This is a genomic window from Streptomyces tropicalis (assembly GCF_029269835.1).
GTDB classification, from domain to species: domain Bacteria; phylum Actinomycetota; class Actinomycetes; order Streptomycetales; family Streptomycetaceae; genus Streptomyces; species Streptomyces tropicalis.
The window spans coordinates 115,344-170,873 of sequence record NZ_JARJBB010000009.1; the positions used below are offsets into that span (position 1 = coordinate 115,344).

At 71.6% G+C, this 55,530-nt stretch carries 53 protein-coding genes and 1 tRNA gene (2 of these 54 running past the window's edge); 22 read left to right on the forward strand and 32 right to left on the reverse strand.

What is annotated here, in order from left to right; translation table 11 throughout:
• Positions 1–9: the 5' end (the start) of an NUDIX hydrolase gene (locus P3H78_RS19080; protein WP_276110245.1), read on the reverse strand. Its footprint begins 687 nt before the window's first position; the window shows 9 of its 696 coding nt (coding positions 1–9); it begins with the start codon at positions 7–9; its stop codon lies beyond the left edge, outside the window.
• A gap of 80 nt (positions 10–89) precedes the next feature.
• A complete protein-coding gene (nth, locus tag P3H78_RS19085; protein ID WP_438827998.1) occupies positions 90–959 on the reverse strand; it encodes an endonuclease III in 870 nt (289 codons plus the stop codon).
• Between the two features lie 311 nt (positions 960–1,270).
• Here nth and P3H78_RS19090 point away from each other — a divergent pair, with 311 nt between their 5' ends.
• Positions 1,271–1,945 carry a Crp/Fnr family transcriptional regulator gene (locus P3H78_RS19090; RefSeq protein WP_276110247.1) on the forward strand — a complete coding sequence of 225 codons (675 nt, stop codon included), beginning with the start codon at positions 1,271–1,273 and terminating at the stop codon, positions 1,943–1,945.
• 177 nt (positions 1,946–2,122) lie between these two features.
• On the opposite strand, the gene P3H78_RS19095 is transcribed toward P3H78_RS19090, so the two are convergent.
• From P3H78_RS19095 to sp36, 4 genes are all read right to left on the reverse strand, one after another.
• Positions 2,123–2,953, reverse strand: coding sequence for an MBL fold metallo-hydrolase (locus P3H78_RS19095; RefSeq protein ID WP_276110248.1), 831 nt, complete (start codon positions 2,951–2,953; stop codon positions 2,123–2,125).
• A 52-nt stretch (positions 2,954–3,005) separates the two neighbouring features.
• Positions 3,006–3,875 (reverse strand): NUDIX hydrolase, encoded by an 870-nt coding sequence (locus P3H78_RS19100; protein ID WP_276110249.1) that lies wholly within the window; start codon positions 3,873–3,875, stop codon positions 3,006–3,008.
• 102 nt (positions 3,876–3,977) lie between these two features.
• The gene (locus tag P3H78_RS19105) at positions 3,978–4,442 is read right to left on the reverse strand and encodes a RidA family protein (protein WP_276110250.1); all 465 of its coding nucleotides are present in this window, start codon (positions 4,440–4,442) and stop codon (positions 3,978–3,980) included.
• Complete coding sequence (gene sp36 / locus P3H78_RS19110; protein ID WP_210871712.1) at positions 4,439–4,597, reverse strand: Sp36 family protein; 159 nt, start codon at positions 4,595–4,597, stop codon at positions 4,439–4,441. Before sp36 ends, P3H78_RS19105 begins: the two co-directional genes overlap by 4 nt.
• A gap of 72 nt (positions 4,598–4,669) precedes the next feature.
• On the opposite strand from sp36, the gene bagA reads away from it, so the two are divergent.
• Positions 4,670–5,647 carry an ATPase BagA gene (gene bagA / locus P3H78_RS19115; RefSeq protein WP_276110251.1) on the forward strand — a complete coding sequence of 326 codons (978 nt, stop codon included), beginning with the start codon at positions 4,670–4,672 and terminating at the stop codon, positions 5,645–5,647.
• On the forward strand, positions 5,644–7,113 hold the full coding sequence (bagB, locus tag P3H78_RS19120; RefSeq protein WP_276110252.1) for an ATPase BagB: 1,470 nt from the start codon (positions 5,644–5,646) through the stop codon (positions 7,111–7,113). The genes bagA and bagB overlap by 4 nt, the downstream gene beginning before the upstream one ends.
• 223 nt (positions 7,114–7,336) lie before the next feature.
• Here the strand turns inward: bagB and wblA are convergent, their stop codons facing one another.
• Entirely contained in the window at positions 7,337–7,675 is a 339-nt protein-coding gene (gene wblA / locus P3H78_RS19125) for a transcriptional regulator WblA (protein ID WP_276110403.1), read from the reverse strand.
• A gap of 686 nt (positions 7,676–8,361) precedes the next feature.
• On the opposite strand from wblA, the gene P3H78_RS19130 reads away from it, so the two are divergent.
• A complete protein-coding gene (locus P3H78_RS19130; RefSeq protein WP_276110253.1) occupies positions 8,362–10,644 on the forward strand; it encodes a transglycosylase domain-containing protein in 2,283 nt (760 codons plus the stop codon).
• 229 nt (positions 10,645–10,873) lie between these two features.
• Here the strand turns inward: P3H78_RS19130 and P3H78_RS19135 are convergent, their stop codons facing one another.
• Positions 10,874–11,341 (reverse strand): GatB/YqeY domain-containing protein, encoded by a 468-nt coding sequence (locus P3H78_RS19135; RefSeq protein ID WP_276110254.1) that lies wholly within the window; start codon positions 11,339–11,341, stop codon positions 10,874–10,876.
• Between the two features lie 140 nt (positions 11,342–11,481).
• Here P3H78_RS19135 and P3H78_RS19140 point away from each other — a divergent pair, with 140 nt between their 5' ends.
• The 3 genes from P3H78_RS19140 to P3H78_RS19150 all read left to right on the forward strand — a co-directional run bounded on the left by P3H78_RS19140 (position 11,482) and on the right by P3H78_RS19150 (position 13,429).
• Entirely contained in the window at positions 11,482–12,408 is a 927-nt protein-coding gene (locus P3H78_RS19140; protein WP_276110255.1) for a metallophosphoesterase, read from the forward strand.
• Positions 12,409–12,537: 129 nt separating this feature from the next.
• Entirely contained in the window at positions 12,538–13,323 is a 786-nt protein-coding gene (locus P3H78_RS19145) for a Pr6Pr family membrane protein (RefSeq protein WP_276110256.1), read from the forward strand.
• Positions 13,324–13,355: 32 nt separating this feature from the next.
• Positions 13,356–13,429 (forward strand) — tRNA-Pro (locus tag P3H78_RS19150).
• 83 nt (positions 13,430–13,512) lie between these two features.
• On the opposite strand, the gene P3H78_RS19155 is transcribed toward P3H78_RS19150, so the two are convergent.
• The 11 genes from P3H78_RS19155 to P3H78_RS19205 all read right to left on the reverse strand — a co-directional run bounded on the left by P3H78_RS19155 (position 13,513) and on the right by P3H78_RS19205 (position 22,630).
• Entirely contained in the window at positions 13,513–14,694 is a 1,182-nt protein-coding gene (locus P3H78_RS19155) for a site-specific integrase (protein ID WP_276110257.1), read from the reverse strand.
• A gap of 70 nt (positions 14,695–14,764) precedes the next feature.
• Positions 14,765–14,977: a helix-turn-helix domain-containing protein gene (locus tag P3H78_RS19160; protein WP_276110258.1), complete on the reverse strand. Its 213-nt coding sequence runs from the start codon at positions 14,975–14,977 to the stop codon at positions 14,765–14,767.
• Between the two features lie 170 nt (positions 14,978–15,147).
• Positions 15,148–16,308, reverse strand: coding sequence for a DUF3631 domain-containing protein (locus P3H78_RS19165; RefSeq protein WP_276110259.1), 1,161 nt, complete (start codon positions 16,306–16,308; stop codon positions 15,148–15,150).
• Positions 16,305–16,571, reverse strand: coding sequence for a hypothetical protein (locus tag P3H78_RS19170; protein ID WP_276110260.1), 267 nt, complete (start codon positions 16,569–16,571; stop codon positions 16,305–16,307). The genes P3H78_RS19165 and P3H78_RS19170 overlap by 4 nt, the downstream gene beginning before the upstream one ends.
• 86 nt (positions 16,572–16,657) lie before the next feature.
• Positions 16,658–17,575: a bifunctional DNA primase/polymerase gene (locus P3H78_RS19175; RefSeq protein ID WP_276110261.1), complete on the reverse strand. Its 918-nt coding sequence runs from the start codon at positions 17,573–17,575 to the stop codon at positions 16,658–16,660.
• Complete coding sequence (locus P3H78_RS19180; protein WP_276110262.1) at positions 17,572–18,645, reverse strand: DNA cytosine methyltransferase; 1,074 nt, start codon at positions 18,643–18,645, stop codon at positions 17,572–17,574. The genes P3H78_RS19175 and P3H78_RS19180 overlap by 4 nt, the downstream gene beginning before the upstream one ends.
• 96 nt (positions 18,646–18,741) lie before the next feature.
• Positions 18,742–20,529 carry a MarR family transcriptional regulator gene (locus P3H78_RS19185; RefSeq protein WP_276110263.1) on the reverse strand — a complete coding sequence of 596 codons (1,788 nt, stop codon included), beginning with the start codon at positions 20,527–20,529 and terminating at the stop codon, positions 18,742–18,744.
• A gap of 265 nt (positions 20,530–20,794) precedes the next feature.
• Positions 20,795–21,139: a DUF6251 family protein gene (locus tag P3H78_RS19190; protein WP_276110264.1), complete on the reverse strand. Its 345-nt coding sequence runs from the start codon at positions 21,137–21,139 to the stop codon at positions 20,795–20,797.
• Entirely contained in the window at positions 21,109–21,480 is a 372-nt protein-coding gene (locus P3H78_RS19195) for an RRQRL motif-containing zinc-binding protein (protein ID WP_276110265.1), read from the reverse strand. Before P3H78_RS19195 ends, P3H78_RS19190 begins: the two co-directional genes overlap by 31 nt.
• Positions 21,480–22,370, reverse strand: a complete 891-nt coding sequence (locus tag P3H78_RS19200) for a DUF2637 domain-containing protein (RefSeq protein ID WP_276110266.1) — start codon at positions 22,368–22,370, stop codon at positions 21,480–21,482. The genes P3H78_RS19195 and P3H78_RS19200 overlap by 1 nt, the downstream gene beginning before the upstream one ends.
• Entirely contained in the window at positions 22,367–22,630 is a 264-nt protein-coding gene (locus P3H78_RS19205; RefSeq protein ID WP_276110267.1) for a DUF6284 family protein, read from the reverse strand. Before P3H78_RS19205 ends, P3H78_RS19200 begins: the two co-directional genes overlap by 4 nt.
• A gap of 467 nt (positions 22,631–23,097) precedes the next feature.
• Between P3H78_RS19205 and P3H78_RS19210 the strand changes: the two genes are divergently transcribed.
• Both P3H78_RS19210 and P3H78_RS19215 read left to right on the forward strand, forming a co-directional pair.
• Positions 23,098–23,871: a GntR family transcriptional regulator gene (locus P3H78_RS19210; protein WP_276110268.1), complete on the forward strand. Its 774-nt coding sequence runs from the start codon at positions 23,098–23,100 to the stop codon at positions 23,869–23,871.
• Positions 23,868–24,452, forward strand: coding sequence for a GNAT family N-acetyltransferase (locus P3H78_RS19215; protein ID WP_276110269.1), 585 nt, complete (start codon positions 23,868–23,870; stop codon positions 24,450–24,452). Before P3H78_RS19210 ends, P3H78_RS19215 begins: the two co-directional genes overlap by 4 nt.
• Positions 24,453–24,722: 270 nt before the next feature.
• On the opposite strand, the gene P3H78_RS19220 is transcribed toward P3H78_RS19215, so the two are convergent.
• Positions 24,723–25,634, reverse strand: a complete 912-nt coding sequence (locus P3H78_RS19220) for an O-methyltransferase (protein ID WP_276110270.1) — start codon at positions 25,632–25,634, stop codon at positions 24,723–24,725.
• On the reverse strand, positions 25,634–27,010 hold the full coding sequence (locus P3H78_RS19225; protein WP_276110271.1) for an ATP-binding protein: 1,377 nt from the start codon (positions 27,008–27,010) through the stop codon (positions 25,634–25,636). Before P3H78_RS19225 ends, P3H78_RS19220 begins: the two co-directional genes overlap by 1 nt.
• 179 nt (positions 27,011–27,189) lie before the next feature.
• Between P3H78_RS19225 and P3H78_RS33430 the strand changes: the two genes are divergently transcribed.
• Both P3H78_RS33430 and P3H78_RS33315 read left to right on the forward strand, forming a co-directional pair.
• Positions 27,190–28,494 carry a DNA cytosine methyltransferase gene (locus P3H78_RS33430; RefSeq protein ID WP_369015723.1) on the forward strand — a complete coding sequence of 435 codons (1,305 nt, stop codon included), beginning with the start codon at positions 27,190–27,192 and terminating at the stop codon, positions 28,492–28,494.
• Positions 28,394–29,146 (forward strand): very short patch repair endonuclease, encoded by a 753-nt coding sequence (locus P3H78_RS33315; RefSeq protein ID WP_313884414.1) that lies wholly within the window; start codon positions 28,394–28,396, stop codon positions 29,144–29,146. The genes P3H78_RS33430 and P3H78_RS33315 overlap by 101 nt, the downstream gene beginning before the upstream one ends.
• A 331-nt stretch (positions 29,147–29,477) precedes the next feature.
• Here the strand turns inward: P3H78_RS33315 and P3H78_RS19240 are convergent, their stop codons facing one another.
• Complete coding sequence (locus tag P3H78_RS19240) at positions 29,478–31,013, reverse strand: DUF1254 domain-containing protein (protein ID WP_276110273.1); 1,536 nt, start codon at positions 31,011–31,013, stop codon at positions 29,478–29,480.
• A gap of 788 nt (positions 31,014–31,801) precedes the next feature.
• Positions 31,802–32,095: a hypothetical protein gene (locus P3H78_RS19245; RefSeq protein WP_276110274.1), complete on the reverse strand. Its 294-nt coding sequence runs from the start codon at positions 32,093–32,095 to the stop codon at positions 31,802–31,804.
• Between P3H78_RS19245 and P3H78_RS19250 the strand changes: the two genes are divergently transcribed.
• From P3H78_RS19250 to P3H78_RS19260, 3 genes are all read left to right on the forward strand, one after another.
• Positions 32,064–33,521, forward strand: coding sequence for a trypsin-like serine protease (locus P3H78_RS19250; protein ID WP_276110275.1), 1,458 nt, complete (start codon positions 32,064–32,066; stop codon positions 33,519–33,521). The two genes, P3H78_RS19245 and P3H78_RS19250, sit on opposite strands and share 32 nt — an antisense overlap.
• Positions 33,522–33,816: 295 nt before the next feature.
• Positions 33,817–34,101 carry a hypothetical protein gene (locus tag P3H78_RS19255; protein ID WP_276110276.1) on the forward strand — a complete coding sequence of 95 codons (285 nt, stop codon included), beginning with the start codon at positions 33,817–33,819 and terminating at the stop codon, positions 34,099–34,101.
• Between the two features lie 175 nt (positions 34,102–34,276).
• On the forward strand, positions 34,277–34,939 hold the full coding sequence (locus P3H78_RS19260; RefSeq protein WP_276110277.1) for a class I SAM-dependent methyltransferase: 663 nt from the start codon (positions 34,277–34,279) through the stop codon (positions 34,937–34,939).
• A gap of 34 nt (positions 34,940–34,973) precedes the next feature.
• On the opposite strand, the gene P3H78_RS19265 is transcribed toward P3H78_RS19260, so the two are convergent.
• Positions 34,974–36,041: a nuclease-related domain-containing protein gene (locus tag P3H78_RS19265; protein ID WP_276110278.1), complete on the reverse strand. Its 1,068-nt coding sequence runs from the start codon at positions 36,039–36,041 to the stop codon at positions 34,974–34,976.
• A gap of 447 nt (positions 36,042–36,488) precedes the next feature.
• Between P3H78_RS19265 and P3H78_RS19270 the strand changes: the two genes are divergently transcribed.
• Both P3H78_RS19270 and P3H78_RS19275 read left to right on the forward strand, forming a co-directional pair.
• Positions 36,489–37,172, forward strand: a complete 684-nt coding sequence (locus P3H78_RS19270) for a TNT domain-containing protein (protein WP_276110279.1) — start codon at positions 36,489–36,491, stop codon at positions 37,170–37,172.
• 133 nt (positions 37,173–37,305) lie between these two features.
• On the forward strand, positions 37,306–37,689 hold the full coding sequence (locus P3H78_RS19275) for a hypothetical protein (RefSeq protein WP_276110280.1): 384 nt from the start codon (positions 37,306–37,308) through the stop codon (positions 37,687–37,689).
• A gap of 20 nt (positions 37,690–37,709) precedes the next feature.
• Here the strand turns inward: P3H78_RS19275 and P3H78_RS19280 are convergent, their stop codons facing one another.
• Together P3H78_RS19280 and P3H78_RS19285 are read right to left on the reverse strand one after the other, a co-directional pair.
• The gene (locus P3H78_RS19280; protein WP_276110281.1) at positions 37,710–38,537 is read right to left on the reverse strand and encodes a TIGR03943 family putative permease subunit; all 828 of its coding nucleotides are present in this window, start codon (positions 38,535–38,537) and stop codon (positions 37,710–37,712) included.
• On the reverse strand, positions 38,534–39,637 hold the full coding sequence (locus P3H78_RS19285; protein ID WP_438827994.1) for a permease: 1,104 nt from the start codon (positions 39,635–39,637) through the stop codon (positions 38,534–38,536). Before P3H78_RS19285 ends, P3H78_RS19280 begins: the two co-directional genes overlap by 4 nt.
• A gap of 193 nt (positions 39,638–39,830) precedes the next feature.
• Between P3H78_RS19285 and P3H78_RS19290 the strand changes: the two genes are divergently transcribed.
• Positions 39,831–41,879 carry an NAD-binding protein gene (locus P3H78_RS19290; RefSeq protein ID WP_276110405.1) on the forward strand — a complete coding sequence of 683 codons (2,049 nt, stop codon included), beginning with the start codon at positions 39,831–39,833 and terminating at the stop codon, positions 41,877–41,879.
• Positions 41,880–41,987: 108 nt separating this feature from the next.
• Here P3H78_RS19290 and P3H78_RS19295 read toward each other — a convergent pair whose 3' ends face one another.
• Positions 41,988–43,814, reverse strand: a complete 1,827-nt coding sequence (locus P3H78_RS19295) for a S9 family peptidase (protein ID WP_276110282.1) — start codon at positions 43,812–43,814, stop codon at positions 41,988–41,990.
• Between the two features lie 145 nt (positions 43,815–43,959).
• On the opposite strand from P3H78_RS19295, the gene P3H78_RS19300 reads away from it, so the two are divergent.
• A complete protein-coding gene (locus P3H78_RS19300) occupies positions 43,960–44,772 on the forward strand; it encodes an SURF1 family protein (protein ID WP_276110283.1) in 813 nt (270 codons plus the stop codon).
• Positions 44,773–44,835: 63 nt separating this feature from the next.
• Here P3H78_RS19300 and P3H78_RS19305 read toward each other — a convergent pair whose 3' ends face one another.
• From P3H78_RS19305 to P3H78_RS19320, 4 genes are all read right to left on the reverse strand, one after another.
• Entirely contained in the window at positions 44,836–46,002 is a 1,167-nt protein-coding gene (locus tag P3H78_RS19305) for a hypothetical protein (protein WP_276110284.1), read from the reverse strand.
• Positions 45,999–46,574: a SigE family RNA polymerase sigma factor gene (locus P3H78_RS19310; protein ID WP_276110406.1), complete on the reverse strand. Its 576-nt coding sequence runs from the start codon at positions 46,572–46,574 to the stop codon at positions 45,999–46,001. The genes P3H78_RS19305 and P3H78_RS19310 overlap by 4 nt, the downstream gene beginning before the upstream one ends.
• Before the next feature lie 548 nt (positions 46,575–47,122).
• Positions 47,123–48,175, reverse strand: a complete 1,053-nt coding sequence (locus P3H78_RS19315) for an aspartate-semialdehyde dehydrogenase (protein WP_276110285.1) — start codon at positions 48,173–48,175, stop codon at positions 47,123–47,125.
• Between the two features lie 52 nt (positions 48,176–48,227).
• Positions 48,228–49,505 carry an aspartate kinase gene (locus P3H78_RS19320; RefSeq protein WP_276110286.1) on the reverse strand — a complete coding sequence of 426 codons (1,278 nt, stop codon included), beginning with the start codon at positions 49,503–49,505 and terminating at the stop codon, positions 48,228–48,230.
• 524 nt (positions 49,506–50,029) lie between these two features.
• On the opposite strand from P3H78_RS19320, the gene P3H78_RS19325 reads away from it, so the two are divergent.
• From P3H78_RS19325 to P3H78_RS19340, 4 genes are all read left to right on the forward strand, one after another.
• Complete coding sequence (locus P3H78_RS19325) at positions 50,030–52,993, forward strand: alpha/beta hydrolase (protein WP_276110287.1); 2,964 nt, start codon at positions 50,030–50,032, stop codon at positions 52,991–52,993.
• A 145-nt stretch (positions 52,994–53,138) separates the two neighbouring features.
• The gene (locus P3H78_RS19330; protein ID WP_276110288.1) at positions 53,139–53,348 is read left to right on the forward strand and encodes a hypothetical protein; all 210 of its coding nucleotides are present in this window, start codon (positions 53,139–53,141) and stop codon (positions 53,346–53,348) included.
• Positions 53,349–53,406: 58 nt separating this feature from the next.
• On the forward strand, positions 53,407–54,234 hold the full coding sequence (locus P3H78_RS19335) for a 2OG-Fe(II)-dependent halogenase WelO5 family protein (protein ID WP_276110289.1): 828 nt from the start codon (positions 53,407–53,409) through the stop codon (positions 54,232–54,234).
• A 71-nt stretch (positions 54,235–54,305) separates the two neighbouring features.
• Positions 54,306–55,142, forward strand: coding sequence for a PhzF family phenazine biosynthesis protein (locus tag P3H78_RS19340; protein WP_276110290.1), 837 nt, complete (start codon positions 54,306–54,308; stop codon positions 55,140–55,142).
• A gap of 63 nt (positions 55,143–55,205) precedes the next feature.
• Here P3H78_RS19340 and P3H78_RS19345 read toward each other — a convergent pair whose 3' ends face one another.
• Positions 55,206–55,530, reverse strand: the 3' portion of a protein-coding gene (locus P3H78_RS19345) for a RidA family protein (RefSeq protein ID WP_276110291.1). Its footprint extends 140 nt past the window's final position; only the last 325 of its 465 coding nucleotides appear in the window; its start codon lies beyond the right edge, outside the window; it ends in the stop codon at positions 55,206–55,208.

The following is a 55,530-nucleotide window of genomic DNA, read 5'->3' on the forward strand; positions in this document are numbered from 1 at the left end:
GTGCGTCATCGCCCTCCCTGTGTCCTGCCCCGTCCAACGCCCTTCCGTCCCGGGTTCGTTCCCCCGCCGGGCGGGTTCCGGGCGGGCCCTCATCCGGCCCCCAGCGGCGGGGCCGGCCGGCCGCCCGCGTCCAGGTACGCCTGCGGAGGCTTCAGCCGCTGCCCCGGGAAGCCGCCCTTCTCGTACTTGAGCAGCTTCCTCGCCTTCTCCGGATCGGTCTCGCCCTCGCCGTACGCCGGGCAGAGCGGGGCGATCGGGCAGGCGCCGCAGGCGGGTTTGCGGGCGTGGCAGATGCGGCGGCCGTGGAAGATCACGTGATGCGAGAGCATCGTCCACTCGCTGCGCGGGAAGAGTGCGCCGACGGCGGCCTCGATCTTGTCGGCGTCGGTCTCGTCGGTCCACTGCCAGCGGCGCACCAGCCGCTGGAAGTGGGTGTCGGCGGTGATGCCGGGCCGCCCGAAGGCGTTGCCCAGGACCACGAATGCGGTCTTGCGGCCGACCCCGGGAAGCTTCACGAGGTCCTCGAGCCGCCCGGGGACCTGCCCGTCGAACTCCTCCACCAGGGCCTTGGACAGGCCCATGACCGACTTGGTCTTCGCCCGGAAGAACCCGGTGGGGCGGAGGATCTCCTCGACCTCCTCCGGATCGGCGGCGGCGAGGTCCTCGGGGGCCGGGTAGCGGGCGAACAGCGCGGGCGTGGTCTGGTTCACCCGCAGGTCCGTGGTCTGAGCGGAGAGCACCGTGGCGACGAGTAGCTGGAAGGGGTTCTCGAAGTCCAGCTCGGGGTGGGCGTACGGATAGACCTCGGCGAGCTCGCGGTTGATGCGGCGGGCGCGGCGGACCAGGGCGGTGCGCGACTCCGGCGCCTTGGCCTTCTTCGCCGGCGCGGCCTTCTTCACCGCGGCGGCCTTCTTCACCGGGGCCGACTTCCGGGCGGGCGCCTTGTGAACCTTTTTCAGCGCATTCGTTCCATCGTCGGGCGCTTGTTCGCCCACGGCGGAATTCTGACGTACAACCACCCGCGCAGCCCCCTAGGCCTGTGCTCTCACCGGCATTTTGGACACCCGGCCAGCCTAAAGCCCGGCACCGACATCCGCCCCGGACCCCTGGGATCGGTCCCCGATTGGACCCCTGCCGCTTACCTCGGGACACCTGTGCGGCATCCTTGTGACAGATCACACTGTTTGGATCGTCCGGCAAAATGGGGAACACGGTCCCCTGGCACACCGGGGAGCAAGATCCCCTGAGCAGGTCGACAAGGAGAGAACTCGTGGACGACGTTCTGCGGCGCAATCCGCTCTTCGCGGCGCTCGACGACGAGCAGGCCGCGGAGCTCCGCGCCTCCATGACGGAGGTGACGCTCGCGCGCGGCGACTCGCTGTTCCACGAGGGCGACCCGGGCGACCGGCTCTACGTGGTCACCGAAGGCAAGGTCAAGCTGCACCGCACGTCGCCCGACGGACGCGAGAACATGCTGGCCGTGGTCGGCCCCGGCGAGCTGATCGGCGAGCTGTCGCTGTTCGACCCGGGCCCGCGCACCGCGACGGCGACCGCGCTGACCGAGGTCAAGCTGCTCGCCCTCGGCCACGGCGACCTCCAGCCCTGGCTGAACGTGCGCCCCGAGGTCGCCGGCGCCCTGCTGCGCGCCGTCGCCCGCCGCCTGCGCAAGACCAACGACCAGATGTCCGACCTGGTCTTCTCCGACGTGCCGGGCCGTGTCGCCCGCGCCCTGCTGGACCTGTCCCGCCGCTTCGGCGTGCAGTCCGAGGAGGGCATCCACGTCGTCCACGACCTGACGCAGGAGGAGCTGGCCCAGCTGGTCGGCGCGTCCCGCGAGACCGTGAACAAGGCGCTGGCCGACTTCGCCGGCCGCGGCTGGCTCCGGCTGGAGGCCCGCGCGGTCATCCTGCTGGACGTCGAGCGGCTCGCCAAGCGCTCCCGCTGACCCCGGCCGCGCGCCGGGCACGCACCCGCGCCGGGCACGCACCGGACACCCACGCGCGCACGGCGGGTGGGTCCGGCGCGTGCCGCGCGAGGACGGCGCGTCCCGCACGCACGACGGGTACAGCGCGCACGACGAGAGGGCCGCGCCCGGGAGGCGGGGCCCTCTCGCGTGTTCCCGTCAGATGAGTCCGTGCTCGTTCAGGTAGTCCAGCTGGGCCCGGACCGACAGTTCCGCGGCCGGCCAGAGCGAGCGGTCGACGTCGGCGTACACGTGGGCCACGATGTCGGCCGCGGAGCGGTGGCCGTCCTCGACCGCCGTCTCGATCTGGGCGAGCCGGTGGGCGCGGTGGGCGAGGTAGAACTCGACCGCTCCCTGCGCGTCCTCCAGGACCGGCCCGTGCCCGGGGAGGACGGTGTGCACGCCGTCGTCGACCGTGAGGGACCGCAGGCGGCGCAGCGAGTCCAGGTAGTCGCCCAGGCGGCCGTCGGGGTGCGCCACGACGGTCGTGCCGCGGCCGAGGACGGTGTCCCCGGTCAGCACGGCCCGGTCGGCCGGCAGGTGGAAGCTGAGCGAGTCCGCGGTGTGCCCGGGGGTCGGCACCACCACCATCTCCAGACCGCCCACCCGGACCACGTCCCCGGCGCCCAGGCCCTCGTCGCCCAGCCGCAGCGCCGGGTCCAGGGACCGCACCTTGGCGCCGGTCAGCGCGCTGAAGCGGGCCGCGCCGTCCGCGTGGTCGGGGTGCCCGTGGGTGAGCAGCGTGAGGGCTATCCGCTTGCCGGCCCGCTCCGCGGTGTCGACGACCGCGCGCAGGTGGCCCTCGTCCTGCGGGCCCGGGTCGACGACCACGGCCAGGTCGGAGCCCGGTTCCGAGACGATCCAGGTGTTGGTGCCGTCCAGGGTCATGGCGGACGCGTTGGGCGCGAGGACGTTGACCGCCCGCGCGGTGGCGGGGCCGGTGAGGACGCCGCCCCGGGGCCGGCCGGGGAGTGCGGCTGCGTCCGTCATGCGAGGGGACCTTCCTGGGCGTGGGCGTCGCTGGTGCGGGGGCCGGTCCCGGTCACGCGGGGGCCGGGCCGGCGGGGACGTGCCTGGTGAACTCGTCGTGGCCCGGCCAGGACAGGACGATCTCCCCGTCGACGAGGCGGGCCTCGGCGAGGACGGGGGTCAGGTCGCGGGACGGCGCCGCCGCGAGCGCCTCGGAGGCGGTGGGGTACGGGGTGAGCCGGCGCAGGGTGGCGATGGTCGGCGGCATCATCAGCAGCTCACCCCGGTCGTACGACGCCGCGGCCTCCCCGGGCCGGATCCACACCGTGCGGTCGGCCTCCGTGGAGGCGTTCCGGGTGCGCTGCCCGGCGGGCAGGGCGGCCACGAAGAACCAGGTGTCGTAGCGGCGGGACTCGAACTCGGGGGTGATCCAGCGGGCCCAGGCGCCCAGCAGGTCCGAGCGCAGGACCAGGCCGCGGCGGTCGAGGAACTCGGCGAAGGACAGCTCACGGGCGACGAGGGCGGCCCGGTCGGCCTCCCAGTCCGCGCCCGTGGTGTCACCGGCCACGGAGTCGGCGGTCGGTCCGGCGAGCAGGACGCCCGCCTCCTCGTAGGTCTCCCGGACGGCCGCGCAGACGATCGCCTGGGCCGCGGTGTCGTCCACGCCGAGCCGGTCCGCCCACCACGCGCGCGTGGGGCCCGCCCAGCGGACCTGGAGGTCGTCGTCCCGGGGGTCCACACCGCCGCCCGGATAGGCGTACGCGCCCCCGGCGAAGGCCATGGAGGCGCGGCGGCGCAGCATGTGGACGACGGGCCCGCCGTCGGTGTCCTTCAGGAGCATCACCGTGGCCGCGCGCTTCGGGGCGACCGGTGTCAGGGTGCCGTCCGTGAGCGCGCGGATGCGTTCCGGCCACTCCTGCGGAAACCACTGCCCATTCGCCATGGGCGGAGGCTATCCCGTGGTGGGCGAATGTTCGAGAGCAGCCGGGGCCGATGGCACCGGCGCCGGTGGGGCGGGCCGGCCCGCGGCCCGCCCCGCGGACCGCTACGGCGCGAGCTCGACCTGGATCTCGACCTCGACCGGTGCGTCCAGCGGCAGCACCGCCACGCCGACGGCGCTGCGGGCGTGCACGCCCTTCTCGCCCAGCACCTCGCCGAGCAGCTCGCTGGCGCCGTTGACGACGCCGGGCTGCCCGGTGAAGTCGGCGGCCGAGGCGACGAAGCCCACGACCTTCACCACGCGTGCGATGCGGTCCAGGTCGCCGGCGACGGACTTGACGGCCGCCAGCGCGTTCAGCGCGCAGGTGCGGGCCAGCTCCTTGGCCTCCTCCGCGGTGACCTCCAGGCCCACCTTGCCGGTGACCGGCAGCTTGCCCTCCACCATCGGCAGCTGGCCCGCGGTGTAGACGTAGGGGCCGGACTGCACGGCCGGCTGGTACGCGGCCAGCGGGGGCACGACCTCCGGCAGGGTCAGGCCCAGCTCGGCCAGCTTCGCCTCGACCGCGCTCATGCCTGCTTCTCCCGCTTCAGGTAGGCCACCAGCTGCTCCGGGTTCGGTCCGGGCACGACCTGGACGAGCTCCCAGCCGTCCTCGCCCCAGGTGTCCAGAATCTGCTTCGTGGCATGGACGAGCAGCGGCACGGTTGAGTATTCCCACTTGGTCATGTGGCCGACTGTATCCGCTGTTGTCCACAGCCTCCCGCGTAGCCCGGGCGCGGACTGGTTAGGCTCGAATACGTGAGCAGGTTCCAGGTCGTCAGCGGCAAGGGCGGGACCGGAAAGACCACGGTCGCCGCCGCCCTCGCGCTGGCCCTCGCCACCGAAGGGAAGCGGACGCTTCTCGTCGAGGTGGAGGGCCGGCAGGGCATCGCACAGCTTTTCGAGACGGAGGCACTGCCCTACGAGGAGCGGAAGATCGCCGTCGCTCCCGGGGGCGGCGAGGTGTACGCACTCGCCATAGACCCCGAACAGGCACTGCTGGACTACCTCCAGATGTTCTACAAACTGGGTGGTGCCGGCCGGGCCCTCAAGAAACTCGGGGCGATCGACTTCGCCACCACCATCGCGCCGGGCCTGCGGGACGTCCTGCTGACCGGCAAGGCATGCGAGGCGGTCCGGCGCAAGGACCGCGGCGGGGGCTTCGCCTACGACTACGTCGTCATGGACGCCCCGCCCACGGGCCGCATCACCCGCTTCCTCAACGTCAACGACGAGGTGGCCGGCCTCGCCAAGATCGGCCCGATACACAATCAGGCGCAGGCCGTGATGCGGGTGCTGAAGTCCGCCGAGACGGCGGTGCACCTGGTGACGCTGCTGGAGGAGATGCCGGTGCAGGAGACCGTCGACGGCATCTCCGAGCTGCACGCCGCCCGGCTCCCTGTGGGCCGCGTCATCGTGAACATGGTCCGCCCGCAACTGCTGGACGGCACCGACCTGGACCTCGTGCGCTCCGTGCCGCGCACCGAGCTGGCCCGGTCGCTGTCCGCGGCGGGCCTCGGCGGCGCCCGGCGCGGCGGAAACGCCGAGCGCCTGGTGGACCCGCTGCTGGGGCAGGCCGAGGAGTACGCCGAGCGGTACCTGCTGGAGCAGGAGCAGCGGTCCGTCCTCGGCGAGCTCGGGCTGCCGCTGCACGAACTGCCCCTGCTCGCCGAGGGCATGGACCTGGCAGGCCTGTACGAACTGGCGACCGAGCTGTGGAAGCAGGGGATGTCATGAGCCCGGACCCGGCCCACGCGCAGAAGCCGCCCCACGCGGGCGGCCCCGCGCCCGACGCGGCCCGCCGGCTGCCCCCGGCGAAGCTGCTCGACGTCGATCCGCTGCTCGACGATCCCGCCACCCGGATCGTGGTCTGCTGCGGCTCGGGCGGGGTGGGCAAGACGACCACCGCGGCGGCGCTCGGCCTGCGGGCCGCCGAGCGCGGGCGCAAGGTGGTGGTCCTGACCATCGACCCCGCCCGCCGGCTCGCCCAGTCCATGGGCATCGACTCGCTGGACAACGTCCCGCGCCGGGTGAAGGGCACGGAGGGCGACGGCGAGCTGCACGCCATGATGCTCGACATGAAGCGCACCTTCGACGAGGTCGTGGAGGCGCACGCGGACTCGGACCGGGCCGCCTCGATCCTGGCCAACCCCTTCTACCAGTCGCTCTCTGCGGGCTTCGCGGGCACGCAGGAGTACATGGCGATGGAGAAACTCGGCCAGTTGCGGGCCAGGGACGAGTGGGACCTGATCGTCGTCGACACCCCGCCGTCGCGCTCCGCGCTCGACTTCCTGGACGCGCCGAAGCGGCTCGGCTCGTTCCTCGACGGCCGGCTCATCCGGTTGCTGACGGCCCCCGCGAAGCTGGGCGGCCGCGCGGGGATGAAGTTCCTCAACGTGGGGATGTCGATGATGACCGGCACCCTCGGCAAGCTGCTGGGCGGTCAGCTGCTGAAGGACGTGCAGACCTTCGTCGCCGCGATGGACACCACCTTCGGCGGTTTCCGGACCCGCGCGGACGCCACGTACAAGCTGCTCCAGGCGCCCGGCACGGCGTTCCTGGTGGTGGCGGCCCCGGAGCGGGACGCACTGCGCGAGGCCGCGTACTTCGTGGAGCGGCTGGCGGCCGAGAGGATGCCGCTGGCGGGCCTGGTGCTCAACCGGGTGCACGGCAGCGGCGCCGGGCACCTGTCGGCGGAGCGCGCGGTCACCGCCGCGGAAAATCTTGAGGACCCCCGCATTGTGGATCAGGGGGACGGGAAAGCTGGACTTCGTAACTCTCCCGATCTGCACGGAAGTTCAGACGATCCCGGTTCCGGCGCTTCCGACGCCCCCGGCACTCCCGGCACGGACTCCCCCGTGGAAGGCTCCCCCGCCGACACGGAGCGCGCCGATGCGGAGCCCGCGGGCACGGAGGGCTCCCGGCCGGAGGAATCGTCCCCGAAGGACGCGGGCGCGCACTCCGCGGACCAGGAGCGGTCCGTGGAGCAGCTCACGGCGGGCCTGCTGCGTCTGCACGCGGAGCGCATGCAGCTCCTGTCGCGCGAGCAGCACACACGGGACCGTTTCACCGCGCTGCACCCCGAGGTCGCGGTGGTCGAGGTGGCCGCACTGCCCGGCGACGTGCACGACCTCACGGGCCTGCGGGACATCGGAGTCCGGCTCGCGGACCACCGGCGGGAACTGCCGGAGGCCACTGCCTGACCTCCGGTGCGACGTCCCGCGGACCACTGCGGCACCACGTCACCGCGCCCGGCTTCCGGGGCCACTCCACCTGCCCCCGGACCGGCGTCGACGTCGTACGGCTGCGGCGGTCCGCATCCCCGCGGCGGCATCCGGTCCCTCAGGCGCCCGGGACCCCGCGTACCGCCCTGTGATGCGGCGCACTGCCCGAGGGGGTGCCCTCAGGCGGCCGACGGTGACGGCCTCAGCCCACCGCCGCGTAGTTCTCGTAGACCGCGTCGTCGTCGAGGGGCACGAGACCGGCCCCGCGCTCGTACTCCAGCCGAGCGGTCTCCAGCAGCCGGCGCCACGAGGTGACGGTCGGCCTGCGGCGCAGCAGTGCGCGGCGCTCCCGTTCGGTCATGCCTCCCCACACGCCGAACTCGACGCGGTTGTCGAGCGCGTCGGCAAGGCATTCGGTGCGTACCGGACATCCGGTGCACACCGCCTTGGCCCTGTTCTGCGCTGCTCCCTGAACGAACAGTTCATCCGGATCGGTAGTGCGGCAGGCCGCCTGCGCACTCCAGTCGGTTACCCAGCCCATACCGGCGCCGTCCTCTCCCGAATCGAGGCTCCCCCACGGCGGCAGCGGCATATTCACCGCCGCCAGTTGAGGACGTTACGGAAGGCGGGCACAGCGCAACACCCCCTTCGGGCCCAATCTTGAATGGCCCGAACGGACTATGGGTAAGCGGCAGATCACCCGGGGGAGTGAGCTGGCGACATGCGCGGCATTCCCGGCACATGGGGACGGTTCAGGTGCGTCACAACGGACACCAGGATGCACACAAGGCCAATTCGGGCACGTGCTCAACACGCCCTCGGCGCGCTCCTTCACGCGCCGCCGGGCCGCCCCGCCGCCTCCCGCGCACCGCCGGCCGGATGCCCTGCGGGCACCGTCGACGCGTACCGCCGAAGAAAATCGCGAGGATCCGGAACGTTTCGGGGTCGCCGGACGTATTGATACGTGGCCGCTCTGCTGTGACAGTTGAGAGCAGCTTAGGCCAACGCCTGCCCGTGTGTCCGGCGAATGGGAAGGTAGGCATCCCGTGATGCCGTGCGCCGGCGGCGCGGCCCGGCTCCACCGGCCGTCCGGCAGGCACCGGCCGCGGACCGCCGTGGGCCCGTTCCCGCGCTCCACCTGCGCCGGAGGTCACGGTCCGGTACGTGAAAGCTGCGTGGGCCCCGTGCTCCTGCAGAACGCCGAGGACGGGGGATTAGGCTGCCTCCATGCCAAACAAGCGCTCGGGCGGTGGCATGTCACCAACGCAGCAGGCCGCCAAGTTCCTCGGTGTCAGTGTGCTCGCGGGAGCTGTCCTGGCCGGAATCGCCCTGCCCGCAGCCGGCGTGCTCGGCCTGGCGGCGAAGGGGTCGGCGACCGGGTTCGACGACATCCCGGCCAACCTCAAGCGCCCGCCGCTCAGTCAGCGCACCACGATCCTGGACAGCCAGGGCCGGCAGATCGCCCAGGTCTACTCCCGCGACCGCACGGTGGTGGACCTCAAGGACATCTCCCCGTACATGCAGAAGGCGATCGTCGCGATCGAGGACTCGCGCTTCTACCAGCACGGCGCGATCGACCTGAAGGGCGTCCTGCGCGCCCTCAACAAGAACGCGCAGAGCGGCGGCGTCGCGCAGGGCGCCTCGACGCTCACCCAGCAGTACGTGAAGAACGTCTTCGTCGAGGAGGCCGGCGACGACCCGACGAAGGTCGCGCAGGCCACCCAGCAGACCCTCGGCCGCAAGGTCAAGGAACTGAAGTACGCGATCCAGGTCGAGCAGGACCTCGGCAAGAAGAAGATCCTCGAGAACTACCTGAACATCACCTTCTTCGGTGAGCAGGCCTACGGCGTCGAGGCGGCCGCCCAGCGCTACTTCTCCAAGCACGCCAAGGACCTGAACCTGCAGGAGGCGGCGCTGCTCGCCGGCATCGTCCAGTCGCCGAGCCGGTACGACCCGGTCAACGACGAGGCCGAGGCCACCAAGCGGCGCAACGTCGTGCTGCAGCGCATGGCCGAGGTCGGGGACGTCTCCCAGGCGGAGGCCGACCGGGCGAAGCAGGCACCGCTCGGCCTGCGGACCACCCAGCCGCGCAACGGCTGCATCACGGCCACCACCGGCGCGGGCTTCTTCTGCAAGTACGTCGAGCACGTCTTCCTCAACGACCCGGTCTTCGGCGCGACCCGCGAGGAGCGGGCCAAGGTCTGGAACCAGGGCGGCCTGACGGTCCGCACGACCCTGGACCCGCAGGCCCAGCAGGCCGTGCAGGCGTCGCTGAAGAAGCACGTCTACCAGACGGACGCGGTCGCCGCGGCCTCCGTGCTGGTCGAGCCCGGCACCGGCAGGATCGTCGCGATGGGCCAGTCGAAGCCGTACGGCTACGGCAAGAACGAGACCGAGATCAACTACTCGGTCGGCAACGACATGGGCGGCTCGAACTTCGGCTTCCCGACCGGCTCGACCTTCAAGCCGTTCGTGGCGGCGGCCGCGCTGGAGCAGGGCAAGCAGGCGACGCAGGAGTACGCGTCGCCGTACAAGATGCCGTACCCGAGCCCGGTGCAGACCTGCAGCGGCGCGCCCTGGACCAACCGCGAGAACACCCAGGTCGAGAACGAGAACACCGCGGAGCACGGCCCGTACCGGATGAAGGAGGCGATGGCGAAGTCCGTCAACACCTACTTCGTCCAGCTGATCTCCGACATCGGCCTGTGCCCGGTGGCCGGCATGACCGACAAGCTGCACGTGGTGCAGGGCGACGGGCACAAGCTCCCCGAGAAGCCGTCCATCGCGCTCGGCGCGATCGGCGTCTCCCCGCTGACCATGGCGAGCGCGTACGCCGCCTTCGCCGACCGGGGCACCTACTGCACGCCGGTCGCCATCCAGTCGATCACGCAGAAGATCGGCAACCGGGAGAAGACGCTCGGCGTCCCGAAGTCGACCTGCGCGCGGGTCATGTCCCAGAAGACCGCTGACACCGTGAACACCCTGCTCCAGGGCGTGGTCGACTCCGGCACGGGCCAGGAGGCCGGCCTGTCCGACCGCGACGACGCGGGCAAGACCGGTACGACGGACGAGCGCAAGAACGCCTGGTTCGTCGGCTACACGCCCAACCTGTCCGGCGCCGTCTGGGTCGGCAGCGCCACCCAGCAGGTCAAGATGATCGACATCAACATCGGCGGCGTGTTCAACCCCCTGGTCTACGGCGGCCAGGTGCCCGGCCCGATCTGGCGGGACGCGATGACCGGCGCCCTCACCGGCAAGCCGGCCCCCTCCTTCCACCTCGTCGACATCCCGGACGGCGGTGGCAAGGACAAGGGAAAAGGCAAGACCCCCGGGGGCGGAAGCAACGGGGGAAACAGCGGCACCACCGGTGACATCGGCGGCCTCGTCGGCGGCCTGACCGGAGGCGACAACGGCGGCCCGCTCCCGAAGCCGAGCTTCTCCCTCCCGGGCGGCTTCTTCCAGGGCCAGACGGGGACGCGCGGCAACGGGTTCGGCGGCCGCAAGGGCTGAGCCCCGTCGCCGGGCCGTGCCCCGGCACGCCGAACGCGGCCACCACACGCGCCACCTCACGCACCGAGCGGGTGCCGGCACAATGCCGGCACCCGCTCGGTGCGTGTGCGGGGACCCGATCCCCGTACGGGATGCGAGGACCCGATCCCCGTGCGTGTGCGAGGAACCGGGCTCCGCCGCCCGGTCTCGGTCCGGCCGGGCCGGACGCGGGGCCCCGGGCCTCCGCCGGTCAGCCCCCGGCCAGCATCCTCTTCACCGCGGCGGCGACGCGGCCGCCCTCGGCCTGCTTCGCGACCTTCGGGTTCACGATCTTCATGACGGCGCCCATGGCCCGCGGCCCCTCGGCGCCGGCCGCCTTCGCCTCCTGGACGGCCTGGGCGACGATCTCATTCAGCTCGTCGTCGCTCAGCTGCCGGGGCAGGTACCCGGCCAGCAGCTCGCCCTCGGCCTTCTCCCGCTCGGCCTGCTCGGGACGGCCGCCCTGGGCGAAGGCGTCGGCCGCCTCGCGGCGCTTCTTCGCCTCCCGGGTGATCACCCCGAGGACCTCGTCGTCGGAGAGCTCGCGCTTCTCCTTGCCCGCGACCTCCTCCTTGGTGATCGCGGCGAGGGTCAGCCGGAGCGTGGAGGAGCGGAGCTCGTCGCGCTCCTTGATCGCGGCGTTGAGGTCATCGTGCAGCTTCGACTTGAGCGTGGTCATGACGCCGATTGTCGCAGGTGCGCCGAGCCGCCCGCCCCCCGATTTCCCCCGGCGCACCCGCGTGTTGGCCCGCCGCGCCCGCCACCCTCGATCAACTGGACGATTACCGCTGTCCCGCGCGGGCCTGACACGATGGAGGCATGCGCGCGCGATACGGAGTACCCCTGGGCATCACGGCGGTCGCGGCCGCCGGTCTTCTCTACTCCGCGGGCTTCGAGGCCCGCTCCTTCCGCCTGCGACGGGTCACCGTCCCCGTCCTGCCCGCCGGGGCGCCCCCGCTGCGTGTGCTGCAGGTCTCGGACATCCACATGGTCCGCGGCCAGCGCAAGAAGCAGCGCTGGCTGCGCTCCCTGGCCGGACTGCGCCCGGACTTCGTGATCAACACCGGGGACAACCTCTCCGACCCCGAGGGCGTGCCGGAGGTGCTGGACGCGCTCGGGCCGCTGATGGAGTTCCCCGGCGCGTACGTCTTCGGCTCCAACGACTACTACGGCCCGAAGCTCCGCAATCCGGCCCGCTACCTGATCGAGAAGACCCAGGGCCGCCACGGCCTGAACGGCAACGCGCCCGCCGTCGGCGTCGTCCACAACCCGTGGGAGGACCTGCGCGACGGCTTCGACGCGGCGGGCTGGCTCAACCTGACCAACACGCGCGGCACGCTGAAGGCCGGGGGCACCTCCGTCGAGCTCACGGGCCTGGACGACCCGCACATCAAGCGGGACCGCTACGCGCGGGTGGCGGGCGGCCCGTCCGGCACGGCGGACTTCTCGATGGGCGTGGTGCACGCCCCGTACCTGCGCACGCTGGACGCCTTCACCGCCGACGACTACCCGCTGATCCTGGCCGGCCACACCCACGGCGGACAGCTCTGCATCCCCTTCTACGGCGCCCTGGTCACCAACTGCGACCTGGACACGGACCGCGTGAAGGGCCTGTCCACCCACACCGCCGAGGGCCGCACGTCGTACCTGCACGTGTCGGCGGGCTGCGGCACCAACCGCTACACCCCGGTCCGTTTCGCCTGCCCCCCGGAGGCGACGCTGTTGACGCTGGTGGGGCGCGCGTAGCGGCACCGGACGACGAGTACGGCGTCCGCCCCGGCCCCCGGGCCGGACGCCGCCCTCCCGCGCCGTCGCCCCTCACCCGGACGCCGCACCCGGATCGCCCGCTCCGCCCCTCCTTCCTACCGTGAGGGCATGACCGCCCCGATACCCCGGGACATGCCGGACATCCCCGCGATCCCGGGCATCCCCGTGCTCATGCCGTCGGCCGTCCCCGCGGCCGCGGTGATGTCGCCCGTACGCCGCCCCTGGGCGGCCCTGTACCGGCTGCTGATCGCCGGCGCGTGCGCGGCCGCGGTGGCCGTCGAGGTGGCCATCGGCCCCCCGGCCCACGTCCTGAGCCACTTCGTCGTCCAGAGCAACATCCTGCTGGCCCTGGTCATGCTCCTCGCGTCCCGCAGGGCCTGGGCCGCCCGCCGCCCCCTGCCCGCCGCCCTGACCGGCGCGGCCCTGCTCTACGTGCTGATCGGGGCCCTGGTCCACCACGTGCTCCTGACCCGGATGTCCCCCACGTTCTCCCTGACGGGCGAGCCCGGCACCCACACGGTGTGGCAGGCGGCGGCCCGCACGGTCCTGCTCACCGCGGCACCGGTCGCGGCGCTCCTGGACTGGCTCCTGCTGACCACCCCCGACCGGCTGCACCTGCGCCAGGCCGCGCCGTGGCTGCTCTACCCGCTGGTCTACCTGACCTTCATCCTCACCCGGGGGGAGCTGCTGCTGCCGGGCACGCCCGACCGCTATCTGTACCCGTTCCTGGACGTCGTCCAGCGCGGCTACAAGCACGTCCTGGGCAACGCCCTCCTCCTGGGCCTGTCCTTCTACGCCCTCGCCGTCCTCCTGGTGGCCGTCGACCACACCCGCCCGAACCCCGTCCGGCGCCGCTACAGAACCGGATTTCGTCTCCGGCCACCGGTGGGCTAAAGTAAACGTCGTCGCCGCGACAGCAGCGACATCGGGGTGTAGCGCAGCTTGGCAGCGCGCTTCGTTCGGGACGAAGAGGTCGTGGGTTCAAATCCCGCCACCCCGACACTGGTCAGAGGCCACATACGGATTTCCGTATGTGGCCTCTGTCGTGCTCGGGGGGCCAAACAGGGGGCCAAAGGGTTCTGATCAACCCTCGCGGACGCGCTCCCCGCGCCGCTGCGCAAAGATCACGTCCATGGCCTCAGCTCCCTCGGTGATGACCGGCCGGAGCTGCTTCCGGTAGACGGCCTCCGTCGTCGCCTGGCTGGTGTGCCCGACGAGCTGCGCGATGCGCTCCAGCGGGATGCCATGGTCCGAGAGCAGCGAAACGAAGCTGTGCCGCAGCTCGCGGGGCGTCCACTCCGGAACCAGTCCCGCCCTCTTCACGACGGCCTTGAAATCGCGCCGGACGTTGGCAGCGTCGAGCGGCTCACCGCTCCGCGTCGTGAAGACGCGACCGGTCGGACTCCACTCCGTTCCTCGGGACGCCCTCTCCTGCTTCTGCCACCGCTTGTGCTCTTCGAGGACGTCGACCACCTGCTTCGGCAGAGCGATGGTCCGGCGACTCTTCCTGGTCTTGGTCTCGCCGTGCTTGCGCACTGAGCGCCAGACGGCGACGTGGGGCGGGATGCCGTCTTCCGTCTCCAGGAAGAGGTGATCCCAGGTGAGGGGCCGTGCCTCCTCCGTGCGTACGCCGCTGAGGAGTGAGAGCACGAGGTAGGCGTACAGCCGCGACGGGCGAGCGGCGGCGAGCACGGCTTCCGCCTGCTCAAGATTCAATGCCTTGCTCGGACGGCCCGGCCGTCCTTCCGGAGCGGTGACCAGCAGCGCGACGTTCCGTGCGGCCTTGTCCCTGCGCTGAGCGTGCTCGATGGAGCGACGCAGGACGGCGAGCAAGTCACGGAGGCTGCGCGTCGCCAGGAATGCAGCCCTGCTGTCCAGCCAGTCGTCGACGTCGTCCGCACTGAGGTCCTTCAGCTTGGCTTTGCCGATGAACGGGATCAGGTGCTTGGTCGCCATCGAGCGGTTCTTGCCGATGGTGCCCTTCTCGTCGCGTCCCTTCAGGCCGCGCTCAAGCCAGTCGTTCACCGCGTCGGCCACGGTGTAGTTGGCCGGCGTCTTGACGCCCGACTGCAGTTCCTTCTTCAAGTCTCGGATCTTCTGGCGGACCTCGGTCTTGGTCTTGCCATACACCTTCGGGCGGCGGCGCTTTCCGTTCGGGGCGTATCCAAGGGACACGGCGCCCACGTAGCGATTCTTCGCGGCGTCCCAATAGATCGTGTCTTCGCCGTGGCCGGCCCGGCGGGCACGCTTCGGGGTCTCGGTCATGTGGTGGTCTCCAAGCGAGCGGGCCGCGCCCGGAGGCGCGGCCCAGTGATGCCAACGAGTGGGAGTGAGGTCAGACGGCTTTTTCCGCCTCGCGCTTGAGCAGCTCGACGTACTGCGCGATGTACTCGGGCGGGATGAGGCGCCGACGGCCGATGCGAACCGTCTGGAGGCGCCCGAGGCGGATCTCCTCGTAGACCAGCGAGCGGCCGATGCCCAGGGCCGCTGCTGCTTCTTCCGGTCGGTACAGAACCCGCTCAGCGGGAGAGGTAAGCGTGATGCTCATCCGGGGTTGCTCCTTGGCAGGTGTCCTGGGGCCTTCTGGGAAGTCCGCTACATCCGCTACGCCGCTACATCGCAGGTCAGCGGGGGTGTTTTTGTAGCGGAGGGGTGGCGTGTAGCGGCTACGCACGCTTTGCGGGGTGGTGGGCGTAGCCGCTACACGCTTCGGTGCCGCTACAGATTCAGGTGCTCTGAGCTGGGCTGTAGCGGTGTAGCGGATGTAGCGGAGTCCTGGGGAGGGGGCGGGCAGTAGCGTGCCCACGCGTCGGCCAGGTCCTCGGCGTGGAAGCCCTTGAGGACTCCGCCGGCGGTGCGGATGTTGCGGGATCGGATGGGGGCGTTGTCGGCGGTCATGTATTCGCCGAGCATCCGGGCCAGGCGGCGGTTGTCGAGCGGCTTGCCGTCGAGGTCGGCCCAGGGGGCGTCGTCGAGTGCGTTGAGCCGGTCGAGGATGGCGATGGTGGGCAGCTTGTCCACGCCGATCAGGACGTGTTCGCGCAGGTCGGTCAACAGGCGGATTCCGAGGCTGTGTTTGTCGGTGGTCTGCGCGGCTTTGACGAGCGTCACGCACGCTTCGCGGGCCCGCTCGGGCCACTGGCCGCCGATGGCGTCCGCGATGGCCAGGAGCGGCTCCCATACGTCGGCGGGGCGGTCGGTGACGCCGTCGGGCATCTCGGGCCAGGCCCCGAGCACGAACCCCCGTGCCTGCTCCGCCCATTCGGCCAGGCGGTCGCGGAGCTTGTGGCCCTCGGCTTCGTGGATGCGGGCGCGGAAGGGTTCCACGCGTTCGTTGCGGGCTCGTCGGCGCATGCGGATGACGATGGAGCGGGTCAGGATCGTGTCGGGCAGTGAGCCGAGTCCGGCGACCGCGACGGCGCAGTACGAGGGGAATGCCTGCACGGTCTGGTTGCCGCCGTCTCCGATGCACCGGTAGGTGACGCCGGTTCGGCGGTGGCCGGCGTTGAGGAAGCCGCGCAGGTCTTCGTTGTCTCCTGCCTTGGGGCCGAAGATGGTGTCGATCTCGTCGAACAGGATCGTGGGCCGGCCGTCGGCTCCGGACACGGCCCGGAAGAGGGCGGCGGCGGACGCGTTGACCGCGACCATCGGGTGGGGCACGAGCGTTTCCACGATCTCCAGCGCCCGGGACTTGCCGGACCCTGGCTCGGGGGACAGGAAGGCGAGTCGGGGGGTGGAGTCGAAGCAGTCGAGCAGGTGGGCGTGTGCGTCCCACAGGGCGACCGCGACGTATGCGGCGTCGGTGGGGAAGACGTTGAAGCGGCGGTGGAAGGCTTCCACCTCGTCGAGCAGCGCGGCGCCGTCGATGGGGTTGGTCATGCGGCGGCCCTTCCTTCCTGGTGGGTGCGCAGGGGGCATGCGTCAGGGTGGGCGGCGTGGTCGTTGATGAGGGCGAGCACCCGAGCACGGCCGATGGCCGAGCGGTCGCGTCCGCATGCGCACTGCGAGGTGGCGGTGGGGACGGCGCCGCGCGGTGCGACGACGTGCAGCCACCCGACGGGGCGGGGGCCGTTGTCGCCGTGCAGGTCAGAACCACAAGCAGTTCGGACGCCCTGACGGGCGGCGCCTTTCGGCTCGCCCACGGCCGCAGCGTCCACAGGCTGTGGAGCGGCGTCGGGGCCAGTGGGGGTGGGGGTGTGGCAATCCAGGCGGGGGGAGCGGGGGCCGGTCATGCTGCCGCCCGCGGTGTGGCGTGGGAGATGACCCAGTCCATGGCACTGCGGATGGTGGTGCGGCACTCGGCCGGCGGCAGGCCCGTAGCCTCCCCCGCCCCCTGGATTGCCTCCTCCACCACGTGCCGGGGGATGTCGCCCCACGCCACGAACCGGGCCACCTTGCAGGCGCTTCGGTGCAGGGTGTTGTTCCGCCCGTTCGGGCCGCCCTCGGTCGCGGAGGCGACGACGGCGCACTCGCGCTCCAGGGCGGCCCTGGCGGCGAGGGTGCCGTCGTGGACCCGGGAGGGCGCAGGGGTGGGCCTGTGCGGCTCCGTGAGCAACGTGGTTAGCCAGGCGGGCAGTTCGGCTACGGGGGCGCCGTGGGCGGCCTCGTAGGTTCCGTCGGGGGTGGTGCTGCCGGGGGCGACGACGTAGCCGCCCCAGGCGCGGGTGTCGATGTGCGGTCCGAGACCGTCGACGCTGCACTTCAGCCGGGCCCCGGCGGGGGCGGTGAAGTAGAGGTGTTCACCGCGCGCGGTCCGCACCCGGTAGGTGTCCGGGAGCACCCGTCCGGCGCGCTCGCAGAGCGCCTGCAACGAAGTGGCGCCGTCAGGCGCTCCTTCTGGCTCTTCCGCCTTGACCGGGTCCAGGTCGATGACGACCAGCCCGGCCGGCCCGGTCGCGATGCCGACGTTGTAGGGCCGGTGCGCCCACGCCGCATGGATCAGCTCGGGGTCGGTGGTGGCACGCTCCTCCGGAGTGCGGTGCCCGCCGGCGCACCGCCCGGTCCCGGGACAGACGCGTTCGGCGTGCCCCGCCGGGCGCTTGCTGCCCGGGTGGAGCGGAATGACCGGCCAGCCGCGCTCGGCCGCCGTAAGCGCGGACGCGAGCAGCGGCAGGCACTCCAGCGAGACGCTCGGGATCCCGGTCATGCCGCCACCTCCCCCGCCGGCGCCGCCGCGGTGGTTCCGAGCAGCCGGGCGTAGGCGTGGTGGGCCTGGCGGGGGACGACGCCGTTGCCGAGGATCCTGAGTTGTTCCTTGCGGGGGATGCCGGGCACGGCGGTGACCCAGCCGGCGGGCAGGCCCATCATCCATTCCGCGAAGGCCGGGGACAGGCGCCGGTTGCCGCGTGTGCCGGGCTCGGTCGGGCAGGGCGCCGGGCGTCCGGTGATGTTCTCCCAGCGGCGGATGGCGGGGCCGTAGTCGGTGCCGTCCGTGGCGATCCAGTCGTCCTGTTGGGGGAGGCGGTTGACGACGAATTCGTTGAGGGGGCGGGAGTTGCGGCCCAGGAGATTGGAGGCTCCGGACTTCCAGTCCCGGGCGGCCGGGGTGGGCAGCAGGATCACGTTTCCTGCCGCGGTGCCGACAGCAGCGTCACGGCCGTGCGCAGGTTCAGTCCGCCCCTGCGGTTCGGGCTGGTACCGGGGCCGCCAGTGCCGTCCGAGCTGGTCGGGGTCGGCATCAGCGGGATGGGCAACTGCGAACCAGCGGTCGCGTTCGTGCGGGGCGCCGACTTCCGCGTCACCAGCGCGTACGCATGTCCACCGCGCGTCATACCCGAGCGCGGCCAGGTCCGCGGCGACGACGTCCAGCCCCCGCGAGCGGAGCGCCGCCACGTTTTCCAGGAAGACGTAGCGCGGTCGAAGGACGCCCACAGCCTCAGCGACGTTCTTCCAGACTCGTGACCACTGGCCATTGATCCCGTCCTTCCGTCCGGCGTTGGAGATGTTGCGGCAGGGGAAACCGGCGGCCACCACGTCCGGCCGATACAGGTCGCGGACCTGATACCAGTCGGCGGCGGTGATGTCCCCGAGGTTCGGCACGCCGGGGTGGTGGGCGGCGAACACGGCCGCGGCATGCGGGTCGTTCTCCGCGTAGGCGGCGACCTGGCCGCCGAGCCCGGCGCGGAGCGCGGCTTCTAAGCCGCCGTAACCGGCGCACAGCGCCACGATGCGAGGCGGCAAGCCGGGGGCTCGCCGGATGTCGGTGGGGTGGGTCATGCTGGGAGACCTCCACAGGTCTGTTGCTGGGCAGGTGGACAGGCGGCGGCCCCGGTTCTTGGTCGGATGGGGGCCGCCGTCGTCTTGGGTGGTGGGTCAGGCGGCGGCGGATTCGTCGCCGCGCGTGGCGGTCAGGGAGCCGTCCGGGGTGCGGACGACGGCGCCACTCGTGGTGAGGGCCTTGACGGCCTTGGACACGGCGCCCTTGGACAGGCCCGTGAGCGTGGCCAGGTCCTTCTGTCGGACCGGCTCGTCAGCGGTCTCGATGGCCTTGAGCACGCGGGCGGCGGCGCCGTCCGATGCAGGTGCCGTCTCGGGGCCGGTGTCCTTGAGGAGGGTGAGCGTTGGGGCGCCCGCGGCTTCCATCGTGGGAGCGGTCGTGCGGGACCAAGGGGTGCGGTCGGGCAGGGCGATGACGACGGCCTTGTCCATGTAGCGGACCTTGACCGGGTCGGGCTTGCGCTTGCCGTCCCGGATCAGCGCCACACCCGGCACGGGGAGTTCGTCGGCGTTCCATCCCTTGGCCTGCGCGTCCTCACCGAGGACCACGCGGGCCTCGGCCGGCGTGCGCACCGCGAGGCAGATGGAGACGCCGATCTGCGGTGCGATCTGCTTGGGGATGCCGTCACCGATGGTCGGCTTCTGGGTCATCCACCACAGGTCGATGCACGCCGCGCGACCCATCCGGGCCAGGGACTCCAGGCCCGGCAGGGCGGAGCGGTTGGCGGTGCGGGTCTTGCCGTCGCTGGTCTCGGTCTCGTACGGGACCTTGTCGGCGGCGGTCATGACCTCGGCGCCCTCGTCGACGACGACCGTGATGCGCGGCCGATCGGCGGTGGGCGTCCAGGTGTCCTGTCCCTTGGGCAGGATGCTGAGCCGTTCCAGCATCTCCGTCTCCAGCTCGTCGACCACGTCGACGACTTCGCGTGGGGTGGAGGCGACGCGGGCTCGGTGGTCCCACAGGCGCCCTTCGACGCGCTTGAGGTCGATGATGACGAGGGCGTTCGACTCGCCCTCGGACGCGTCGTAGAGCAGCGGGCGGGAGGCGACCGACTTGCCCGCGCCGGACCGTCCGGCGATGAGCAGTCGTTCTCCGAGCGGCACGGCGACCTGGTCGCCGGTGACGGTGTCGATGCCGAGGGAGCGCCGTTCGGGAGTCCACTTCAGGTCGTCGCCGTCGGCTGCGCTGCGGGTGCGCAAGGTGAGTTCGGCCCAGCCGCCCTGCTTGCCTGCCTTGATCTGCATGCGCAGGCTCGTGCGGGACCCGAGGAGGGCGCGGATGTGGTCCTCGGCGCTGCGGAGCTTGGTCGCCGTCCAGGTGCCGTCGAGGCGGACGGCGCACACGATCCCGGCTTCGGTCAGCTTCGGCCGGCCGGTCAGCGTCCCGGCGAGGCCGCGCTGTTCGGCGTGCTCCTTCCAGTGCTGCGGCTGCAACCGCTTGAGCAGCGCGGACTCTTCAGCGGTGGGCTTCAGGCCGGTGGTGTCGCGCTCGCGCACCGCGATCCACACCGACAGGGCGGTGACGGCCGCGACGACGGCGACGGCCGACCACACCCAGGCGCGGGCGGAGACCTGCGGCAGCCACACGTATCCGGCGACACCGAGCGCGGCGGCGGTCTTGAGGGCGAACAGCCACATCGGGTCCGGGACGCGACGCTTGGCGGTGCGCAACTCCCGCTCGGCGCGGTGGCGCAGGGGGGTGACGCCCTCGGGGTCGACGGCGCGGGCGGTGGCGAGCGCACGGCGGGCGTCGCGCACGAGGGGCTTGCGTTCGGCGCGCAGGGCGCGGCGCCGCTCGGCTTCCTTGCGCCAGTGATCGGCCGTCCAGCGGGCGGCGGTGGCTGCGTACTGGCGGTGGGTGCGCCAGACTTGTCCGTGACTCACGGGTGTCCTCTTCTCAGGGATCGGTGGGTTGGTGGTGACGGGTCCTGCGACGGCCCGTCACCACACATGCGGGTTACGCGGAGTGAGCGTGTTTCCGGTTTCCTGGTTTCCGAGGTGGCCTCTACGCGTGCGCGCGCGAGGACGGAAACTTCCGTCACCCTGCGTCGCTACGGGGCCTCTGGCGGCCGTACAGCCTTCCGGGGGTCAAACCCCACCCAGAAGGGGACTCGGGGGTCCTCAGGGGCGCCTACGGCCTCGGGGTGTTTCAGCGACCCTTGCGACCGCTCTTGCCGACGGCCCGGACCACGGTGACGACGGCCCAGCCGAGGACGAGCGCGATGAAGGCGAGCATCGCGAGGTTGGCGGCGATGGCGGTCAGCACGCTGACGAGGAGCGGGCCGAAGTAGACGCTGGCCGCGACCGCACCGGCACCGACCCCGGAGCCGAGCGCGACGCGCTGGACCGTGCGTTCCGGCGGCGCCTGGTGGATGTGCACCACCTGCGGGCCCACGGGCTGTTGAGCGGGCAGGGACGTGGGGTCGGCGTAGGCGTGGCTGCCGTCCGGGAGCTGCACGACGGTCAGCGGGCGTTGTGCGGGGAGCTGTTCCATGACGCACCCTCCGGGGCGTTGTCGGGGAAAGCGCAGGCAGAGCACATGCCGAGCGACGACGGGATGACGTAGCCGACATCCCGGCGGCACTCGGGGCAGGTGCGGCGGGCGGCGTTGGCCTTGGCCAGGGCCGCCCAGCGGGCCGGGGTCATCGCACGCACCGGCTTCGCTTGGTCGATGCGGTAGAGGTAGGCGACCAGCGGGCCCCGCCGGCGGCGGGGCCGCTCCACCTGCGCCGCCACCCCCTGACCACCTGGACGGAGTCCGAGGGCGCGGAGCTGGCGGTAGGTGGCGTAGCCGTCCGGAGCGAGTCGCCACCGGTAGACGGGCAGGGCGCCCATCAGGCGACCTGGAGGCCGCGTTCGGTGCGGAGCGTGTCGCGCAGGCTGCGGGCGTTGGCCGGCGAGGTGCGGACCTCACGGCGGATGCCCTCGGCGGTCAGCCTGGCGTCCGGCCATTCGGCCGTGGCCTTCCGGGCTTCGGTCAGCAGCTCGTCCGGGGTGCGCTTCGGACGCGAGGTGCGGGCGACCTCGGGCACGCGACCCGTGGCCCGGCGGGGGCGGGTCGACTCGGCAGCGATCGCGCGCCGCTCGACTGGGGGCACGGTCGGCTGCTCGATGGCCCCGGCCGGCTTGGCCGGGATGGTCGACTTCAGGAAGCCGACGGCCACCGCTCGGGGCAGCGCCGTGACGTTCGGCGTGATCGGTGCCGGGGTCGATACCGCGAGGTCAGACCTAGACCGATTCCTCTCGGTATTGGTCGATTCCTCCGCGTTCACGATCGGCTCCGTGATCGGGGTGGGGCGGTGGTGCAGCACCTTCGCCACGAGGTCGGACCCGAAGTAGATCGACCCGACCGGCAGCGAGGTGGCGAGCAGCACGAGCGCCCAGTTCGCCGGGTCCCAGGTGGCCAGCCGGCCCCAGTCGACCGAGCGGCCGTGCAGCTCCGGGACCAGGCCGTGCACGTAGTTCAGCACGAGCGAAGCGATCGTGTAGGCGGCCAGTACCCGCAGCGCGAACGTCCGATCTCGTCCGGCGAGCACGAGCGTCGCGATCAGGGCCAGGGCCATCAGGCCGTCGACCACGAACGGGTACAGCGTCGCGGCCGTGCCGTCGGCGCCAATGGCGCCCGCGATGTCGCGCAGGGCGTTCCAGGACACCCGGAAGGCCATCGCGACCACGACGACCAGCGCGAGCACGAGGGCCGCGCGGCCCTTGCGATGCAGGTTCATGCGGCGCCACCCGACCGGCCGGGCAGGCCGTTGACGTACTCGCGGTGCGCGGCGAGCACGCGCCGGCGAGCCCGGCGGATGCGCCGCTCGTCCAGCTCGCACGGCGTGCGGTCGATGACGATGATTTGCGCGTCCAGCAACTCCATCTCCGCGCGAATGACCGGCATCTCCGCGTCGATGGCGCCCAGCTCCGCGTCCGTGGGCTCCATCCACGGCTCGAACGCGGTAACAGCGTCCTGAACAGTAACGATGTGGTCCATGGGTCGTGTTCTCCCTAGCAGGTGGCAACGGCCCGAACAGCGGCCCCGGTGTTCCAGCACCGGGGCCGCGCGCCGTTGAAGTCGGAACATCCGGCTCCCCTCAGCACTGCTCGTACGAGACGAGCAGCGGAGGCAACCGGCCGCAGCAGACGAGCCGCGAATAGGTCGATGCGCGACACGGTCGCGCGCGGTCCGCCTTTTCGACTCGGGGAGACGGGGCCCACCTATGCAGTTCTCAAGCAACAGTCGCGCGCGGTGTGCGCGGTAACCCCAGGTCGGGGCTCCCGTCTCCACGGGGCTCACCGGGCGACTTCAGTGCAGGCGAGAGCAACTCAAGGGAATTGCTCCACCTGCTCAACTTGTTGGTACAAGCTGATGCAGTGATGTTGCACCGCCAGACAGCGAGCCGTCAAGGGATTGAGGCACACATGTACCAACAAGTTGAGCGAGTGAGTCATGATGGGTGCATGGACAAGCAGCCGAAGTACCGGCAGGTGGCCGATGCACTACGCCGAGAGATCGACAGCGGCACCTACGCGCCGGGTGCGCGGCTGCCGTCAGAGAGCGACCTGATGAAGCGCTTTGACGCTTCCAGGAACACGGTCCGAAACGGCCTGAACCTCCTGGTCAGCCAGGGACTCATCTCGTCCAGCCAGGGACTCGGGTACGAGGTGCGGTCTCATGAGGTGTTCAAGCTCAACGCTTCTCGCTTCGAGAACCTGGACTTCCCGCAAAACGGCGATGCCTACAACACAGATGTCACGAGCGTCGGCCGTCGCCCCCACCAGACGTTTCGAGTCGAGATGAGCCCGGCCTCTGAGGATGTGGCCGAACGACTCAAGATCGACGCAGGGTCCACGACGGTGCTGCGCTTCTGCCACCGCTTCGTAGACGACGTGCCGTGGTCCACGCAGGCCACCTGGTACCCAGGGTGGCTCGTTGAGCAGTCCCCGCGGCTCTCTCAGCCGGGTGACATCGAAGAAGGGACCACCAGGTATCTCACAGCTCACGGAATCGAGCAGGTGGGGTACTTCGACGAAATTGCCACGCGGATGCCGACTCCCGAAGAAGCGCGACTACTGGAGATCGGAGCTGGCGTGCCAGTGCTGCTCTGGACGCGTACCGGCTACTCGGAGGATCGGCCGATCCGATGCACGGTCACCACCTTCCGGGGTGACCTGAACCAGATGACCTACGAGATCGGCTCCTTGTCCGGCCGGGAAGAGAACGAGCCTCAGTGAGAATCTGCTCAGCGCAACCGCACGACTTGGACAAGCTGCTCGCCTTCCGAGAGGAGGCGGCAGCGTGGCTGTCCCGCCTTGGTAGCGACCAGTGGCAGCGCCCGTACCCGGCTGACAAGCTGCTTGCGACGATTGAGGCTGGGGTCGTGTTCATGGTGTGCGACGGAGACACCACGGCGGCCACGATCACCCTGACTCCGGAGGCGGAAGAGGGGCTCTGGACCGAGGAAGAGCTTCAGGAGCCAAGCCTGTTCATCAACAAGCTGACTGTGGCACGTACACATGCCGGCCGGAACGTCGGCGGTCGGCTACTCGACTGGGCAGGTGATCGCGCCTACTGCACGGGAGCTAAGTGGCTCAGGCTGGACGCCTGGACGAGCAACACCGCCTTGCAGTCCTACTACCTTCGCCAGGGGTTCGAGCACGTTCGTACCGTCCGGCAGGGCGCTGCCGTCAACGGCGGACCGAGAGTGTCCGGGTGGCTCGCACAACGCGCTACGCGCCCGGCGCAGCACGGGTTTGCAGACGACACCCCGCCCCCGGAGCGCAACGCCGCTGGAACGTCCTTTCCCACGGCGTGATCGTTCGCTGAATGGTGCATGACGACTCTGGCTGAGCGGTTGGTCCCGGAGGAGTTGTGGGTGCTCTTCTGCCGGATGGTGGTGCCGACGGAGCTAAGAACGCCAAGGTAGCGGCCGGCGACGCGCCAGGGACGTGAGGCTTTAGCCTCGATCATCTTCGTGACCATCTTGGGCCGCACGTGGCGGCGCTGCCCCCGATGCTCGGGCCGAGCCGAATGGCGGCCTACCTGCTCTTCCGGGTCTTCCACCGTTTCACGCTCGTAAGCCCTATCAGCTGTTCACGTGCTCAGCCCTGATGTATCGATAGAGTCGAAGGAAATCCTGGGCATCCTGATCCGGAAGCCAGGGAACCTTCAACTCATCCCCAGAAGAGAGCGGAAGCTGCTCCTCAAGAGCTCGACGCTCTTTCGCCGTCAGGATTGGCACACGAACGAGGTACGGATCTTGACCCAGAAGGCGAACAAAGTCCAATTCCTGGAAGCGGCAACTATCGAAAGCTACACTACTGCCCGGACCTATGACGATACCGCCAAAAGTTTGCATTTTAGCACCATCGGCGTAGTTGATGTTGACCACCTGACGCCACTCGGCACTGATCTCTCGATCACGCAGCCCTTTGATTATTACGTCCGTCAGGATCGTGTGCTGAGTTTGGGCTAGCCCCCAGACGGCCAAGGACTCATCGGTCACATTGGCAGGTATGCGCTCCTCGCCAACGTTGGCGGCCAACGCCTCTCGGCGCTGATTTATTCGGCCTTCCGGATGTGCATTGAGGGTAACGAACAGAACGCTTCCGGGCTGGAGTTTGCCGCAGAGGAGCGCCACGTCGTTGATCACTTCATCGTTGAGACGTTGTGTGTAGTCGAGCCAGACGATACTCAGCCTGTTCCAGCTAAGGTCCGGCAAAACAATGCTAGACCGTCCAGGTCTGACCTCAATCGTCTTGAAGGGGCGATTGAATAGGTAGCGATCTATAGAGTTCGAATCGGACTCAATCGAGATCATGGAGCTGATGTTCAAGGAACGGTGGATCAGGTGAAAGTCGATGAACTCCAGAGCACCGAACCCCACGTATTGGTACTCCTCAAGCGGCGCCATGGCTGTCAGCCGTCGACACACGTCAACGATCATGTGTCTCTGAACTGCCTTAGAGGGGCGAATTTGGTAGTCGATCCCTGCCACTAGTTATCCTCTCCTACCTGGTTGCGATAGAAGAAATCGAAGGTCTGCCGACCGACCTCCGCCACTAGCGTCGTATCCAAAGCTTCCGCCACAGCATCATATCGTCGTTTGTCCACCGAATACTGAATCTTGCGCATATTGTTTCGCGCAGCATTAATCGGCTTGGGTGTCGGATAGCTGAAGCGAGGGGAAGGAGAGATGTCCCGAAGCTGTACCGCTTGAGCGACAGTTAGAGCTTGGGCAATCGGTCGATCTTCGGGCAGTTCGGCATTCTGCCGCTCGGATTTGACCTTATTGAGCATTTGAATTACTTCGGAGCCAGCCTGCTTGATCTCGTTCGAGATCCTTCGCCACACTCTGGAGTCCTGATCCACGCTTGTTTTCGTCGTGTTCCAAGGAAGCAGCTCGTTGTACGCCGAGTCGATGAAAACGTATCCGCGAAATCGGCGATATTGCGGGTGATAGACCGGGAGGCCATTTCCCCAGCCGGTCAGCGTGGTTCGGTCAGCCGCAATGAGAAGACGGTTGTTGCAGAAGACGTACCATCCGGCATCACGCTCCCTTGGGAACAGTTCCGCCTGGTCATCGTCACCAGGGCCGCCGACGTGAGTCACACCAGCGTAGATCTTTACGTTGACTGGCTTCTCGTCTTCATTTAGCGTGAGCTGCCTGAAGAGGGGCCGTACAGCATCGCTTTGCTGAAGCTGAGGAATAAACGGCGTAACCGCTTCCTCCTGGAGGACTATCCTCATGCCACGGTCCAAAGCCTCACGGTGCCGAAGGCGAAGCTGATATCGCAGATTTCCGACCGTTTGAGAGGATTCAAAGTCCTCGGCGACAGTGTCGTGAAGATTTTCAACAACGATGTGCGTGCCTCGCGGCTGATCGCCCTCGGGGTTATAGTTCTCGTCAACGTGACTGAGGGTGAAGCTCCAATCAGGGTCAGTCTGCTGAGCCCATTCTTCGACATCGACTGACAGCCGAAAGTGAGTGTTCTCCGCGCGAGAGTCGACGGTGAAGTTCTTTCCGAGCTTGAAGAGGGCGCGCTTCATACCCACGCCAAATTGACCGACTGAGCCTTCAGTGCCCTTAACTGTTTGCGGGCGACCGAAACGAAATGCGTACTCTCGCGCTACATCAAGCGGGATCCCGCCACAGTTGTCTCTGATCTCGAAGCAAGCTGCGTTGATCGAAATTTTGACTTCAAGACCGTCGTATGAGCCGTCACTTCTTAGGCGGCGGGCGCCGTCGACACTGTTATCTACCAAGTCAAGGATTGCGGGCAGCAGCTCAATATCTTTTACAAGCATCCCGATGAAGAAGCGCTTCTCAGGGCTTGCCTGCACGCGAGTAGACGCGCCGGGCTGTGCCGTCATATTGCTCCCCCAGTCATCGACGTGAGCGTGCATCACATGATGACAACACCACGTCGCCTCCCACCAGTACGCCGCGAAGAAAACGCATGCTAGTAGCCCGTTCGGCTGGCGCACAAGGTGGCACCTGTGCGATCGTCAGCCGAGGGATGACGCAGCAACTAGCGGACGTGAGTGGGGACATGGGGCTGACAAGGAGCCGACGCCGGCCGGTGGCGATCGACCTCTTCGCCGGTGTTGGGGGCCTCTCTCTAGGCTTTGAGCAGGCAGGATTCGATGTCCTGGCTGCTGTTGAGTACGACCCGGTACACGCTGCTGCGCACCAGTTCAACTTCCCTCAGACAGAGGTCCTCTGCCGCGACGTCAGGAAGATAGGACGCGCCGAGATCCTCGAGACGGCGCGTCGTGGTTGGCGTCTGCATCACAAGTCAGGACCTGCCTGGGACGGGGTGGTCGACGTCATCGTCGGCGGCCCATCGTGCCAGGGGTTCTCAACGATGGGGCATCGCGATCAACATGACGAACGAAACGACCTCCTCCTGGAATTTGTTCGAATCGTCGTAGAGGTACGCCCTCGGTCCTTCTGTTTGGAAAATGTGCCGGGTCTACTGCAAGAAAAATACTCACCGCTTCGAGAGAGAGCTTTCAGTCGCCTCCGCTCCGCCGGTTATCGCATTTCCGGGTTTGATCGACCCGTAAATGCCGCACATTTCGGAGTACCTCAAAATCGCAAAAGAGTAGTTGTCATGGGCTCTCTAGAGAGCGAAGTGCCTCCACTGACTCCCAGCGGGCATCTCGTTTCTGTCGCAGAATCGTTCTCCCTACTGCCAGATGCCTCTGAAAGCGAAATCCTCACACAGGTGGACAGCGTGCCGTGCGCAAATCTACCACCTGGAGAGTGGAGTCTTAGTGACTCGCCATATGCTCGTCATATGGCCGGAGTAGCGAAAGACCCAAAGGATCTATCGCGCCCGCGAATTTGGGACCCGTCGCTTTTGACAAACTCTCGCTTGTCCACACATGCGCCAGAGTCCATCAAGCGCTTCTCGTCAACTCCGCAAGGGTCGGTTGAGCCAGTTAGTCGTTTCTTTCGTCTCTCGCTGACGGGTCAGGCTCGCACGCTTCGAGCGGGCACTGGGCGGGAACGAGGAGCGTTCACATCGCCTCGCCCGCTGCATCCGGTGCGCAACCGCGTAATTACCGTTCGCGAGGCGGCGCGTCTGCATTCGTTCCCCGACTGGTTTCGATTCCACGTGACCAGTTGGCATGGGCATCGGCAAATTGGCAACTCGGTACCACCGTTGCTCGCTAGAGCTGCGGCGCAATGCATTGCGAAGTCGCTAGGAATCACCCCATCGCGTGGGAAGGCTTCTGTGTACCTAGGAGATGAGGAGTTGCTTCGCTTGTCCATGGCTGAAGCGGCACTTCTCTTTGGTGCTAGGGCTGAAGAGATTCCTGCTCAGCGGACTCGAAAAGCTGCGGCATAGGTCGTTCGCCCCGGGCCGCCGTTCCGGGAGTACTGTCGCTGTCGTGGGATCACCCGAAGAGTCTTGGGCCTCCAGCAGGCGTACACGTGCCAGCATGCAGGGGAATCGCAGTCGCGACACGCGCCCAGAGCTTGCGCTGAGGCGAGCAGTGCACAGGCTGGGGCTGCGCTACCGCGTGGCGTCGCGGCCTCTCCCTGAGGTTCGTAGGACGGCTGACCTGGTCTTCACGCGCGTACGTGTGGCCGTCTTCCTGGACGGATGTTTCTGGCATGGCTGCGCTGCTCACCACACCGTCTCCAAGAGCAACAGCGTCTATTGGGGCGAGAAGGTTGCTCGTAATCGGGCCCGGGACCAGGACACAGACCGTCGTCTCCTAGATGCTGGCTGGGTCGTACTGCGGATCTGGGAGCACGAGGATCCGCAGGCTGCCGCCCAGCGAGTGAAGGCTGTCGTCTTGGAACGACGTAGGCGCCTCGATGAGTCGGTGAACCGCGTGGAGTCAGCTCTTGGAACGGCCAGCCGTCCCAGTGCTGGGGGCCAAAGAGGGGGCCAAGCGAAGCAGCCGGCGCAGGACCCTCCCGGACAGCTCTGCACAACCGCGGAGCCAAACCGGCAGGCCATCACCCCCGAACCGAAGCCACATGGAGCCTGATCGCGTTCGGGACGAAGAGGTCGTGGGTTCAAATCCCGCCACCCCGACAGCCGAAACACCAGGTGAGGCACCTAGGAACGTTCCTAGGTGCCTCACCTGTTTCTGCGTGCGAGTCCTTCCGCGTGGCCGGCGTTCCCCGCGTGTCCACGACCGCCTCCCCTGCGCCCCGAAGATCCAGCGGCACGCCCCGGTCGGACAGCAGGGACACGAAGCTGTGCCGCACGCGGCGAGGTGCCGTGCCAGGCCGCCGCGACCTGGCACGGCACCGTGCCTCAACGGCCCGGCCGACTCCGTCCCGGGCTACGAGAGCACCTGGGCGGTGTGCCTCCCGTCAACCGACACGGGTGATCGGAGGGCAGTGCCACCGTGCATCGACGACCTCGGGCCTGGGGAGGTACATGCGCAGCGCCACGTACCAGATGCCCTGCTGCGGCGTGGGCAGCCAGTTGGAGTCCCGGCCCGGCCCCGGTGAGTCCGGTTGCAGGTAGAGGGTCAAGCCGCCGTCGGCGTCTCTGACCAGCCCCTGGGTGCGGTCTCCGACGGAGTACCGGTCGATCGGATTCGGGATCAGGTTCCGGTCCTCGTCGTATGCGGTCAGCGACCAGAACGCGTCGACCGGAGGCAGCGTCCCCGCCTCGTAGCGGAGCTCGTAACGGCCGGTGGTCAGTGTTTCGTCGGCGCTGTCGGTGAAGGCTGCCAGGTAGACCGCTTCCTCGGGGTCGTTGATGGCGACGCCCACCAGGGACTGCTCCGCGGCCCGCCTGAGGAAGTCGTCCCCGAAGTGCCCGATCTGCGGGGGAGGGTACCGCCAGCCGTTGATGAGCTCGCCCCACTGGCCGCTGAGCAACTGCTGTTCCAGCATGGGCACGGCGGTGGCGGCGGCCCGGATCAGGCTCTCCTTCACCGGCTCCGGTTGTGCCTCGACGTCCATCCCCGGGCCGATGCCGATCTCCGCGAACTGCCGCAGCAAGACATCGTGGTGCTTCGGCAGAGGGTTCTCGGCCAGCACCGCGTTGAGCGTCTTCCACGGCGCGAGCGGATCCTGGGCGGGGTCGGCCGGTACTGGTACGTCGCGGCGTTCCGGGAGCGTGACGCCCTCCTTGCCGAACAGGTGGAGCGGTGTCAACCGGTACTGCTGCTGCAGCGCGTGGACGGTCGGGAGGTCGTCCACGCCCTTCACGAGGGTGCGCCCGACCACCAGGACCCACGGGGTGGGGGCGGTCGCCGTGCGGCGCACACCCCGCGGGAGGTCGCCGGTCCAGTCCGGGCCGATGAGGGCGAAGTCACCGGCCTCCGACCCCGTCGCCCGCATGCCCACGTAGTCGTAGTTGTCGGAGGTGAAGGCGACCAGTTCGAAGGTGAAGTAGCGGTCGCCCATGTCCGGGTGCGAGAGAATGAGGGGCTCCTCGCGCAGGTCCACCCACGCCCAGGAGTACAGCGTGTCGTTGTTGGGCGACACGCCCTCCCGGTCCGAGGCGTCCCAGAGCCGGCTCGCATGCCAGAAGTGGTTGACGGGCGCGTAGGGCGTCGTCTCCGTCTCGGGCTTCTGGGTCACCCAGCGGTGGCGGAGCACGGCGTTGTAGATGTAGGGGAAGCCGTAGACGAAGGCCTGCTCCCCCAGTGTGTACGCGTACTCGCGCCGCCAGTCGTCCATCCGGCCGGTCAGCGTCGGCTTCACCGAGTGCCATGCCACAGGCAGGGCCCGCCGCATCTTCCTGGCGCGGTCGATGGTCTCCCCCGGGTGACGTACGGCAGCCGCGGTGGCCTTTCCGGTGGCGGCCGCCGCATGACCGATGTCGGTTGCCGCCTCGGCGAGATCGTGCCGCAGGCGGTGCATGGGGCGGTTGCCGGTGGCTGAGGATGCCATGACCGGACTCCTCTCAAGTGGCTGGACAGCACGGCTTGTGGCCACCACGCGAGCTGAGGGAGCCAGGACCTTCGACGACGCGTCCCGGCTCTCCCGGTGCACGCCGAAGGGCGGCGTTCTGCGCCATGCTCCATGGGTGACCGGGCCGAGGGCTCCAACGCACCTACCCCTTTCGAGTAGATCACCGCGTCCGCACCCCGGCAACCGGGCGCACCTCACGTGGTGGCGCAAGCCCCGACCCGCTGCGGCACAGGTCGGACAACGCCGACGAGTCGGCCGCCCTCCTGGTCGGCGGGCAGGAGCGCGACAGCGGGCCTCGCCGGGCTGTGACGACGGGCAGCCCGATCGCGGTGTGTTCGTCGCCCGACAGCCCCCGCGCTTCGGGTGTCGAGGGCGCCCCCCAGGGGCCCTGCGGAGTGATCCCCAGGGCCCCTGGCCCGTGTCCTGACGGCATGGTCCGACGGCAGCCGGCCCCAAGGACCGGCGCCGGGCGGTCGGACGGCCACGGGAACCGTCACCCCTCAGCACGGCAAACCCTTTGCACGATCATGACGTGACGAATAGGTGAATGTTCATCAAACGTCAGTACGATCCAGCCGCTTGACTCATTACCTACCATCACAACAGGAGACCTGAGTGTCATCTGCCCACAGAGGTGGGAAACACCGCCGCCGGGCCCGACTCATCGCGCCGGCGGCCGGCGCCGCGTTGATCGCCGGGGGCCTCGGCACCTTCCTCATGGCACAGGCGAACGCGACGGAGGCCCCGAAGACCTCCCTCAGCGCCCCTCACGTGCCGACCCAGGCCCAGTTGCGGGCCAGAATGCACGGCGCCGAGAAGGGCAAGCGCCTCACCACGGTCGTCGCGGGGCCGGCCAAGAAGGCGTCCACGGCCCCGAAGGCAGCAGCGCCGAGCTCCTCGACGGCCTCGCCGTCGGCGTCCGCGGCGCCCTCGCCGACCCCGTCGGCCACCACCTCCACAGCGCCCTCGCGGACCGTCGTGCCCCAGATCATCGGCGGTCGGACGGCCAGCTTCTCCTCGGCGCCCTGGATGGTGCAGCTGTGGTACTCCGACCCCAACACCGGGGACGGGTTCTTCTGCAGCGGCACACTCGTGGCGCCGGCCAAGGTCCTCACCGCGGCGCACTGCGTCGCCGGCTACGACTGGGCCCACAACGGCGTCGTCGTCTCCGGCAGCGCCGAGCTCCCGACCTTCGACAGCAGCGGCAACGTCACCAGCATGAACGGCGGGACGGCCAACGGCGTGCTGCGCCAGTGGAGCCACCCGTCCTTCAACCTGGCGACGGTCAACAACGACGTGGCCGTGCTGACTCTGGACGCACCCGTGGCGGGCAAAACCCTGCCGATCACCTCCGCGACCGACACCACGTCGTACGCGCCCGGTACTCAGGCAGCCGTCTACGGCTGGGGCCGGACCAGCTCCACCAACGACAACATCTCGCAGATGCTCCAGACGGCGACCGTACCGATCGACGCCGACTCGACCTGCACGAGCTTCTACGGGAGCGACTTCGTCCCCGGTCACATGACCTGCGCCGGCAACCCGGCGACCGGCTCCGACAGCGGAACGGTCGCCACCTGCAACGGCGACTCCGGCGGTCCCCTGACGGTCGGCGGCAGGATCGTCGGCGTCGTCTCCTGGGGCGTGCAGGACTGCGTCGCCCAGGGGGCGTACAGCGTCTTCAGCAAGGTCGGCACCTACGCCACCACCATCGACCCGCGGCTCGACGACACCGACCTGAGCGGTGACGGCCGGGCGGACATGTTCGCCGGCACCTCCGGCGGCTCGGCGTACGAGTACGACTCCAAGGGGACCGGCTTCATCGGTCGGCAGGGGCTGGGCGGCGGAAGCTGGTCCGGCCTCAACCTGGTCCGCCAGGCCGACCTGAACCGCAGCGGCTACCAGGGCTTCCTGATGCGCACCACGGGTGGCTCCCTGAAGTGGCGGCACATCGACCCGGCCGCGAACAGCGTCGTGGACAGCACCATCGGCGGCGGCTGGAACACGATGAAGTTCGTGACGCTCCCCGGCGACGTCAACGGTGACGGTTACTGCGACCTGGTCGCGGCGGACACCAGCGGCAACCTGTGGCTGTACCCCGGCAACGGCAAGGGCTGGTTCGGCTCCCGGACCCAGATCGGCCACGGCTGGGACATCTACGGCAGCAAGGTCTACGGCCACGGTGACTTCACCCACGACGGCCGCTCCGACCTCCTGGCCCAGGACGGCTCCGGCAACCTGTGGCTCTACAAGGGCACCGGCAGCGCCACGAACCCGTTCGCGTCGCGCGTCAAGGTCGGCTACGGCTACCACTACACGGCGTACGACACCGTCGGCGACATCACCGGTGACGGAAACGCCGACCTGGTCACCCGCGACAGCTCCGGCAACCTGTGGCTCTACAAGGGCACCGGCTCTGCCACCGCGCCGCTGAGCTCCCGCGTCCAGATCGGATACGGCTACAACATCTACAGCCTCTTCGGCTGATCCGGCCGGGCCTGCGCCGCAGGTCCCGGTACACCGTCGACGGACCGGCCCGCACGACCCCGGACAGGGCGAACGCGGGCCGGTCCACCGACGCAAGGGGACGACACGCCGTCCGGCGGCGCGGTGAACGGTGCGTCCCGTGCAGGGGGAAACCCGGCGGGAGCCGCGGGCTGCCGTTGGGATCACCGGGGGCCGCCCTTCAGGTGATTGCCGGGACCCTCCCGGGCCGGGCGGCCGCCGCAGGGGTACGACGCCTCAGCAGAGGCGGAACCCGAACCCTGTGAGGAGCTTGGCCATGTACGCAGCAGTCCGGCGGTACGAAGGCGTGACCGATGCGGTCGAGGCGGGACGTCTCGTGGCCGAGGGATTCGTGCCGCTCATGCGCCAGGTCTCCGGCTTCGTGGCCTACTACTGGATCGACGCCGGGGACGGCGTGATGGTGTCGACCAGCGTCTTCCGGGACCGGGCCGGGGCCGAGGAATCGGTGTCGAAGGCGACGGAGTTCGTCCGGGACCACCTCGCCTCGCTGCTCCCCAACCCTCCGCAGGTCATGTCCGGGCAGGTACTGGCGTCCGCATGACCCTCGCGCTCCCGTGAGCGGGGCGCACGCCTCCGGCTCCCGCCGCCCCCGGACTCCGGTCCCGTCGGGCGGCCGTCGTCGCGCGCACGGCCTCCGCCGGATCGTCGAGGTGCGCGGTCCCGGCGCGGAGCCGGCCCTCTCGGACGCGCCGGCACGCCGGTGGGACAGTGGGGGCATGGTGGAGGATCACGGGCCTGCCGGGGACCAGCGCGCGCACTGGCAGGCGACGTACGGGAGGCATCCCGGGATGTACGGCGAGGAGCCGTCCGAGGCCGCGGTGCACGCCGCCGATGTGTTCCGGGCGGCGGGGGTGCGGGACGTGCTGGAGCTGGGGGCCGGGCACGGCCGGGACGCGCTGTTCCTCGCGCGGGAGGGTTTCGCCGTCCGTGCCGTCGACTTCAGCTCCGCCGGGCTGGAGCAGGTGCGCCGGACCGCCCGGGAGCAGGGTGTCGGGGACCGGACGGAGTGCCTCGTGCACGACGTGCGCGAGCCGCTGCCGCTGCCCGACGCCTCGGTCGGCGGGGTCTTCGCCCACATGCTGCTGTGCATGGCGCTGTCCACCGCCGAGATCCACGCGCTGCTCGGCGAGGTCCGGCGCGTGCTGCGGCCGGGCGGCGTGTTCGTCTACACCGTCCGGCACACCGGCGACGCCCACTTCGGGGCCGGCACCGGGCACGGCGACGACATCTGGGAGCACGGCGGGTTCGCCGTGCACTTCTTCTCCCGCGCGCTCGTCGACTCGCTGGCCGAGGGGTGGTGCCTGGACGAGGTGGCCGCCTTCGAGGAGGGCGGCCTGCCCCGCCGGCTGTGGCGCGTGACGCAGAGCCTGCCCGGGTGAACCCGCGGCGGCGACCGGGGATGCGGCCCGCGGTTCAGGCGGACGTCCAGGTGCCGCGGTGGCGGGCGATGGTGTGCAGGTGGTCGATCTGGTGCGCGGTGAGGACGCCTGCCAGGGGGGCGAGGGCCGCGACCTCGCGGTCGCGGTAGACCCGCACGGTGCGCCGGGTCGCCTCGACCTCCAGCTCCGCCACGCCGACGAGGACCAGCACCGGTTCGACCGGAACGGGGAACCCGCTGTGGCGCTCCAGGACGCGCCGCACCCGCTCGGCCTCGGCCCGGCTCCTGCCGGCGTACGGCTGCGGGGCTCCGTGGTCGACCGTGACGGAGTCGTCGCCGACCCGCACCTGCTTCCTCGGGTGGTGCTCGGTGGTGACGGTGAACACGCCGCCGGGGCCGATCAGCAGATGGTCGAGGTCCGCCCGCGGGGACAGCGGCAGGGAGTGCAGCACCCGCCAGCCGTGGCGGCGCAGCCGGTTCAGTTCGGCGCCCGCGCGGCGCTCGCCCACCAGTGCCGTGCGCCAGGAGTCGCCCGGGGAGGGGCGGTTGAGGAGGCGGGCCAGGATGCGGTGCCCCCGACCGGCGCTCTCCTCGCCGAGTTTCGTGCGCAGCAGTTCGCCGGGGGCGTTCCGGGCCAGGTCGCGCTCCGGGGTCAGGGGCGGCAGGGAGGGGGTCAGGCTCCGGGAGGTGGACGTGGGGCGCCCGGCCGGCGTGGACACGGGACCGGAAGTGGAGACGGGGGCGGAGGCGTGATCGTCCGGGTGGGCGGCGGGGGCCCCGGCGAGCCGGTCGGCCCTGGCGGAGACCTCTCCGCGCCGGTCGGCCGCGACGGGGGCCCTCCCGGACCGGTCCGCCCCGGACGGTCCGGGCCGGACGGCCGCCGACGGTCGACGCGGGGTGGCCGTGGGCGGGGTTCCGGTGCCGGGCGGGGTGCCCAGGTGGTGGCGGAGGGTGGCCGTCACCGCGTCCCGGTACTCGCGGAGCAGGATCGTGATCCACCCCGTACGGCAGTCGGCCCAGCCCGCGGCCCTGCCGTCGGGAAGGCTGGCGTACAGGCGGTCGTGGCCGTACCTCGTCCAGTGGGTGACCGTCAGTTCGACCATGGTGCCCCCCTGTCTCGTCGGCGTCGCTGCGGCCATGGCAGCAGCCGGGCCGCCGGGGCCACAAGGGCGTATGCGGAGCAGGGACGGCCGCAGACGGGGCAGGGCCCGCGCACGGCGGTGGACGGACCGCGCCCCCGGCGAGCACCGTGGCGGGCCCGTCCTGCGGGGCCCGCCGTGTGGGCCCCCGTCCTCCGGCGATCGGCGTGCGGGCCGGCCCACGGTCTCACCGTGCGGAGCCGACCGCGCGGGTCGCCCCCGCTGCGGCCATTGGCGGAATCGTGCGCACCTGATCGGGTGACCGTCTGCGCCGCCTGCGCCGCTCGCGGATCGGGCGGACGTGGACTGGGTCCTGCACCACGACGAGGCCGCCGGCCGTCCGCCTCACGGCCGCCCGGTCCCGCCCGTACGCCTGTGCCCCGTCGGGTGCCAGGGAGAAAGGGAAACCGGATGCGCGCACTGCGCACTCTCGTGGGGAGCGTCCTCGCCTCGCTCCTCCTGCTGGTCGGTACCGCGCCGGCCGCCGTCCACGCCGCCGACAACCGGGCCACGCAGAGCGCCCCCTGCCCGATCCAGCACCGCTCCCGGGGCGTCAACACCGCTCCGCCCGCGCTCCAGCAGTTCTACTGGAACGACTGGCGGCTGGGTCCCGCCCGGCTGCCGCGGACCGGTGCGATCGGCCGGATGCTGAGGGACTACCACCGCACCGACAGCGTCTCGCCGTACTGGTTCCTCGGCTGCTACTGGCAGACGGACCCGGTGTCGGCCAAGTCGGGATGGTGGTACCCGGACAACAACGGCTTCGTCCTGCGGAACGGCCGGCCGGTCGAGCAGTCCCGGACGCTGCGCACCGGCCAGCTGCTCGACCTGTTCGGCAGCGGGCTGGGGCACTTCCTCGCCCCGGCGGGCACGCCGTACGCCGAGCGCGCGATCCCGCCGAGCAACCTCAACACGTACGACCGGTCGCACCCGTACAGCTACCACCTGTACCGGGTCCTGAAGCCGTTCTCCGTGCAGGCCGGACCGATCCGGCCCTGGTTCCACCAGCCCGGCCTGGGTCTCCAGTACCTGACGACCCCGACGATCCCGGACCTCGTCAACGGCGACTTCCTCAAGGAACTGCCCGTCGTCTGACCCGGACGACCACGATGCGCGTGGGCCGGACCGTCACGGTGCCGGCCCACCAGCATGTCCGGGGCACCCGGGCGAACCAGCATGTCCGGGGTACCCGGGCGGCACGAGCGGACATGAAGGAGCCAGAAGGATCATGGACAGGACCGAGCTGGTGGAGGCGCTGCGGGCGGCGGGCGTGCCCGACGCGTTCTACGAGGTTCCGGGGGTCCCGGGGCTCGCGTCCGCGCCCGCCCAGGTGGACGCCTCCTACTTCCTGCGCCGCGACGGCGACGACTGGGTCGTCGGACTGCACGAGCGCGGACAGGACCGGGACGTCCGGCGCTTCGGCGACGAGGACGCGGCGTGCCGCGATCTCCTGGACCGGCTGGCCCCGGCGCCCTCCCCCGCGCCGGGCCCCGCCGCCCCGCTGGACGAACTCCTCGCCGACAGCGAGGGGATCCAGCGGCGGGCGTGGGAGGACTTCGAGGGGACGGAGGGCCGACCGGAGGACGAAGGGGACGAGGGCGGGCGGACGTAGGGCCCACGGGGGGTGGGTCTCTACTGGTTCCAGGTCTCGTCGTACGGGTCGCGCGGTGTCGGGACCGGTTTCGCCTGCGTGACGGCGAGGAAGGGGATCGGGCCTCCGTTCACCGGGTCCCGGGTGCGGCGGGGGGTGTAGATGCCGGTGACCTGGAGCCAGGAGTCGGGTTGCAGGACCGGGGGGATCCGTCCGGTCAGGCCGATCTTGACCGGCTGGGCGTCCGCGGCGCAGCAGTTGAGGGCCATGCGGACCAGGTAGGGCGCGCCGGTACGGTCCAGGGCGACGAAGCCGGTGACCTGGACGGGGCGGCCGCCCAGCGAGCGGCCGCGGTCGTACGCCGCGCGCCCGGCGTAGTCGACCACGCTGAGGCGCAGCGGGGATCCCGCGGGGAGGGCCGCGTAGCCGTACGGGGGCTGCAGCGCGGTGCCGGTGCGGACGGCGCTGTAGGAGCCGAGGGCGGGCGGGGCCACCAGGATCAGGGCGAAGAGCGGGAGCACGAGCAGCCAGGAGATGCGCGGCTCGCGGTGATGCCCGTCGGGGCCGTGGTGGTGGTCGTCGGGGCCGTGGTGGTGGTCGTCGGGGGTGGGGCGGTGGTCGGCAGGACGGGGCGATCCGGGTGGTGCCGGGGCCTGGCCGGGGGCCCCGGCCCCGACGGCGGCCGTGCCCGCGCCTCGGCGCTCGTACCAGAGTGTGGCCAGCGCGGTGACCACGAGGACGGTGCCGGACGCCAGCAGCATCGGCTGGAGGCCCGCCTTGACGTAGCGCAGGTAGAGGCCGGAGAGGCCCGCGTGCAGCAGGGCCGCGCCGACCAGGAACAGCACCACCGCCTGCGCCTGCCGGTTCACAGGAGCACCGCCCCGGCCAGGACGGACACCAGCACGGCCAGCGCGAACGTGGCGGGCGCGAAGCGCACCGCGAAGGCGCGGCCGAAGGTGCCCGCCTGCATCGCGAACAGCTTCAGGTCGATCATCGGGCCGACGACCAGGAAGGCCAGCCGGGCCGTCAGCGAGAACTGGGACAGCGACGCCGCCACGAAGGCGTCCGCCTCCGAGCAGATCGACAGCAGGACGGCGAGCACCGCCAGCGCCAGCACGGCGACCACCGGATTGCCGGCCGCGGTGCGCAGCCAGCTCGCGGGGGCGACCGCCTTCAGCGTCGCGGCCGCCATCGCGCCGACGACCAGGAAGCCGCCCGCGTGCATCACGTCGTGCCGGACGGAGCCCCAGAACGCGGCACCCCTGCTCCGGCCCTCGTAGGCGCCGGGCGCGGGCGGGCGCAGCCAGCCGGGGCGGCCCAGGCGCTGCCACAGCCAGCCCATCGCGCACGCCACCAGCAGGCTCGCGGTGAACCGGGCGAGCACCATCTCCGGGTCGTGGGGGAAGGCGACGGCCGTCGCGGTCAGCACGATCGGGTTGATGGCGGGAGCGGAGAGGAGGAAGGCCAGCGCGGCGGCCGGGGTGACGCCCCGGCGGACCAGGGCGCCGGCCACCGGCACGGACGCGCACTCGCAGCCGGGCAGCATCGCGCCCGCGACGCCGGCCACCGGCACGGCGAGGGCGGGCCGCCGGGGCAGGGCGCGCGCGAAGAACGACGGCGGCACGAACACCGCGAGGGCGGCGGACAGCAGCACGCCCAGCACCAGGAACGGCAGGGCCTGCACCACCACGGCCACGAACACCGTCATCCAGCTCTGCATGACCGGGGCGCCCAGGGCCCGGCGCAGGGGGCCCTGGACCACCACCACGACGAGCAGCAGCACGGTCAGGGCGCCGGGAGAGGTGAGGTGCCAGCCCTCCCCCGCCGTGGATCCGGCGGCCCGTCCGGGCACGGCGGCGGCCGTGCGGGGGGTCGAACCGGCCGGCCCGGCCCCGGCGGCCGTCGGATCCGGCCCGGTCCCGGCGGCCGTGGGTTCCGCTCCCGGCGGGGCTTCTTCGGTGATGGCCACGGGTGCGGTACCTCCGGCGCGCTGCACGACGTCCTCTGCCTCCCCGTCAGTACGGTCGCCGCGGGACGTCCGTTCAGCCCTCGCGGGCACTTCGGCGGACGGGGGTGGAACCACCCGTCCCGGTGGGGCAGTCTTCTCCCTCGTGGGGAGCGTTCCGAATCAGGGTGGTGCACCGGGGCTCGCGGGCGCGCACATGGTGGTGTGCGGCGACGACGGCCTCGCGCACCGGCTGGCCGCGGAGTTGCGCGGCGTCTACGGCGAACAGGTCACCCTGGTGGTGCCGCCGCCCGAACGGGCCGGGCTGCCGCCGGTGGTCGGACGGGCGCGCGGCGCCTCCGCGTTGCTGGACCGGATGGTGAGCGCGGCCGTGAACCGGGCCGGCGGCAACGGCACGAACGGCGGCTCCGCCGCAAACGGCAACGGCGGTGGCGGCAACGCGAACGGCAACGGCGGCAGGAACGGCGGCGGGACGGCGCCCGGCGCCGACCGTGTGGTGGAGGCCGCCGAGGCCACCGAGGCGGTGCTCGCGTCGGCCGGGGTGGAGCGGGCCGCCGCGCTGGCGCTCGTGTACGACGACGACGAGACCAACATCCGTGCCGCCCTCACCGCCCGCCGCCTCAACCCCCGGCTGCGGCTCGTCCTGCGCCTCTACAACCGGCGGTTGGGCCAGCACATCGAGGAACTCCTGGACCAGGCGGCCGCGTTGGCCTTCGGCGACGGTGCAGGCGGCGACGGGGCCGCGGATCCCGTCGGAACCGGGTACGGCTCCGACGGCGACGCCTCCACCACCGTCCTCTCCGACGCCGACACCGCAGCGCCCGCGCTGGCCGCCGGCGCCGTCGCCGGGACCGGCAAGGTCGTGCAGACCGAGGGGCTGATGCTGCGCGCCGTGGAGCGTCCGCCGCCCGCACCCGGCCAGGTCGCCGACCCCGGCCTGTGCACCCTGGCCCTGCTGTCCGCGACGAGCAGCGACCCGGCCGGGCTGGACGGCTCCGAGGGCAGCGGGGAGCAGCGGCCGCGGCTGCTGCCCGACGAGGACGCGGTCCGGTCGGCCACCGGGCGCGGGACGGTGGTGCTGGAGCAGGTGTCCTACGCGGGTCCGCCGCTGACGGCGGGGCGCGGGGTCGGCGTCGTGCCGCCGCTCGCCTCGCTGTTCTCCCGCCGGCTGCGGTGGTCGCTGGCGGGACTGGTGGGGTGCGTGTTCGCGCTCGCGGTGGCGCTGTGGCTGGTCACCGGGATCCATCCGCTGAGCGCGCTCTACCTGACCCTGCTGGACCTCTTCGCCATCGACGACCCGGCGCTCGGGAAGTCGCTCGGCCGCCAGCTTCTCCAGCTCCTGTCCGGGCTGGTGGGACTGCTGCTGCTTCCGGTGCTGCTGGCCGCGGTGCTGGAGGCGCTCGGCACCTTCCGGACGGCGTCCGCGCTGCGCAAGCCGCCGCGCGGGCTCGGCGGGCACGTGGTGCTGCTGGGGCTGGGAAAGATCGGCACCCGGGTGCTGACCCGGCTGCGCGAACTGCACATCCCGGTGGTGTGCGTCGAGGCGGGCCCCGAGGCGCGCGGGCTGGCCACGGCGCGGCGGCTGCGGGTGCCGGTGGTGCTCGGGGACGTCACGCAGGAGGGCGTGCTGGAGGCCGCGAAGATCCACCGGGCGCATGCGCTGCTCGCGGTGACCAGTTCCGACACGACCAACCTGGAGGCCGTGCTGTACGCGCGGTCGGTCCGGCCGGACCTGCGGGTGGTGCTGCGCCTGTACGACGACGACTTCGCCACCGCCGTGTACCGGACCCTGCGGGCCGCGCACCCGCGGGCCCTGACCCGCAGCCGGAGCGTGTCGCACCTGGCGGCCCCGGCCTTCGCCGGGGCGATGTTCGGGCGGCAGATCCTCGGGGCCATCCCGGTGGAGCGGCGGGTGCTGCTGGTCGCGTCCGTGGACGTGGCCGGGCATCCGCAGCTGGAGGGCCGGACGCCCGCGCAGGCGTTCCGTGCCGGGTACTGGCGGGTGCTCGCGGTGGACGCGGGCGCGGCGGCACGGCAGCGGCCGGAGGGGTCCGGGGCGGCACCGGGCGAGGAGACCCGGCGGCCGGCCCCCGAACCGGTGGGGAACCTGCCGGGCGGCTACGTCCTCGGGGACGGCGACCGCGTGGTGCTGGCGGCGACCCGTCGCGGCCTCGCGGAACTCCTGGGCCGCGGGGGCCGCGACCGCCCGCCCGGCGCGCCCGCCGCCGATCCGCCCCGCGCCTGACCCGCCCGCCGGGATGCGTCATCCCGCCCGAGGAGCAGCCCCCGGTGCCGGCCCTCAGGGATCCGCCCCTTGCGGGGAGGGCCCCCGGGGGCCGGGCGGATCCGTGGGTCACTTCGGCAGGTGGCGCTCCGCGAAGTCGAGTTCCAGGCGGACCTGCTTGATCCGCTCGTCGACGACCAGGGAGCCGTGGCCGGCGTCGTAGCGGTAGACCTCGTGGACGGCCTCGCGGGCCTCGAGGCGCTTGACGTAGTTCTCGATCTGGCGGATGGGGCAGCGGGGGTCGTTGACACCGGCGGAGATGTAGACGGGGGCGGAGACCCGGTCGACGTAGGTCAGCGGCGAGGACGCCTCGAAGCGCTCGGGGACCTCCTCCGGGGTGCCGCCGAGCAGCGTGCGGTCCATCGCCTTCAGCGCCTCCATCTCGTCGTGGTACGCCGTGACGTAGTCGGCGACGGGGACCGCCGCGATGCCCAGGGTCCACGCCTCGGGCTGGAGGCCGACGCCGAGCAGGGTGAGGTAGCCGCCCCAGGAGCCGCCGGTGAGGATCAGCCGCCGCGGGTCCGCCAGGCCCGAGTCGACCGCCCACGCGCGCACCGCGGCGATGTCCTCCAGCTCGATCAGGCCGACCCGGTGCTTGAGGGCGTCCGTCCAGGCGCGGCCGTAGCCGGTGGAGCCTCGGTAGTTCACCCGGACGACCGCGTACCCGTGGTCGACCCAGGCGGCCGGGCCGGCCGCGAAGGAGTCGCTGTCGTGCCAGGTGGGGCCGCCGTGGATGTCGAAGACCGTGGGGAGCGGGCCGGTCGCGCCGGCCGGCTTCTGCACGAGGGCGTGGATGCGGCCGCCGGGGCCCTCCACCCACACGTCCTCCACCGGGACCGAGCCCGGGGACGTCATGCCGGGCGGGTCGAGCACCACCCCGCTCGTCGTGGAGCGGACCGCGGACGGCTCGGCCGCCGAGGACCACAGGTACTCCACGCTGCCGTCGGGCCGGGCCGTGGCCCCGGAGACGGTGCCGGGCGGGGTGGGGATCGCGGTGAGTTCACGGGAGGCCGGGTCGTACCGGAACAGCTCGCTGCGGGCCTCGAAGCCGTGCACGACGAGCAGGGCGGAGCCGTCCGGGTACCACTCGGCGCTGACGTCGCCGGGCAGCTCCAGCGCCAGGTCCGTCTCCTCCCCCGTCGCGACGTCCCACACCAGGGGCTCCCAGCGGCCCCGGCGCTGGTGGCCGATGAGCAGCCGGGTGTCGCCGTCGACCGGGGCGAAGCCCAGCACCTCCAGGCCCAGCTCGACCGTGCCGCCCTTGGTGTCGTCCAGCTCGGCGACGGTCCTGCCGTCGGGGCGCAGGACGCGCAGCGCCGAGTGCATGGCGTCGCCGTGCTCGGTGTGCTCGACGGCGATCAGCGAGCCGTCGTGGGAGAGGTCGCCGACGCCCGCGGACTCGCGGTGCCGGTAGATCTCCACGGTCTCCGCGCCGGCCCGCGCGAGGTGGACGGTGGTGCCGTCCTCGTCGGTGGAGCGGCCGATCACCGCGGTGCGGCCGTCCCGGCCGAGGACGAGGCCCGCCGGGTAGGACGGGTCGAGGCCGGGCACGGCCGGCTCGTCCGGGCCGCCGTCGAAGGGCTGCCGGCGCCACACGCCGAACTCGTCGCCGTCCTTGTCGTCGAACCACCAGATCCACCGGCCGTCGGGCGAGAGCACGCCGTCCGTCGTGCCGTTGGGCCGGTCGGTGGCCTGGCGCTGCTCTCCGGTGGCCCGGTCCCAGGCGTACAGCTCGTACGTCCCCGTCGCGTTCGACACGAAGAGGGAGCGGTCCGGTGCGTCCTCCGCCCAGTCGGGCAGCGACACCCGGGGCGCCCGGAAGCGCCTCTCCCAGTCCGGCATCTCCTCGGCCTGTCCCCGCCGCTCCCGGCTTGCGGACCCGTTGCTCTCAGTCATGGCCCCATAGTGCCTGGTACGGCGCCCCTCGTGTCGGCGAGGCCCCCAGCCTGTGGACAACTTCGACCCGGCTCCTGCCGTTCCCCTGCGCGTCCCGGCCGCCCCGCGGCCCGGCCGCGGCCGTGAGCCCCGTACCGTGGGTGGCGTGTACCGGTTTCTGCTGACGCCCCGCTGGTGGGGCATCAACGTCTTGGCGCTGCTCGCCGTCCCGTTCTGCGTCTTCATGGGGTCGTGGCAGCTGAGCCGGTTCGAGGCGCGGGTGCAGGAGCACCGCACGGCCACCGTCCAGGCGGCGTCGAACCGCACCGGGGCCGCCCGGCCGCTGGACCGGCTGCTCCCCGTGGACCAGCGCACCTCCGGCAAGCGGGCCACCGCGACCGGCCGGTACGACCGGCAGCTGCTGGTGCCGGACCGCGAGCTGGACGGCCGCCGCGGGTTCTACGTGCTCACCCTGCTGCGGACCGGCTCCGGCAAGGCGCTCCCGGTGGTCCGCGGCTGGCTGCCGGGCACCGCGGACCCGGCGAAGGCGCCCGCGCCGCCCCGCGGCGAGGTGACCGTCACCGGCGCGCTCCAGGCGTCGGAGACCCCGGGCGACAACGGCGTGGGCGGCCAGGGCGGCCTGCCGGCCGGGCAGACCGGGGCGATCAGCGCGGCGTCGCTGGTGAACCTGGTGCCCTACGGCGTGTACGACGCGTGGATCACGCTCGACAGGGGCGACTCGGGGATGCGGGCCGTGCCGGCCACCGCGCCCGACAACTCGGGCCTGGACCTGAAGGCGTTCCAGAACCTCGGCTACACCGGCGAGTGGTTCGTCTTCGCCGGGTTCGTGGTGTTCATGTGGTTCCGGCTGGTGCGCCGCGAGGCCGAGTACCTCCGGGACGCCGAGCTGGGGCTCGTGCCGGACGCGGGCCGGGCCGAGGAGGCCACGGCGGAGGCGGGTACCCCGACCGGGGTCTGACCGGCCGTTCCGTCCGCCGTCGGACCGCCGGGCACCGGCCCGGTCGGGCCGGAGCGGGAGCCCCTACGACGCGGCGAGCACGCCCGTGCGGTAGATGGTGCCGGCGCACGCGTCGGGCACCGTCGCCGACACCGCCGGGGAGCCTGCCTCCGGGGTGTGGGAGACGACGATGCTGCCGTCCGCGGTGCCGCCGTCCGTCAGCAGCTGGGGGGACGCGCCGCCGTCGGTCCCGGCGGTCGTGGTGCCGGTCGAGCTCGCGTCCTGGCTGGGCGACGGGTCCGGCGAGGGGCCGTCCGTCGAGGTGCCTCCGGAGTCGGTGCCGCTGGTGGTGGGGCAGGTCTGCGAGGGCACGAAGGCGAACTTCACCTCGTACGCCGAGCCCGGCGGGAGGACGAGCCCGGACACCTCGGTGGACGGGTCGGGCAGTCCCGCGGCCGCGTCGCCCGCGGTGTGGGCGACCACGCTGATCCGGGTGGCGTCCGCGGCGCCCTGTGCCGCCGGGGTCACCGCACCGGGGCCGCCGACGGTGCAGCCGGCGGAGGAGACGTTGACGACGTGGAAGGTGCCGTAGACGACGCCCGTGGAGTCCGGGGTGTCGACGGAGGAGGTGGCGGAGCCGAGCTGGGCCGCCGTGCACACCGGAGCGCCGGTCGCGGTGCCGGCCGACGGGCCGCCGGCGGTGCCGGTGGAGCCGCTTCCGGGGCCCGTGCCCCTGCCGCCGGGCTTGTCGCCCTTCCGGCCGCCCGGGCTGTGGCCGGGGGCGGTGCCGGAGGTGCCGCCCGCGGTGCTCGCGCCGCCGTCCGGGCCCTTGCCCCGGCCCGAGCCGCCCTGGGCCTGGGAGGCCTGGCCGGCGATGGCCGGGTCGGCGCCCGGCCCGGCGTTCTGGGAGACGTGGAGCAGCGCGGGGAGGGCGGTGCCGAGGAACAGAGCGGCGGCGGCCATGCCCACGGCGGCCTGCCTCCTGCGCGCCCGGCGGGCCGGTACCGCGCGCCGCAGGTGGTCCAGCGTGCCGTCGCGGGGCTCCAGGTCGTCGACCGCTCCGTGCAGCAGCCTGCGCAGGGCCAGCTCGCCGGAGCCGGGCCCGTCGGGGCCCTCTTCGTCGGGGCTGTGGTTCACGGTTTCGTTCCCAGCGTGCGAGTGCGTGTGCTCTGTCTCCTCCGGCGGCGTCGGCTCGTGCCACTCGTACGGCTCGTGCTCGTGCGCGGCGCGCCGCTCGGCGTCCCCGGTCATGCCGGCGCCTCCATCGCGAGGCGGAGGGCCGCTATGCCGCGGGAGCCGTACGCCTTGACCGACCCGAGCGAGATGCCGAGGGTCTCGGCGACCTGGGCCTCCGTCATGTCCGCGAAGTAGCGCAGTACCAGCACCTCGCGCTGGCGCCGCTGGAGGCCCTTCATGGCCTTGATCAGCGAGTCGCGCTCCAGCTGGTCGTACGCGCCCTCCTCGGCGCTCGCCATGTCCGGCATCGGCTTGGAGAGCAGCTTCAGGCCGAGGATGCGGCGGCGCAGGGCGGACCGGGAGAGGTTGACGACCGTCTGCCGGAGGTAGGCGAGCGTCTTCTCGGGGTCGCGGACGCGCTTGCGGGCCGAGTGCACGCGGATGAAGGCCTCCTGCACGACGTCCTCGCAGGAGGCGGTGTCGTCGAGCAGGAGGGCCGCGAGGCCCAGCAGCGAGCGGTAGTGGGCGCGGTAGGTCTCGGTGAGGTGGTCGACGGTGGTGCCGGCCGCCACCGCCTCCTCGGCGCCGTCGCGCTGGTTGGGTATGCGGGCGGGCCGCGCGGCGGGCATGGGCGCGATCACCGGCATGCCGCCGGGCAGGCGCGGACGGAGCGCCGCGCGGGGCGGCCGCAGAGCCGCGCCGCGGGCCGCCGCGGGGGGTAGCCCCGGCTCGAAGAGCCCGGGGGAGAAGTCGAGTACCTCAGCCACGCCAGTTGGACACGTCTACCCGCTCGGAGGTTGTACGTGCCGGGCGTCACTTTTGCGTCGGGTGACGCCGCCGGCCCTTCCTCCGTGTCGGGCAGCACATCGGACGGTGCCCCACATGCACTCATGCGCCCCGCTCTTCCCCTATGTCCCTGTTGGTCGGGGCGTCCCCACGCCCCGCAGCGTCCCCGCCCCGGAGGGCGACCGCAAAGACGCTCCCCGCCCGGTGCGCGGTTGCGGAGGGCGGGGAGGGAAATCTTCGGACGCCGGGCGGCGGGGATCAAGGGGGCCGCCCCTGCGACCCCACCTGACTCTTACATGGATCCTACAAACGAATCCGTCGGGGACCAGGGAATTTCCGTGGGTAACCCCGTAGGGCTGCGGGCGGGGGACGTGACCTCGCCCACGCCGCGGGGCGGCCCGGGAGCGGGTCAGACCGGCTCGCCGGCCACCAACTCCGCGATCTGGGCCGTGTTGAGCGCCGAGCCCTTGCGCAAGTTGTCGCCGCAGACGAAGAGTTCGAGCGCGGTCGGGTCGTCGAGCGCGCGCCGCAGCCGGCCGACCCAGGTGGGGTCGGTGCCCACCACGTCGGCCGGGGTCGGGAACTCGCCGGCGGCCGGATCGTCGCACAGCACCACGCCGGGCGCGGTGGCGAGGATCTCGCGGGCCCGGTCGACGGTGACCTCGTTCTCGAAGCGGGCGTGCACGGTGACCGAGTGCACGGTGACCACCGGGACCCGTACGCAGGTCACGGCGACGGGGAGCCGGGGCAGCCCGAGGACGCGGCGGGTCTCCTCGCGGACCTTCATCTCCTCCGAGGACCAGCCGTCGTCGCAGGGCGTGCCGGCCCACGGCACGACGTTGAGCGCGACCGGCTCGGGGAAGGGCCCGGTGTCGTCCCCGACGGCCCGCCGCACGTCTCCGGGGCCGGTCCCCAGCTCGGTGCCGGCGACCAGGGACAGCTGCCGGCGCAGGGTCTCGACGCCGGCCCGGCCGGCCCCGCTCACCGCCTGGTACGAGGAGGCGACGAGGTCGCGCAGCCCGAACTCGGCGTGCAGCGCGCCCAGCGCCACGATCATGGACAGGGTGGTGCAGTTGGGGCTGGCGACGATCCCGCGCGGCCGTCGCCGGGCCGCGTACGGGTTGACCTCCGGCACCACGAGGGGGACGTCGGGCTCCCGGCGGAAGGCGCCGGAGTTGTCGACGACGACCGCGCCGCGGGCGACGGCCACCGGCGCCCACTGCGCGGCGACCTCGTCGGGCACGTCGAACAGGGCGATGTCGACACCGTCGAAGGCCGCCTCGCTCAGCGCGACCACCTCGACCTCCTCCCCGCGCACGGCCAGCTTGCGGCCGGCCGAACGCGGCGAGGCGATCAGGCGGATGTCGCCCCAGATGTCCGCGCGCTGGGACAGGAGCCGGAGCAGGACCGTGCCGACGGCTCCGGTCGCTCCCACGACCGCGAGCGTCGGTCGGACGGTCATCGTCGGACGCCTCCGCGCCCGGGGGCGGCGGCCGCCCGGCGGCAGGGGGCCGTCATCGGCCGGTGCCTCCGTAGACGACGGCCTCGTCGGTGTCGGAGTCCAGGCCGAAGGCGGTGTGCACGGCGCGGACGGCCTCCGCCACGTCGTCCTTGCGGGTGACGACCGAGATGCGGATCTCGGACGTCGAGATCAGCTCGATGTTCACGCCCGCGTCGGACAGCGCGGTGAAGAAGTCGGCCGTGACGCCCGGGTTGGTCTTCATCCCGGCGCCGACCAGGGAGATCTTGCCGATCTGGTCGTCGTAGCGCAGGGAGTCGAAGCCGATGCCGCCGCGGTTCCTCTCCAGGGCGTCGATGGCCTTGCGGCCCTCGGTCTTGGGCAGCGTGAAGGAGATGTCCGTCAGGCCCGTGGACGCCGCGGAGACGTTCTGCACGACCATGTCGATGTTGATCTCGGCGTCGGCGATGGCGCGGAAGATCGCGGCGGCCTCACCCGGCTTGTCCGGCACGCCGACGACCGTGATCTTGGCCTCGGAGGTGTCGTGCGCGACACCGGAGATGATGGCCTGCTCCACCTTCTTGTCCCCTTGCTCGATCGGCTTGCTGCTGACCCACGTCCCCTGCAGTCCGCTGAAGGACGAGCGGACGTGGATCGGGATGTTGTAACGGCGCGCGTACTCCACACAGCGGTGGAGCAGCACCTTGGAGCCGGACGCGGCCAGCTCCAGCATGTCCTCGAAGGAGATCCAGTCGATCTTCCGGGCCTTCTTCACCACACGCGGGTCGGCGGTGAACACGCCGTCGACGTCGGTGTAGATCTCGCAGACCTCGGCGTCGAGGGCGGCCGCGAGCGCGACGGCGGTCGTGTCGGAGCCGCCGCGGCCCAGCGTGGTGATGTCCTTCTTGTCCGCACTGACGCCCTGGAAACCGGCGACGATGGCGATGTTGCCCTGGTCGATGGACTCGCGGATGCGGCCCGGCGTGACGTCGATGATCCGGGCCTTGTTGTGGACCGAGTCGGTGATGACACCTGCCTGGCTGCCGGTGAACGACTGGGCCTCGTGGCCCAGGTTCTTGATCGCCATGGCCAGCAGTGCCATGGAGATCCGCTCTCCGGCGGTCAGCAGCATGTCGAACTCCCGGCCGGCAGGCATGGGAGAAACCTGCTCGGCGAGATCGATCAGCTCGTCCGTCGTGTCGCCCATCGCGGAAACGATGACAACCACCTGGTTGCCGTTCTTCTTCGCTTCCACGATTCGCTTGGCGACGCGCTTGATGCCCTCGGCATCGGCTACGGAGGAGCCTCCGTACTTCTGCACGACAAGGCCCACGTGCGCTCCTCGCTCAGTCCGTCTCGGTCGCACATACGCAGATGCAGTGCGGTCGGCTCAGTCTATCGAGCGTCCGAAATCCCCTTCTGCGATATCGCATGGTGAGATGTCCGGCGCTCCTTCTTCTCAGGACGGCTCATGCCCCGGCTGCGGGGCCGCACTCGGAACGTGCGCGGGGTCACAGCCCCGGGGCGGGATGCCGCGCGGGGGCGCGCCCACGGGCGTGTCCCGGCGCGCCCGGAGCCGGCGCGCGCCGGGGAAACCGGTCGGTCGGCCACGCGCCGGACCCCGCCCGCCGCGGGTTCCGGCCACTTCCCGTGGACGGCCCGTACGACCGGGTCCGGCCACGCGGAGCAGTCCCGGCACGTCCCCCCGCGGCCCCGCCGACCGACCGCTCAGCACGGCGTCTGCAACGGTCAGGGCCTTGGCCCGGGTGTCACCGCTCGTGCATGATTGGCCGATCGCCCTCCCCCCAAGGGCCTGTTGACACGGTGACGACTGGCCGTTGCGGCCGGGAGGTTTCGATGGCGATGCCCCAGCGCACCCACGTCGTCCTCGTCCACGGCCTCGGCTCGTCGGCGCAGATGTGGCAGCCCTTCCGGGACCTCCTGACCGCCGACCCGGAACTGGCCGGCCTGGTCGGTGTGCACGCCTTCGCCTACCGGTCCCCGCGTGTCCGATTACGGCCCGACCGCCGCATCGGCGACCTGGACGACATCGCGGACCGCCTGGGCACCTGGCTGCGCACCAACTGCGCCGACGGCGCGCCGGTCGTCCTGGTCAGCCACAGCCAGGGCGGGCTGGTGATCCAGCGGTTCCTGGCCCGGACGCTGCAGCGCGCGCACGGGCGGCACCTCGTGCACATCAAGCACGTCGTGATGTTCGCCTGCCCGCACAACGGCTCCGGCTTCCTCCTCTGGCTGCGCACCGCCCTCCTGCTGTGGAGGCACCCGCAGGAGCGCGAGCTGCGCCCGCTCCGCAGCAGAGCGCTCCTGGAGGCCCAGCAGGCCGTCCTGGAGAGGGTGGTGGGCGCGCGGCGGGCCTCCGACACCGAGTGCCCCGTCCCCCTGTCCGCGTTCGGCGGCGAGTCCGACAACGTGGTGCCGTCCTACACCGCCGTGAACCCGTACCGGGGCGGGGTGATCGAGGGCGACCACTTCTCGATCGTGCGCCCCGCCGACCGGCGGTCCGAGTCGTACCGCGAACTGCGCAGGGTACTGCTCGACGTGACGGCGGACGCCTCCGCGAGCAGCGGGAGCGAGCCGGACGGCGCCTCGCGATCCGCCCCCTCCGCGCTCTCCGGCGCGCTGCCGCAGGGCGGCGCCTACGCACCGCCGTTCCAGCACGTCGTCCCGGCCCCCCGGCAGCCCCCCGACCAGGCCCGCGAGGAGGACGCGCCCTTCTCGGTCGACCTGCCGCACGCGGACGGCGTCCTCCACGGCGAGCGGCGCCGGAACATCGTCTCCACCATCGCCTCCGCCGAGTCGGGCGTGCACGTGCTCGCCGGGCCCGGCGGGAGCGGCAAGAGCAGGCTGGCCCTGGAGATCGCCGCCCGCGCCGACGCGGGGAACCGCAGGGTGTGGTGGATCCGGGTGAACCAGCTCAGCGCCTGCATGCGGCAGGTCGCCCGCGACCTCGGCATCCCCGACAGCCAGGCGGACGAGGCGTGGAAGGGCAACGGCAGCCAGACGGACCTGGTCTGGCGGGCGCTGAACCGGGCGGCCGAACCGTGGCTGATCGTCTTCGACAACGCGGACGACCCCGCACGGCTCGGGCCGCGGGGCGGCCAGGTCGAGGACGCGACCGGCTGGCTGCGGCCGCCGCGCGGCACCGCGGGGACGGTCGTGGTGACCAGCAGGATCCGCGACGAGGACGTATGGGGCTCGTGGAGCCATGTCCACCGGGTACCGCTGCTGGACGCGTCCGACGGCGCCGCGCTGCTCCTCGACCGCGCGGGCACGGACGCCGGCACGGAGCAGGAGGCGCGCCTGCTCTCCGTCGACCTCGGCGGCCTCCCGCTGGCGCTGCGGACGGCGGCGACGTACGTCCGGTCGGTCCGTGCCAGCGGGGTGACGCTCGGCGCCGCCGACATCAAGGACTTCGCCAGTTACCGCACGGCGTGGGCCCGGCGCTTCGCCGCCCCCGCCGGCACCCGGACCGGCGACGGCGGCGAGTCCCTGGGCCTGGAGAAGATCGTCGACAAGGTCTACGGCATCTCGCTGGGCCTGCTGGAGCGGCGCGAACTGCCCCAGGCGGCACCCCTGCTCAAGGCGTTCGCCTGCCTGAACATCGCCCCGATCCCCTACGGACGGCTCCTGGACGGCGCCGCCGTCACCGGCTCCCCGCTCTGGGCGGACTTCCCGCTGCACCGCCGCCGCGAAGTCATCATGGGCCTGCACGACCTGGAACTGGTCGAGGTGGACCAGCGCCGGAACATGCTCTCGCTGCACCCGGTCGTCCACGGGATCCTCCGCGACGACCCGGACGTCCGGCGGCGGCCCGGGGACTACTACGCGCTGAACGTGCGGATGCTGCTGGACGCGGTGCGCAGCCACAACCCCGACTATCCCGACGCGTGGCCCGTGTGGGCCACGGTGACCACCCACGCGATGGAGGTCGCCCGCGCGGTGCTCCGGCCCGACGGGCCGGTGACCGACCGCCACGTACTCGGCCGGGCCGTCGAACTCGCCCGGCTGACCTGCCGCTACCTGCTGATCGCCGGGCACCTCGGCCCGGCCCGGAACCTGTTGTTCCCGATCATCGGCGACTGCGGCGCCTACGGCTTCGGCCACGACAGCCCCGAGATCCTCGGGCTGCGCCACGAGAAGGGCCGCATCCACCTCGAGGGCGGCGAGCTCCAGGCGGCCGAGGCCGAGCTGCGCCTGGTGGTGGAGCACCGCACCGGGCTGTTCGCCGACCGGCACCCCGACACGCTGGCCAGCCGGCACAAGCTCGCCCGGGCCATCCTGGAGCAGAGCGAGAAGCGGGCGCCGGAGGCCGAGGACATCCTGCGGTCGGTCGTCGCGGACGAGAAGTGGGTCCGCGGGGAGGAGCACGCCGACACCATGGTGGTGCGGCACACCCTGGCACGGGCGATCCTGAGCCAGGGCCGGGCCGCCGACGCCGAGGGCCACCTGCGCCGGATCCTGGCCGTCCGGCTCCGGCTCCGGCGCTGGCCCGCGGCCACGCCGGAGACGCTGCACGTGCGCGAGACGCTGGCCCGCAGCCTGCTGGAGCAGGAGAAGGTGTCCGAGGCCGTCGCCCTGATCGAGGAGGCCCGGCAGGACGCCGCGCAGCCGGACGACTCGCACCCGGTGATGCGGCTGCGGTACTGCGGCGCCTACGCGCACCTGCTCCAGGGACAGGTCGAGCTGGCCACCGGGGCGCTCGGCGCCCTTCTGGACGACCAGAGCCGGGTCCTCGGCGCCTCGCACCCGGAGGCGCGGCTCACCCAGGACCTCCTGGAGCGGGTCCGCAACTCCCTCTGAGCCGGATCCGGTTGTTGCACCGAGTTGGCAAAAACATCGCCCGAACGGGGTCTTGCGGCCTAGCATCGGCAGCCGTCACTCTCTGAATGCCGACCGTAACCGCGTCGCGACGCTCGATGAACTGCCGCACACTTGGGGGGCTGGTGTGAATCCATTCGCCGAGAGGGAGAAGCCCGAGCGCGACAGCGCCTTACCGAAGGCCACGGAGCCGGCACGCTCCGAACACGGCGGCGATTCCTCACGGCGCGAGATCGCGCGGCAGATCGCCCTCGAGGGCCTGCGCGCCGACCGCCATGTGCTGGAGACGAGCGCGGCGACCGCGTACCGCGACTTCAGCTACGCCCATCCGGCCTGACGATCGCACCGGTCCACGCCCGACAACCACGCCGATCCGCGAGGGACGGGATGCCCGCATGCGCCTTTCCGACTTATCGGCCCCGGCTGCCGCCGCACCGCACGACCCGCACTTCTCCGTCGTCACCGGACCGGCCTTCACCCGGCAGCACATCGCCGACCTCGCGGCCGGACGCTGCGCCGCCGTCGCGGTCCCCGACGTGCTGCCCGCCGCCGACTGCGCCCGGATCCTGCACGCCCTGGAGGCGGCCCCCTTCGAGACGTACGGCAGGCAGCGCGTCCGGCCCCCGGTGATGCGGTTCGGCGTGGGCGTCAGCGACCACCGGCGCGGCGGCACGGTCGCCGACAGCTACTGGCCCGCCGCCGAGGCGGCCGGCCGGGCCTGGCAGGGCCTCGGACTGCCCTACGACCCCTTCGCGCGCTGCCGCGAGGCGCTGGGGAGGGACTGGCCCGGCGCGGTGGAGGTCGGCCGCCGGGGCGGCCGCACCCTCGCCCCCGGTGTGGCCCGCGAGCCGAACGACGGCTTCCAGGTGCACTTCGACGAGGCCCAGCGGGAGTTCCGGGGCGACCTCCTGGACGTGCCGCTCGTCGCGCAGTTCGCGTTCAACCTGTACCTGAGCGTCCCCGAGCGCGGCGGCGAGACGGTCATCTGGCGGCACCGCTGGCACCCCTCCGACGAGAGCCGCCGCCTCCCGGACTCCTACGGCTACGCCGAGGACGTGGTCGGGGACGCCGAATCGGTCGCGATCACCCCGGCGGTGGGCGAGGCGCTGCTGCTCGACCCGAGGAACTTCCACGCGGTACGGCCCAGTTCGGGGTCCCGGCGGATCGCGCTGGGGTTCTCCATGGGGCTGGGCATCACCGGGGACCTGCTGACCTGGGGCTGACCCCGGCCGGCCAACCCGGCCCGCACGCACGGGCTTTGACTCTCCGTATCGCGCGCCGCTACGCTCCGCCGATGGAGGTTCTGGAGTACGTGGCCTTCGCCACCAGCCCCGCCGGAGGCAATCCCGCGGGTGTCGTACTGGACGCGACCGGACTCGACGACGCCGCGATGCTGGCGACGGCGGCGGCGGTCGGCCACTCGGAGACGGCGTTCGTGCTGCCGTCCGACGACGGCGCCCTGGACATCCGGTATTTCAGCCCGCTCGCCGAGGTCCCCTTCTGCGGTCACGCGACCATCGCCACCGCGGTGGCGTACGCGCACCGGCACGGCCCCGGCCGGCTCCTGCTGCGCACCCGGGCCGGGGACGTCCCCGTCGTCACCTCGGCGGCCGCCGACGGCTCGGTGGTGGCCACCCTGGTCAGCGTCCCGCCGAGGACGGCCCCGATCGCCGAGGACGACCTGGCGGAACTGCTGGAGGCGCTGCGCTGGCCGGCCGGCGACCTGGACCCGGCGCTGCCGCCCCGGGCGGCCTACGCGGGCGCCTGGCACCCGGTGGTCGCCGCGGCCGACCGCGGCCGGCTGGCCCGGCTGGACTACGACATGCCCGCCCTCGCCCGGCTCATGCAGCGCCGGGACTGGGCCACCGTCGACCTCGTCTGGCGGGAGTCTCCGACCGTCTTCCACGCCCGCAACCCCTTCCCGCCGGGCGGGGTGGTCGAGGATCCGGCCACCGGGGCGGCCGCCGCCGCACTGGGCGGGTACCTGCGGGAGACGGGCCTGGTGGCCGCCCCCGCGACGCTGACGGTGCACCAGGGCGAGGACATGGGGCGGCCGAGCACCATCACGGTGACCGTGCCGCGGGAGCCCGGCAGCGGCATCGAGGTCACGGGCACCGCCACCCCGATGTAGAGGGGCGGGGGTGCGGCCGGGCACGGCGGACGCACCCGGCCGGACCGGGCCGCCCGGTGCGGGTCAGTCCCCGACCGCGAAGACGACCTCGATCTCCACCGGGACGTCCAGCGGGAGGCGGGCGACCCCGACCGTGCTGCGGACATGACGGCCCGCCGCGCCGAAGACCGCGAGGAAGAGGTCGCCGGCGCCGTCCACCACGGCATGCTGACCGAGGAACCCCTCGGCGCAGGACACGTAGCCGACCACCTTCAGCACCCGGGTGACGGGCTCCGGGGCCGCCGCGAGGTCCGCGGCGGCGAGGGCGGCCAGCGCGCACCGGCGGCTGAGTCCGTACGCCTCCTCGGCGGTCACCGACTCCCCGACCCTGCCGGTGGCCAGCAGCCGG

What these genes read in the sequence shown, in the direction of transcription:
- P3H78_RS19095 (WP_276110248.1), bottom strand. Translation starts at nt 2,953, where the DNA reads ATGACGGACGCAGCCGCACTCCCCGGCCGGCCCCGGGGCGGCGTCCTC.
- P3H78_RS19100 (WP_276110249.1), bottom strand. Translation starts at nt 3,875, where the DNA reads ATGGCGAATGGGCAGTGGTTTCCGCAGGAGTGGCCGGAACGCATCCGC.
- P3H78_RS19105 (WP_276110250.1), bottom strand. Translation starts at nt 4,442, where the DNA reads ATGAGCGCGGTCGAGGCGAAGCTGGCCGAGCTGGGCCTGACCCTGCCG.
- sp36 (WP_210871712.1), bottom strand. Translation starts at nt 4,597, where the DNA reads ATGACCAAGTGGGAATACTCAACCGTGCCGCTGCTCGTCCATGCCACG.
- bagB (WP_276110252.1), top strand. Translation starts at nt 5,644, where the DNA reads ATGAGCCCGGACCCGGCCCACGCGCAGAAGCCGCCCCACGCGGGCGGC.
- wblA (WP_276110403.1), bottom strand. Translation starts at nt 7,675, where the DNA reads ATGGGCTGGGTAACCGACTGGAGTGCGCAGGCGGCCTGCCGCACTACC.
- P3H78_RS19130 (WP_276110253.1), top strand. Translation starts at nt 8,362, where the DNA reads ATGCCAAACAAGCGCTCGGGCGGTGGCATGTCACCAACGCAGCAGGCC.
- P3H78_RS19135 (WP_276110254.1), bottom strand. Translation starts at nt 11,341, where the DNA reads ATGACCACGCTCAAGTCGAAGCTGCACGATGACCTCAACGCCGCGATC.
- P3H78_RS19140 (WP_276110255.1), top strand. Translation starts at nt 11,482, where the DNA reads ATGCGCGCGCGATACGGAGTACCCCTGGGCATCACGGCGGTCGCGGCC.
- P3H78_RS19145 (WP_276110256.1), top strand. Translation starts at nt 12,538, where the DNA reads ATGACCGCCCCGATACCCCGGGACATGCCGGACATCCCCGCGATCCCG.
- P3H78_RS19155 (WP_276110257.1), bottom strand. Translation starts at nt 14,694, where the DNA reads ATGACCGAGACCCCGAAGCGTGCCCGCCGGGCCGGCCACGGCGAAGAC.
- P3H78_RS19160 (WP_276110258.1), bottom strand. Translation starts at nt 14,977, where the DNA reads ATGAGCATCACGCTTACCTCTCCCGCTGAGCGGGTTCTGTACCGACCG.
- P3H78_RS19165 (WP_276110259.1), bottom strand. Translation starts at nt 16,308, where the DNA reads ATGACCAACCCCATCGACGGCGCCGCGCTGCTCGACGAGGTGGAAGCC.
- P3H78_RS19175 (WP_276110261.1), bottom strand. Translation starts at nt 17,575, where the DNA reads ATGACCGGGATCCCGAGCGTCTCGCTGGAGTGCCTGCCGCTGCTCGCG.
- P3H78_RS19180 (WP_276110262.1), bottom strand. Translation starts at nt 18,645, where the DNA reads ATGACCCACCCCACCGACATCCGGCGAGCCCCCGGCTTGCCGCCTCGC.
- P3H78_RS19190 (WP_276110264.1), bottom strand. Translation starts at nt 21,139, where the DNA reads ATGGAACAGCTCCCCGCACAACGCCCGCTGACCGTCGTGCAGCTCCCG.
- P3H78_RS19195 (WP_276110265.1), bottom strand. Translation starts at nt 21,480, where the DNA reads ATGGGCGCCCTGCCCGTCTACCGGTGGCGACTCGCTCCGGACGGCTAC.
- P3H78_RS19200 (WP_276110266.1), bottom strand. Translation starts at nt 22,370, where the DNA reads ATGAACCTGCATCGCAAGGGCCGCGCGGCCCTCGTGCTCGCGCTGGTC.
- P3H78_RS19205 (WP_276110267.1), bottom strand. Translation starts at nt 22,630, where the DNA reads ATGGACCACATCGTTACTGTTCAGGACGCTGTTACCGCGTTCGAGCCG.
- P3H78_RS19210 (WP_276110268.1), top strand. Translation starts at nt 23,098, where the DNA reads ATGGACAAGCAGCCGAAGTACCGGCAGGTGGCCGATGCACTACGCCGA.
- P3H78_RS19225 (WP_276110271.1), bottom strand. Translation starts at nt 27,010, where the DNA reads ATGACGGCACAGCCCGGCGCGTCTACTCGCGTGCAGGCAAGCCCTGAG.
- P3H78_RS33430 (WP_369015723.1), top strand. Translation starts at nt 27,190, where the DNA reads ATGGGGCTGACAAGGAGCCGACGCCGGCCGGTGGCGATCGACCTCTTC.
- P3H78_RS33315 (WP_313884414.1), top strand. Translation starts at nt 28,394, where the DNA reads ATGAGGAGTTGCTTCGCTTGTCCATGGCTGAAGCGGCACTTCTCTTTG.
- P3H78_RS19240 (WP_276110273.1), bottom strand. Translation starts at nt 31,013, where the DNA reads ATGGCATCCTCAGCCACCGGCAACCGCCCCATGCACCGCCTGCGGCAC.
- P3H78_RS19250 (WP_276110275.1), top strand. Translation starts at nt 32,064, where the DNA reads ATGGTGCAGCTGTGGTACTCCGACCCCAACACCGGGGACGGGTTCTTC.
- P3H78_RS19255 (WP_276110276.1), top strand. Translation starts at nt 33,817, where the DNA reads ATGTACGCAGCAGTCCGGCGGTACGAAGGCGTGACCGATGCGGTCGAG.
- P3H78_RS19260 (WP_276110277.1), top strand. Translation starts at nt 34,277, where the DNA reads ATGGTGGAGGATCACGGGCCTGCCGGGGACCAGCGCGCGCACTGGCAG.
- P3H78_RS19265 (WP_276110278.1), bottom strand. Translation starts at nt 36,041, where the DNA reads ATGGTCGAACTGACGGTCACCCACTGGACGAGGTACGGCCACGACCGC.
- P3H78_RS19270 (WP_276110279.1), top strand. Translation starts at nt 36,489, where the DNA reads ATGCGCGCACTGCGCACTCTCGTGGGGAGCGTCCTCGCCTCGCTCCTC.
- P3H78_RS19275 (WP_276110280.1), top strand. Translation starts at nt 37,306, where the DNA reads ATGGACAGGACCGAGCTGGTGGAGGCGCTGCGGGCGGCGGGCGTGCCC.
- P3H78_RS19290 (WP_276110405.1), top strand. Translation starts at nt 39,831, where the DNA reads ATGGTGGTGTGCGGCGACGACGGCCTCGCGCACCGGCTGGCCGCGGAG.
- P3H78_RS19295 (WP_276110282.1), bottom strand. Translation starts at nt 43,814, where the DNA reads ATGACTGAGAGCAACGGGTCCGCAAGCCGGGAGCGGCGGGGACAGGCC.
- P3H78_RS19305 (WP_276110284.1), bottom strand. Translation starts at nt 46,002, where the DNA reads ATGACCGGGGACGCCGAGCGGCGCGCCGCGCACGAGCACGAGCCGTAC.
- P3H78_RS19310 (WP_276110406.1), bottom strand. Translation starts at nt 46,574, where the DNA reads ATGCCGGTGATCGCGCCCATGCCCGCCGCGCGGCCCGCCCGCATACCC.
- P3H78_RS19315 (WP_276110285.1), bottom strand. Translation starts at nt 48,175, where the DNA reads ATGACCGTCCGACCGACGCTCGCGGTCGTGGGAGCGACCGGAGCCGTC.
- P3H78_RS19325 (WP_276110287.1), top strand. Translation starts at nt 50,030, where the DNA reads ATGGCGATGCCCCAGCGCACCCACGTCGTCCTCGTCCACGGCCTCGGC.
- P3H78_RS19335 (WP_276110289.1), top strand. Translation starts at nt 53,407, where the DNA reads ATGCGCCTTTCCGACTTATCGGCCCCGGCTGCCGCCGCACCGCACGAC.
- P3H78_RS19340 (WP_276110290.1), top strand. Translation starts at nt 54,306, where the DNA reads ATGGAGGTTCTGGAGTACGTGGCCTTCGCCACCAGCCCCGCCGGAGGC.